Source organism: Ignatzschineria indica, from assembly GCF_003121925.1.
In the GTDB taxonomy this organism is placed as follows: domain Bacteria; phylum Pseudomonadota; class Gammaproteobacteria; order Cardiobacteriales; family Wohlfahrtiimonadaceae; genus Ignatzschineria; species Ignatzschineria indica.
Map to the genome: position 1 here is coordinate 2501 of NZ_QEWR01000008.1, position 57671 is coordinate 60171.

Below are 57671 nucleotides of genomic sequence, written 5' to 3' on the forward strand. Positions count from 1 at the left end.
TAGTCCACATTACTACTTCCTAGCACTATCAATTTTTTTGGCATAACTCATTCCTGTAGATATCGATCAATGATCAACAGAATAAGGAGTTACTCAAAAACCGTCAAGAGAGCAAAAGAGCATCCTATGATATCAATTACTATAACTTTGAGTTATATAGACGTCATAAAAGTCACATCCCTTCCTAATTGCCTTTTCTGCAGCACTATCATATATCTAGATGTAGACCATCATAAATAGAGAAGCTATGAGTAATGATGACGCGACTACAGCAAGACTTTATATACCGAAATTGATATACCGCAAATGGGGCAACATAAGACTTAAAAGGTATCGATATCTTGAGGCTGTCCATTCAAAAGCTTTTGGCACTTTTAGCACAACATCATAAAACAATAAAAGATGGTCCCATTTAACTTTATTATCACTATCTGGAGGATAACAGATGAAAAAGTCGATTTTAGGACTCACCCTGTGCGGTTTACTTGCACTTCCCAGTATCTCTCTATCAGAAGAGCTAACGGGAACACTCAAGAAGATTGATGAAACAGGAACCATTACCCTAGGTCATAGAGAATCTTCTATTCCATACTCCTACTATGATAATCAACAAAATGTCGTCGGCTACTCTCATGAGATTAGTATGAAAATTGTTGAAGGCATTGAGAAGAAACTGGGGAAAAAGATCGATGTCAAACTCGTTCCTATTACTTCACAAAATCGTATTCCACTGATGAAAAATGGAACGATCGATCTAGAATGTGGCTCAACGACACACAACACCGCCCGTGCGCAAGAGGTCGACTTTACCAATACAATCTTTATTATCAATATCCGTATGATTACAGATGTTAATTCGGGTATTGAATCTTTTGAAGAGTTGAAAGACAAGGTTGTCATTACAACAGCAGGAACCACATCTGAGCGGGTATTACGCAATATGAATGCCGAGAAGGGGATGAATATGCGCATCCAAGCAGCAAAAGATCATGGTGATGCTTTTATGATGCTAGCTGATAATCGCGGTGTTGCTTTTGTGATGGATGACTCTCTACTCTATGGAGAGAGAGCAAAGTCACCTCAACCTGATCGCTGGGTCGTTACTGGAGAATCACAAGGGCAGGAAGCTTACGCCTGCATGTTGCGGAAAGGAGATAGTGAGTTTAAGGCCTTAGCAGACCAAGTAATTGCAGATCTTTCTGGCTCTGGGGAGATGGAGCTTATCTACAACAAATGGTTCACTGAGCCCATTCCCCCTCGTAATGCCAACTTGGAATTTCCACTCTCTGAGAGTATGCGAGAGCTCTTTAACAACCCCACGGATAAACCTTATCAGTAGCGTCTTATCACTCTTATGAGATAGCGCATAGACGCGCAGATATTGACAAGGATCTCTAGGAAGAGCGTACCTCTTCTCTAGAGTTTCTCGTCTTTAATAAATCTGATTCTGATTTAGGAGCGTAGCGTTAGTAGACACCTTGAGCAGATACTCTTTCTCTATAGCCCTATTGACTAAGTGCAAGATATCTCTCAAAGCACTCCCCTACTTCGATCGCCCTACTCCTACTCTTACCCTCTTCTCTTAAAAGGTTAATCTATGTTTGGACTAGATTTTTCTATGCTCTTACAAGAAGCCGTCATTAATGAAACATATCTAGACTGGCTTTTAGAAGGTGCGAAATGGACCATTATCTCCTCTAGTAGTAGCTGGATATTAGCGTTAGCGTTAGGAATTATTATTGGAACAATACGAACCCTACCTAGTCGTACACTACGCTTTATTGGGGCAACCTATGTCGAGTGCTTACGAAATGTCCCGCTCATTGTGCAACTCTTCTTTTGGTATTATGTTTGGCCTAACTTAATGCCGGAAACAATCGGTAATTGGATCAAATCTCAAGATCCTTTAGTTCAGATGATGACTGCGGGGATCCTCTGTTTAGGTCTATTTACCTCTGCACGAATTGCAGAACAGGTCCGATCAAGTATCGAATCATTAGCAGGTGGCCAACTCAGAGCTGCTCTTGCCACCGGTTTAACGCTTCCGCAAGCTTATCGTTACGTCATCTTACCCCAAGCACTTAGAATCATCTTGCCGCCGATGACCTCCGAGCTTCTTAATATCTTTAAAAACTCCTCCGTCCTACAGACCATTGGTCTTGCAGAGCTAACCCGACAAGCGGCACAGATCAACGATTATACAGCGAAAGCTTACGAATCATTTTTCCTTGTGACGATTGCATATATCATCATCAATGTCACCTTAATGTTCATTATGAAGTTGATCGAGCGATGGACACAACTTCCCTCACTGAAAGAAGGAGCTTAAAATGGGTCAATTCTCTTTTTCTAGCCTCTTCTCTATTATCGGTGAAAACTATCAGTTTCTACTACAAGGGATGGCTGTTAGCTTACAAATTACCGGCATTGCCATCGTTGTTGGGATTCTTTGGGGGATTGTGCTTGCCGTTTTACGGCTCTACGGTCCTAAACCAATCGCATGGATTGCAACAGGTTATGTCAATCTCTTTCGTTCAATCCCACTCATTATGGTGTTAATGTGGTTCTACCTCGCAATTGGTCCAACTTTACAACAATATTTAGGCTTAGGTAACAGTACGGGAGTACGGCTCTTTTGGGCGATCGTCGCATTTTCTCTATTTGAGGCCGCTTACTATTCTGAGATTATTCGCGCAGGATTTAAGAGTGTACGCCGGCAACAGATGAGCGCAGCCTTAGCTCTCGGGATGACAAAAGGACAAGCGATCTACCATGTCATTTTGCCACAAGCGCTTCGCAATATGATTCCCCTACTTCTAACGCAAGGTATTATTCTTTTTCAGGATACTTCCCTGGTCTATATTATGAGCCTTAATGATTTCTTCAGAACTACAGATATTATCGGCTATAACAATAATGCAAAAATGGAGATGATTCTTTTTGCCGGCTTTATCTACTTTATCATCTGCTTTTCACTATCTTATCTCGTTCGAACCTTACAAAAGAGAAGAGGCACCTTATGATTCAATATCAGAATGTCAGTAAATTTTATGGCAATTTCCAAGTACTGAAAAACTGCTCCACTGAAATTAAAGAGAAAGAGGTTGTGGTCGTTTGTGGGCCTTCTGGTTCTGGAAAATCAACCTTAATTCAATGTGCAAATGGTTTAGAACCTTTTCAAGAGGGGGATATTATTATCAATGGACACTCATTAGCAGATCCTAAAACTAATATTAATAGAGTTCGAGCTGAAGTAGGGATGGTCTTTCAACATTTTGAGCTCTTTCCCAATATGTCTATTGAAAAAAATCTTATGCTTGCACAGATGAAGGTTCTAAAACGTGATAAAGAGAGTGCTCATGCAAAAGCGCTAGGATTATTAGATCGGGTTGGATTAAGTAAACATCTTGGAAAATACCCCACACAACTCTCCGGGGGACAACAGCAGCGCGTCGCTATTGCAAGGGCATTGGCAATGGATCCTGTGGTGATGCTCTTTGATGAACCAACTTCTGCACTCGATCCCGAAATGATTCATGAAGTACTTGCCGTCATGACAGAATTAGCGCAAGAAGGGATGACAATGATGTGTGTTACCCATGAGATGGGATTTGCACGTCAAGTAGCGGATCGAATTATCTTCATCGATGAAGGAGAGATCTATGATGATCTCTCAAAAGAAGCTTTCTTTGAAGGAACACCTAGCGAACGGGCACAAACCTTTTTGAAAAATATTTTCCATAATGACTGATATCCCTTTGATCATCAGTAAAGATTAGAAAAGATCAGAAAACCAAGGAAAATCAAGGAAAATCAGAAAAAGGATGGGAGCTGTCGATCATAGCTCCCATCTTCTTACACTGATTACACTGATTGCACTGATTGCACAGACTAGATAATAGATCAGATAGATTGAGTCTCATAGAGCATCAAATAAAACCTTTTCTGATACTTATTAATCTTCCCCTCTCTTATCACGAGCATCGAGTGACTCGATCTCATCGAGGAGAAAACAAGCAACCTCATGAGGCTCACCACCTCTATCATGATAGACCTTGATCTCCGGCTGAGAGTGATAGCACTTCTCAAATGCTTTAGGACAGCGAGTATGAAATGCACAACCTTGTGGTGGATTCAATGGACTCGGCAATTCACCTGTTAAGGTGATCTTCTCTCGTCGGTTTTGATCATTCAATCTCGGAGTTGCCGATAGAAGCGCTTCAGTATAGGGATGCATAGGATCTGAAAAAAGCGCTTTTTTACTCGCTTTCTCCACCGCTTTACCGAGATACATCACCATCACATCATCGGCAATATGCTCCACAACAGAGAGGTCATGTGAGATAAAGAGGTAAGAGAGCCCCAACTCCTCCTGAAGATCCATCATCAAATTGAGAACTTGTGCTTGAACAGAGACATCGAGTGCTGAGACCGGCTCATCAGCAATCACAATATCGGGATTGAGCATTAAACCTCGCGCAATCGCGATTCTTTGTCGTTGTCCTCCCGAGAACATATGGGGGTAACGATCATAAAACTCAGGACGAAGACCTACTTTTTCCATCATCGCTAAGACCCGCTCTTTCCGCTCTTCCCGACTCAGATCACTATTAATCTTGAGAGGCTCTTCTAAAATCGTGCCGATCTTCTTTCGCGGATTGAGGGAACCATAAGGGTTTTGAAAGATAATCTGAATCTTCTGACGTCGCAAAGCGGCCGTCTCTGGTGCAGAAAGGAGAAGAGAATCTCCTCGATAACGCAACTCACCACTTGTGGGAGGCTCAATCATTGTCAATACTTTTGCCAGAGTCGATTTTCCACAACCTGACTCCCCTACAACCGCTAAAGTCTTCCCCGCTTCGAGTTCAAAAGAGATACCATTTAAAGCTTTAACTTCTCCCCTCTCCCTGAATAATCCTCGGCTAACGCTATAATATTTTGTTAAATTTTCAGCAACTAAAAGTGGCGCTTTCTGCTCTCTATCAACGATTGTCTGACTACTCATAAACTCCTCCTGATAAGGATTCTTCGTCGCTCTCGGACATTGCTATCTGCTTTTTAACCAAAGGAAAATGGCATTTCACAAAACGATCCTCTCTCTGCTGTAAAGGGGGCTCCTGTTGCCGGCAGATCTCTTGACAATAACTACAGCGAGGATTGAGAAGGCAACCTTGAGGCCGATCATAACGCCCCGGCACAACACCAGGTAGTGATTGCAAGCGAGAAGCACCTTGAGAAAACTCCGGCAAAGAACGGAGTAACGCTTCGGTATAAGGATGAAGTGGCGTTTGAAAAAGTTGTGTGGCAGGTGCGATCTCAACAATTTGTCCGGCATACATCACAATAATCTTATCCGCCGATTCCGCAACGAGAGCTAAATCATGGGTAATCAGTAGAAGCGCCATCTGCTGCTCTTTTTGCAATTGAAGCAGAAGAGAGATGATTTGTCCTTGAATCGTGACATCAAGCGCTGTAGTCGGCTCATCTGCAATCAACAATTTAGGATTACAAGCAATGGCGATCGCAATCATCACCCGTTGACTCATTCCCCCCGATAATTGATGAGGATAGAGATTAAAACGATTAGCAGCATCAGGAATCCCCACCAACGTCAATAACTCTAAAGCCCGCGCTTTACGCTCCCTTTTTCTCCCACCTTGATGGACTTTTAAGGTCTCCATAATTTGATACCCCACTGTAAAAGAGGGATTGAGTGAGGTCATCGGGTCTTGGAAGATCATCGCAACATCATCGCCTAAGATCTTTTGTCGCTCCCGCCTTTTCATCTTTTGTAGATCTTTACCATCAAAAGAGAGGGCCTCTGCCGAAACGACGCCGGGAAAATCGATCAATCCCATAATGGCAAGAGAACTTACAGATTTACCGGATCCGGACTCTCCGACAATACCAACCACTTCCCCCTGATCAACGCTATAACTGATTCGGTCAACCGCACGAAAACGATCTCCTTTCTCTCCAAATTCAACCGTTAAGCCTTTTACTTCTAATAATCTCATCTCTGCCCCCTTATACCTTCAACTTTGGATCTAATGCATCTCGCAAACCATCACCCATCAGATTGAAAGCAAGGACGGTTAATAAGATAGCAATTCCAGGGAAAGCGACAACCCACCACGCAGATTGCGCATATTGCAAGACGTCAGAGAGCATCGTCCCCCATTCCGGCGTCGGTGGTTGAGCACCCATTCCTAAGAACCCAAGTGCAGCCATATCTAAGATCGCATTCGAAAAACCTAATGTTGCTTGGACAATAAGCGGTGCTAAACAGTTGGGCAACACATTAATAAACATCTGCCGAAGATGCCCCGCTCCGGAAACTTGAGAGGCAATCACATAATCTTTCTCCATCTCTCCTAAAGCGGTCGCTCTTGTAAGTCTTATATAGTGAGGTAGCGCCACAAAAGCGAGGGCAATAGAAGCATTAACAATCGATGGACCAAAGATAGCCACTAGAACAAGTGCTAAAAGAAGACTCGGTAATGCCAACATAATATCGACAATACGCATAATAATCGCTTCCACAACGCCGCCAAAATAACCGGCAAGAAGCCCTAAAGAGATACCTAACAGTAGCGAAAGAAGAACTACGACAACGCCAACTAATAATGAGAGACGCGCACCAAAGATCAATCGGCTTAAAATATCGCGTCCAACATCATCCGTTCCTAAGATAAACTGCCAAGAACCTCCCTCCATCCAGACAGGTGGCTTTAGGAAAGAGCCCCGAAACTGTTCTGTCGGATCATGAGGTGCAATATATTGGGCAAAAATAGCGACAAAAATAATAAAAAGGATAAAGATCAGCCCTAGCAATGCACCTCTATTTCGACTGAAGTAGAACCAAAATTGACGAAGGGGTGTCTCTGGTTTACGTGCTAGAAGTAGCGCTTCTGCGGGCGGACGATCTGCCTCTAAAGTTGCTTCACCCTCTTCTAAAATGACATTTAAATCTCGATCATGATGTTTAGCCATCTTACTCTCCTTATTGATGTCTAATGCGAGGATTAACAACGCCATAGAGTAGATCAACAATAAAGTTGACCAAAATAATGAGCGAAGCAACGAGGAGAACACCACCTTGAACAACAGGATAATCACGCCGCTGTAGTGATTCGATCAGCCAGCGACCAACTCCCGGCCAAGAGAAGATTGTCTCTGTTAAAATCGCACCACCCAACATTGTTCCCACCTGTAATCCAATCACCGTAACAACGGGAATGAGTGCATTTCGCAAGGCGTGAATCAAAATAATCCGCATCCGTCCTAAACCTTTCGCTCTGGCAGTTAAGATATAATCTTCACTCAAAACTTCGAGCATCGATGAACGGGTCATCCGAACAATCACAGCTAATGGGATCGTTCCAAGAACAATCGCAGGAAGAATCATATGGTGTAATGCGTCCCAAAAATCCCCCTCTTCTCCAAAAAAGAAGGTGTCGATCAACATAAAGCCGGTCAACGGATCACTATCATCAAGAAAGACCATATCGCTAATTCGTCCTGAAACCGGCGTTAGATCGAGATTGACAGAGACCAACATAATCAACATCATCCCCCACCAGAAAATCGGCATTGAATAACCGGTCAAAGAGAGTCCTACAGCGGTATGATCGAAGATCGATCCTCGCTTCACAGCGGCTATTACACCGACAGGAATTCCCACAACAACCGCAAAAATCATCGCACAAGTTGCAAGCTCTAACGTTGCTTTAAAGCGCGGCACAAATTCAGACCAGACAGCTCGCTGAGTCACAAGAGAGTTCCCTAAATCTCCATGAAAGAGACCTTTAAGATAGCTCCAATATTGCACAATATAGGGTTGATCATAACCAAATTGCGCTCGCAATTCCGCATAACGCTCCGGCGTAATCCCCCGCTCTCCGGCAAAGAGTAGGATCGGATCCCCCGGTATAAGATGGATAAAGATAAAGGTTAATAGTGTAATACCGATAAAGGTAGGGATAATCATTCCCAATCGGCGAAAGAAAAATTGAATCATGTTGCATCCTATCTCTGGAAAAGATTGAGGAAATGCGATAGCGATTCATCAGTTAACCCAAGACGCCTAGAGCACCATCCTTATTGATTGAGTGATCTAGCTCACTAATATTAACTAGTGGATTTAACTAGTGGGTTTAACTAGAGGATTAGCTAGCAGGCTAGTCGCACTCATCAAGATAGAGATAAAAAGGAGCGCTTAGGTTAAAACCCATAGCGCTCCTACCTCTATACTTATTTAAGGATTAGGTCGCCAATATAAAATCTTCAGTGATGAAGATCCCTCTTTAAAAGAGATTGATAAGAGGAACCAAAATTAAGCTATCGCAACGCTATCTAAATTTAATCCTCAATATCAACTTGGTTGAAGTTGTGCGTTCCTAATGGATCGATAACATAATTGACCACCTCTTTTCTCACCGGCATATAGACCGTAGAGTGGGCAATATTGAGCACCGGCTGTTCACGATGTTGGATCTCTTGTGCTTTCTTATAGAGTGCAACACGCTGATCATGATCAGTTGCTGCTTTTGCTTCTGCTAAGATGCCATCAAACTCACTATTACACCAATTAGAGTAGTTAGAGCCCGCTTCTGCAGCCACACAACTTAAAAGAACAGCAAAGAAGTTATCTGGATCTCCATTATCTCCTGTCCAACCCATTAGTGCTGTATCATGCTCACCATTACGAAGACGCGTTAAGTACTCACCCCACTCATAGGTGACGATATTAGCTTTAACACCGATCTTCTCCCAATCTGATTGAACCATCTCTGCCATTCTTCGAGCATTGGGATTATAAGGGCGCTGTACGGGCATCGCCCAGAGAGAGACTTCAAAACCTTCTGGAACACCCGCTTCTGCAAGTAGGGCTTTTGCAGCCTCTGGATCATACTCATAATCGACAATCTCATCGTTATAACCCCACATCGTTGGCGGAATAAAGTTCTTCGCCGCCTCTCCATTACCTTGGAAAATCGCATCGATAATATCGGCTTTATTAACCGCCATACTCAATGCTTTTCGTACTTCTAATTTATCTAATGGAGGCTTTTCCATATTGAAGGCAAGATAGCCGATATTGAGTCCTGTCAACTCCTTCACATCGATATCAGGATTCGCACGCATCTTCTCTAAATCAGCAAGGTTAGGATAAGGCATCACATGACACTCACCCTTTTGCAATTTGGCAAAACGGACCGAGGCATCTGGTGTAATAGAGAAGATCAGGCGATCTAATTTTGCCGGCTCACCAAAATAATCCTTAAATTTAGTAAAGAGAATCCGAGAATCTTGCTCATAAGCTCTCAATTGGAAAGGACCGGTTCCGATCGGTTTAAGATCAATCTCTTCTGGCTTACCTTTTTCTAAGAGTACTTCACCATATTCAGCAGAGAGAATAGAGGCAAACGCCATCGCTAAGTTCGCTAAAAAGGGGGATTCTGGCGAGGTTAAAGTGATCTTGACAGTGTGATCATCGATCTTTTCTACAGATTCGATCAACTCAGGGAATCCCATCGATTCAAAGTACTCAAACTGTCGGCTCGAGATATTGTGATAAGGATGGTCGGGATTCATCTGTCTCTCAAAGGTAAAGATCACATCATCGGCATTAAAATCTCGCGTCGGTTTAAATGCTTTATTACTATGAAATTTAACCCCTTTTCGGAGATGGAAAGTGTACTCTTTACCATCTTCGCTCACCTCCCACGACTCCGCTAACCCAGGCTCAAGCTCTGTAGTGCCCAATGTAAATTCGGTTAAACGGTTATAAAGAGGGATACCACTTGCATCAAAAGTTGTCCCTGATGATGCTAATTGTGGGTTAAAAGTCTCTGGAGAGGCCTCTGAACAGTAGACTAATGTCGATGCTTGTGCCGCTCCCAAAAGTAATGCACTACTGACAGCAGCAGTTGCTATAGCACTCTTTACCCCTAATGAGAGGCGTGTTAATAGATATTTCTTCCTCATGCTTTCTCCTTTATTGATAGTAGCGAGCTCATCACTCTGCCGCTATCGTTTCTCCTGGTTAGTATGACACCCTATTTCGGCATCTTATTTATAGTTATTATTTTTAAAAAAATGTAATGCTCTATTTATAACGTTTTTCTCTGTAACGTTTTTATCTGTAACTCTTTCATAATTACTCTCTTTCTTCTTAAAATGCAAGCAGAGAACTATTGGTTCAAGCTCTACCCCCAAAAAGAGATAACCCATAAAGAGAGGGGATTATTGGGTTCTAAAAGAAGTTTGATCGCCATGGCAACACTCATCACAATCAGAAGAGGACGAATCACCCTCCCCCCATACTTAACAGCAAATAACGCTCCCAATTGCGCACCGATAAAAGCCCCTAGCGCCATCAGTAGCCCTAATAGAACCTGCATCTCTCCTGAGAATGCAAAGATAAGGAGTGAACCGATATTAGAGGCGAAATTAGCAAGTTTTGTCTCGGCGATTGCATTGACTAATGTCGAGCCTAGGAGCAATACAAAAGCGACCATAAAGAAGGATCCTGTTCCAGGACCAAAGATTCCATCATAAAATCCAATCAAGGGAACGATCGTTAAGAGAAAGAGCGTTCTTGAGATCTTTGCTCTTCGCTCACGCCCATCTAAATTGGGGGAGAAGAGAAAGTAGATCGCTACAGAAAGTAGCAGTAATGGAACGATGATCTGCAAAAAAGTTGCCGGCAATCGTGTTGCTAAAAGCGCACCTATCATGCCACCGGTCACAGCCAGAAAGAAGACCCACTTAGAGTGATGCCACTGAATTAAACCTTGACGAAAAAAGGCAAATGTTGCCGAAAAGGAGCCGGCAGATGATTGTAATTTATTGGTCGCCAATGCTTGTACCGGCGATAAGCCTGCTAATAGTAGTGCCGGTAATGTAATTAGACCACCTCCACCGGCAATTGCATCGATAAATCCTGCGACCATAGCCACTAACATTAAAATCAGGAATAGCTCTCCTGCCATATGCTCCTCTCTTTTATCTTTTATAAGTTGTTTGATTGATAATTAACTGGTTACTAACTAGATTGTTAACCGATACTTAATTGATATTTGATTGATATTGAATCGATACTTTAACAATCTCTTCTCCAATGCCCTCTGCATGCCCCTACAAAAGTCAGAAGCAAAGCAAGAACGATCGAGCCTTTTCAAGAGTAGTGCCATAATAACCATAATAGATACTGTAATATTAAAGATTAAGAGAAAGACTCATAGAAAATAATGAACTATTAGAGCGAGATTCTCAGCAGTGTATCAAACCCCTGATATCTCTGATGATAAAAATGGATTCCACTAAAGAGAAGAAGTTATTGAGTGGGGAAAACCGATAAAACAGCAGTAATAATGAATGATGCATACTGCGATATCTTTAAAACCGATTCAAAATTGGAGCTATAGTTTCTCTACTCTATTTTTATCGCTTATAATTGCTCTCCTTCAGCCCTTCTCTTCAATCACTTCTACAAAATTAAGATAGGTAAACGTCGATTATGAAACCATTCCCCTCACATTTCGATCTCATCATTGTCGGTGCTGGCGCTGCCGGAATGATGGCTGCAAGTTATGCCGGTAAAGCGGGACTCTCTGTCCTTCTTTTAGATCATGCCACAAAGATTGGGGAGAAGATTCGTATCGCCGGAGGCGGCTTTTGTAATTTTACTAATACCCATATCGATGGCTTCGATGCCGCCCCCTATTATGTTTCAGAAAATCCTAAGTTTGTGCGCTATGCGCTCTCTAACTTTACTGCCCAAGATTTTATTGCGCTTGTTGAACGCTATCAGATCCCTTATACCGAAAAGCATCGAGGACAACTCTTCTGTGATCGTGAACTAGGGGCCTCCTCAAAAGATATTATCAATATGCTTCTTAATGAGTGTAAAGAAGCAGCGGTTGAACTACGAAAAGGATGCCGAGTGGATACTATTACAAAATCAGCTGACAGGTTCCAAGTAGAGAGCTCAGAAGGCTTATTGACAGCATCCTCCATCATTATTGCAACAGGAGGGCTAGCGATTCCTAAAATAGGCGCTACCGATTTTGGCTATCGCATTGCAAAATCGTTCGGGCACGCTATTATTCCAACACGCCCAGCACTAGTAGCGCTCCATTTTGATTTTTGGGAAGCTGAAGGCTATACCACGCTTGCCGGCATCTCAATGCCTGTTGAGATCTCCACACAATCGGGGAAAAGAGCGAAAGATCGTATCACCTTTGATGAAGATCTTCTCTTTCGCCATAAAGGTCTCTCTGGACCTGCCATTTTACAGATCTCAAGCTATCTTCATCCTGGTGGCTCAATAACTATCAACTTTGCACCCGGTATCGATCTTACTCAAGCGTTGTTAGATCTTAAACAGCGTGCTAAATATCAACTAGAACGCGCCATCACTGAATTGATTCCAACATTACCTAAGCGGTTTATTCAATTTTGGTTACAAAGAGCACCCTTCCAAAGCTATCTAACAACCCCACTTCCTGAAATTCCCCATAAAATTTTAGAAACCTTGGGGGTATCGCTCAATGCATGGTCTATTACACCTAGTGGCACCGATGGACACAAAACGGCAGAAGCAACTAGAGGAGGCGTCAATACCAAAGAACTTAACCCTAAAAGTATGGAGAGCCGATTAGTGGAGAACCTCTACTTTATAGGTGAAGTTGTTGATGTTGTCGGTTGGCTCGGAGGTTATAATTTTCAATGGGCGTGGGGCTCAGCCGTCTGTGCGGCAACTGCCATTGCAAAAAAGCAGTCCCAATAAATATTTTTAGAACTCTTAATACAAAAATTTTCGCCTCTTCGATAGCTTTCAATCACTATTTTTTTTCATATGCTTATAATAGAGCCTATTAGAGAATCTCTTTTCGATCTTTACAGAGATCAAAGATATTCACTGTTTTAAAAAGTAGCATCACTGAGCGCTACAATGTATCAATTAATCATCAAAAGGCCTTATGTCTTATAACAGTACAAATAGCCCAAAAATCGGGCAGATGAATCGTTTAACTATCATCGAAAAGAATAAATTAGGATTGATCTTAGAGGGTGATGTTCTTCTACCACACCGAGATATCCCCAAAGACCAACCTACTCAGGTGGGTAAATGGCTCGACCTTTTTGTCTATCTTGATAATCATGGCCACGCTATTGCCACCCCCCAAAAACCTTATACCACTGTTGGGCGCTTTGCAGACCTTCAAGTGGTCGAGATCAACGATATCGGTATTTTCCTCGACTGGGGATTACCTAAAGATCTACTGCTCCCTTTTAGCGAGGAAGTTGGCACCGTTCATGCCGGAGATTTTGTCATTGTCTACACCTATATTGATGAGGTATCTGGCCGTATCACCGCAAGTATGAAACTTGAGAAATTTTTAGATCAAAAACCCCATCATTATGAGGTTGGGAATCCTGTCGCGCTGCTTGTAGAAAGCATGACTGATTTAGGGGTAAAGGTAATTGTCGATCACACATTTTGGGGCTTAATCTACCATAGCGATGTGAAGAGCGACCTTGAAATTGGCGATGAGATTGAGGGCTTTGTAAAACATATCCGAGAAGATGGGAAGCTCGATATTGCAGAACAGGCTATTATCAATACACCTGAGGCGCGAGAATCTTTAGAAGAGATGATTATGCGGAGATTAAGTGAGTATGGTGGAACCTTACCGATTAGTGATAAGAGTTCACCGGATGAAATCCATAAAATTTTAGGGGTCAGTAAATCAGCCTTTAAACGCGCATTAGGGGCGCTCTATAGAGAGCGAAAAATCATTATCAAGCCTGATGTTGTTATCAAAAGAATCTAAAAGTGATTCCCATAATGACCATAGATCGGCATCATTGATGCCGAATCTTCTCACTACTTGCTATGTTGCTATGTTGCTCTGTTGCTATGTTGCTCTGTTGCTCTGTTGCTGTTGATCAGTTTAGCGCGCCCTACTCTATTCAAGATAGAGTCTTCCCATAAGATAAAGCTATCTTGTAAGATCTCTACAGATACTTACTTGATGATGGCATCACTCGAAAATAAGCATCTTTTTGAGTCTGCATCTCAAAATCGTTATGCTGCCAACACTCAAGTCCTTCTAACCCCGGAATATCCTTTGCACAAAATTGAGGATCGAAACCTAACTTTTTCTGTTCCACATAATGTTCCCATAGTGCAACGACAATATGTCGTAAAGAGAAGATCACTGAACAGTTGATCACCACTAATGATGAGACCAAGATCATCGTAATCGCTATCAAAACCTCCATATCGATAAAGTAACTACTTAAGATCACAATAATAAAGAGAAACTTATAGAAATACTCCACCCATTTACAATCTCTGAAATAGAGAAAATTAACTAATCCATAATAGAAGCCACTGATAATCGAAGTTAAGGCAAAAAGGATTAAAATAAAAGAGAAGATATAAGGGACAAAAGGACCCAAAGTAAGTCCTAATGATGCCTGCATCAGAAGAATCCCATTCGCTACGTGGGGATTATAGAGGCCTGAAGAGAGAATAATAAAAGCGGATAAACCTCCAATTACAAAGCTATCGATAAATACCCCAAAGCTCTGCAGTAATCCCTGTTTAACAGGATGACTCGTATGTGCTGCCGCTGCTGCTGATGCGGAACCACCTAATCCAGCCTCATGGGAGATCGAGCCATTCTTAATTCCTTCAACGATGGCGATACCAATGCCACCACTTATGATCTCCTCTAGACCAAAAGCACTCTTAAAAATCGATCCTAAAAATGCCGGAATCGCCTGGAGATTGAAGAAAACTACCACGAGCAATATCACAAGATAGATAAAGAGCGCACTAGATACTATTACGGTTGAAATATGGGCTAACCAACGAACATTTCCAACGATAGCTACTAAAATAATAATAGAGATGGCACCTAAAATCTTACTACTTGTTGTCTCGCTATAAGTGGTATGAACTAATGAGACTAAGATATTAGTATGAACTCCATTAAATATGACGATAAAGAGGGCGATAAAAATAACAGCATAGAGAGCGCCTACTTTAGGCATCCTTGCGCCTCTACGAATATAGTAAGCAGGACCGCCTCGATAGAGTCCTTTCTCCTTACATTTATAGAGCTGTGCTAAAACCGCTTCCGAAAAGGCTAAAAACATTCCTAAAAATGCAAAAAGCCACATCCAAAAGAGCGCTCCTGGGCCCCCCATACTAATAGCCAATGAGACTCCGACAATATTACCGATACCAATCCGATTTCCCATACTTAACGAAAAGGATTGAAAAGGGGTAATACCGCTATTATTTTTCCGTTTTTCAAATAAGAGATATTTCATCTCCTTAAAGTAATGAAAACGAAAGAGCCCAATACGATAGGCAAAATAGAGCGAAACAGAGAGATAGAGAGGGATTAGTAGACCAAACCAGATATGGGCATTTAATAAAAAGTCGAGTTGCTCTTTAAACATTCTCCCCCCAATGCCCTTCTTATAACTATCAGATATTAGGATCTATAATAAATAAAAATATGTAAATTTTTATAAATGTCGCTTTTTTATTTTTATAGAAGATCTATTGCTTTAACTTTACTTCCACCCTCTTTTTCGGCGCTACATCGATCGTTGCCGCAACAGGACAGTGGCTCTCCACATGCGCTATAACCTCATCAATCATCGTCTGGTTTGCAGAAGAAGTGAGGTGGTAGATCGTTCGTATCTCACTAAACCCAATAGGAACTGTGGGGTCCCCCATGTAACCTGCTGAATCAAAATCTCCCTCAACTTCAATAGAACAAGCATCATAGGGAAGTTTTCTCTGAGCTGCATAGGCTTTAAAGACCATTGTCTTACAAGCACCTAAAGCTCCTAGAAGGAGCTCTACCGGCGTCATGCCCTCATTATCACCATAAGGTTTGGGCTCATCGGCAATAACAAGATGCTCACGCGCCCCAATTTCAACCTGATAATTCTCTCTAACTTGGCAACTGACTCGATAAATTTTTGCACTCTTTCGCGCCATAATAATCTCCTCTATTTTCAATCATCTAGATAACTATCTCCATCACTGCTCTCCCCTCTCTATTAAACCTAGCGATTCCTTAAATCTATATAAATCTATAAAATATATAATATATAAAGTTCATTGAATCTAACGAGTCTATGAAAGAGTGATTGAGATCGCCGACATCGTAATGTAGAAACTACGATTATAACGGCTTTACCTAAAAGTGACAGAATTCTCCCTCAATCCTCAACACCCAAATCTCTATTAATTGACGCATCTTTACGCAGAAGTAAGCTACAATAAAAAATAATGCATTAATGACATCATTCTAGGGAGATTTAATAATGGAGCAACAGCCATTTCACTCTTCACGCCGACAATTTCTACAGATCAGCTCTCTGCTGGCGATTGGTATCGTTACAAATCCTATCGCACAGGCACTCATCACTACCGACACTAAAGAAACGGCATATAGTTCTCGTTTTAATAACCGAGTCAATCGAGTCAATCAAGAAGAGATCCGCTCGCTCGATTTCGATTCTCACCTCTTTCCTCTACGCAATTATCGGTTAAAGTCTGGCCCCATCCCAATGACCCCTTCTCTCTTTTAGTTTACCCATTCAATCATGGGGAATGATAATCAGCAGTAAAATCAATAAAAACGGATGGGAAAGCAGTGCAAAACTAATAACAACCAGTGATGAGTAATGACGATTAATGATGAAACAATTAACGATGACTAATGGATAGTTGATACAAAAAGGCTGATAGAGAACTCTCTACCAGCCTTTATTCTTTTCTACTAAAATCAAGATTCTGATCAACCTGATCTCATTTCAGTCACAGATTGATTACGCGATCTCATTAGAGAACTTCAATTTCAGCATCAATCACATCCATATTGAGATCACCATCGATGATGACACTATCTCCCGCTTTAAACTCACCACGTAAGAATGCTTTTGCTAAAGGGTTCTCTAAATGAGTTTGGATCGCACGTTTCAAAGGTCTTGCACCGAAAACAGGATCGTAACCAATCTCCCCTAATTTATCGAGTCCTTCCTCTGTAACACTTAACATCACATCATGCTCAAGGAGACGTTTAACCACACGATTCACCTGTAATTTCGCAATCTCACGAATATGCTCTTTACCAAGTGGGTGGAAGACAACAATATCATCAATACGGTTGATAAACTCCGGACGGAAATGTTGACCTACAACCTCCATCACTGATTCACGCATAGCGAGATATTGATCCTTCTCACTTAAATCACTCAAACGAGCGGCCTGCTCTTGAATCAAGTGTGAACCTAAGTTCGAAGTCATGATAATGACCGTATTTTTGAAATCTACCGTACGGCCTTGACCATCTGTTAAGCGACCATCATCTAATACTTGTAACAAGATATTGAAGACATCGGGATGCGCTTTTTCAACCTCATCAAGCAAAATCACTGAATAGGGGCGACGACGAACCGCCTCCGTTAAGTAACCGCCCTCTTCATAGCCAACATATCCTGGAGGCGCACCAATCAAACGTGCAACTGAATGTTTCTCCATAAATTCAGACATATCTAAACGGAGCATTGCATTCTCATCATCAAAGAGGAAGGTTGCCAATGTCTTTGTCAACTCTGTCTTACCAACCCCGGTAGGACCTAAGAAGAGGAAGGAACCGATTGGACGATTAGGATCAGACAATCCCGCACGAGAGCGTCGAACGGCATCTGATACCGCAGTAATCGCCTCTTTCTGGCCAATCACATTTTCACCGAGCACCTCTTCCATACGAAGTAGTTTCTCACGCTCCCCTTCCATCATGCGGCTGACAGGGATCCCGGTCCATTTAGAGACAACATCCGCAATCTCATTCGCTGTCACTTTTGTTCTAACTAATCGATGCTCACGCTCTTCATGATTTTCCGCTTCTTGTGACTCTTTCAATTGACGCTCAAGCTCAGGAATCTTGCCATATTGGAGCTCACTCATCTTCGCAAGATCACCACTACGTTTCGCCGCTTCAAGCTCAATACGCGCCTGATCAAGATCCTCTTTCAGAGAGGTTGCACCCTGCATAAGGCTCTTTTCGATCTTCCAAACCTCTTCAAGATCTGCATACTCTTTCTCAAGTTTAGAGAGTTCAGCTTCCAGTGTCTCAAGACGTTTTTTCGATGCATCATCGGTCTCTTTCTTAATCGCTTCACGTTCAATTTTTAATTGAATAATACGACGATCAAGTTTATCCATCGCTTCAGGTTTTGAATCGATCTCCATCCGAATTTGGCTTCCTGCCTCATCGATCAAATCGATCGCCTTATCAGGTAATTGTCGATCGGTAATATAACGATGTGATAAGGTTGCTGCGGCAACAATCGCCGGGTCAGTAATTTCGACCCCGTGATGGATCTCATAACGCTCTTTTAATCCACGCAAAATCGCAATCGTATCTTCTACCGTAGGCTCTTCTACTAATACCTGTTGGAAACGACGCTCAAGAGCCGCATCTTTTTCAATATACTCACGATACTCATTAAGCGTTGTCGCACCGATACAGTGAAGTTCTCCACGAGAAAGTGCAGGTTTAAGTAAATTACCGGCATCCATAGCACCATCTGTTTTTCCGGCACCCACCATCATATGAATCTCATCGATAAAGAGAATCACTTGACCTTCTGCCTTCTCAAGCTCTCCTAATACGGCTTTAAGACGCTCTTCAAATTCACCACGGAATTTTGCACCGGCGATTAATGCACCAAGATCTAAGGATAAAACTCGTTTACCTTTCAATCCTTCCGGCACTTCCCCATTAACAATGCGTTGAGCAAGTCCTTCTACAATCGCCGTTTTACCCACACCGGGCTCCCCAATCAATACGGGATTATTTTTAGTACGGCGTGACAAAACTTGAATCGCGCGTCGAATCTCATCATCTCGTCCAATCACAGGATCGAGTTTACCAAGCTCCGCACGCTCAGTTAAATCAACAGTATATTTACTAAGTGCTTCACGCTTCTCTTCTGCATTAGGGTCTTGCACTGTTTCACCTCCACGAATAGAGTCGATTGCTCGATTGAGCAACTCTTTAGTTACACCAGAATCTTTTAAGATCTCAGCAAGTCCTTTCTTCTCATCCAAAATTCCTAAGATAAAGACTTCTGAAGAGAGATAACCATCACCGCGGCGATGCATCTCTTTCTCTGCAGCGACTAAAACACGCTGTAGATTCTGACTAATATGGATATCATTGCTTCCAGAGATCTTTGGAAACTTATTAATTGCCTCATTAACTTTCTGATTTAAGAGAGGGATATTCGCTCGGCATTGACGAAATAGGGGTAAGACCGATCCCTCTTTTTGATTGAGCATCGCACTTAAAACATGCTCTGGCTCAATATATTGGTTATCGTTGGTGAGCGCTAAGGTCTGTGCGCCACTTAACGCATTTAAGAATGCTTGTGTAAATTTATCTTGGTTCATCTACCAATTCTCCCATAATTTATCAATCGTGCTGGGGTTTACCATTCTAAATCTTTCTTATTCTTCAATTTTCAATCTTTTCTAACACACCTTTTATTCAGATATTAGAACATTCCCCTGTTGATCATAAGATGGGGATAACCATCCCTATTTCAAGTTTTTTTACCGATTTATTGATAATTTTACAACTATTTTATGATTATCCTTATGAATGCCCCTATTAAAAAGACGATTAATAACTCATTAATAATTCATTGATAGCTCTATTAACAACTCCATTAATAACTCCATTAATAAACCTATTAACGATACTATCAACAATACTATTAACAACGCTATTAAGAGATCTACTGATGAAATGGAGCTAATAAGATCAATAAGATCCTGTTCCACCACTAATCTTGTGGGGTTAAAAGCAAGATCACTTCCTGATGCCCTCGCTCTTTAGCTAAATCCAGTGGCGTTAAACCATTAATGCTCTGACAATCAACATCTGCCTTTGCTAGTAAGAGGGCTTTTGTCATCTTTGGTAAATTCATTGCTGCGGCTCGATGCAATGCTGTAAATCCATTAGCATCCGCCTTGTTGGGATCCGCCCCTAAAGTTAAGAGCGCTACCAATCCCTTCTCTGATTTAATCTCCACTGCATCCATCAAAGGCGTTGTACCATTGAGAGAAGAAGCATTCAGATCAACACCCTGCTCTGCTAAAAGCTTCATCATCTCATAATGATCGGTATAGAGCGCCCAATGAATCGGGGTAAAGCCATCTTGTGCCATTAAGTTAGGATCAACCAACCCTTGCTGTAAAATTAACTTAACACTCGCCTGATCATCATTTGCAATCGCAATATGATAAGCCGTTGTCGTTCGCATCACCTTTTCAGAAGAAAAAAGCGCATCCTCTGCAAATACCCCCACCTTTGCTCGATGACCAAAAAGAGAGAAGGCCCAAATTGCCGCACGATTAGGATCGCTCTCTAACTCATTTAAGAGGGGAACTGGCGCACTCTCTTCTAATACATGACTCAATATTAAAAAATTTAAGAGGGCAATCGTCTGATTCTCAGTCTCAAATTCACTATCAGTGATTTTCCCTTCAATGGAATCAATGATCAATTGGTTCTCTTTAAAGTGGAGAGTCGCTTTCGCCACCAACTCTCTTGACCAACTACGCACAAAATAGAGAGCTTGACCATCAAAGAAGATTGCCCAACGATCATCGGGAGTTTGCGGAACAAAGAGTGATCCCGGATAGAGTTTTCCATCAATGCGGTAATGTAGATCTGCTTTAAGAGAACGATCAACAGTTGGTGAAAGGCCTGAAAATGAGGCGCCATCCTCCAGACTATAAGAGTCGAGGTTCTTTAATGCACTCTCTTCGATATCGCTCCCTAATTGGTAGGTGATCGGTCGTAAATCTAATAACGGAATACCGTAAGGATTTTCATCATAACGAATCCAAGGAAGCTCTCTGATCTCTATTTTCTCTTTTACCATAAAATCCCAATCTCACTATCGTAATGTCTATCGTAATTTGCGGTCACCATGTCTAGATGACTCTTTATAAAAAAGTTAGTTTAACAAAATAAAATGATGCGACCGAATCCATTATCCCCATTTATCTTATGATAAGATAATCTCTCTTCTAATTATCGAAGAGAAGCATTTTTAAGGAGGCTCACCAATCGGCTTACTCAGTAATAATAGAGTTATCGATATGACCTCATTAAAAATCTAGCTATAAAAAATCTAGCTATCAATATCGAAACGCAATCTAAAGGCTTACTATGTTTAGAGATCTACCTATTGCAACACGATCCCTCATTATCCTCAATGTTGGAATCTTTATTCTCTTAGCGCTCTTGAGCTCTTTAGAGATCTTCGATCTACAATACTTTTTAGGCAGTTACTTCCCAAGCTCCCCTTTCTTTCACTTCTGGCAACCCTTTACCCATCTCTTTATCCATGCCGGCATCTCCCATCTTCTCTTTAATATGTTTGCCCTCTTTATGTTTGGTGCCACAATAGAACGTATTATTGGTACACAAAAATTTCTGGTCCTCTACTTTGTTGCCGGAATGGGCTCTTTTATTCTCTTTAATATCCAGAGCTATTTTACAATCAACCAGCTTACGGCAGAACTCTATGCTCTCGATTCTCCGGCAGTTGTTAATCAAGTACTTCTTGAGGTACAAAATAATCTTAAGATGGATCATCTAGGGGTGATTACAGGCCCTGGTTATATCGACCGCATCCCCGAACTATCGGCACTTGTAGGTGAATATATTCGGCCGATGATGGGCGCATCAGGTGCGATTTATGGTGTCTTAATCGCCTTTGGTATGCTCTATCCTAATGCAGGTCTGATCTTCTTCTTTATCCCCTTTCCTATTAAGGCAAAATATTTTATCCCCGGCATTATTCTCCTAGAGGTGATTTTAGGTCTCCTCAATCTCTCGTGGAATCCTATCGCTCACTTTGCTCATCTAGGGGGTGCTGCGGCAGGATTTCTTCTCATCTGGTATTGGAAAAAACAAGGAGCTATTCGTCTATGACTCTTACCCAATCTTTCCAAAAAAGATTTAAAAAAGGGGCATCAATTGCCCTCATTACCGTTGCCCTGCAATCTCTCTCCTTTGCGGCACCACAACTGACACTCTCACAAGCAGAGCTGACAAAAGTGGGAGCACAAATCTATCAAAATGAGACCGGTGGTAAACGGGACAATTTAGCTGTCTGGAATCAAGGGGAGAACTTCCCCTCATTAGGAATTGGCCACTTTATCTGGTTCAAAGCCGGTGAGCCAGCACATTTTGAAGAGACCTTTCCGGCATTGGTCACCTTTATTGCTAATCAAGGTGTTCCGCTCCCTAAAATTTTACAAAAGCATCAATCTGCACCATGGAAAACGCGAGAAGCATTTAATCGAGCAAAATCGGCGGGAGAACTCAATGAGTTGATGCAATTTTTAGAAAATACCCAAGAGCTACAAACACTCTTTATCTATCAGCGGCTACAAAATGCATTGCAGAAGATGAAGCAAGTATCAGAGTATCCCGATTTTATAGAGATGAAGTTTTATGAAGTTGCCAGTGCCCCCAATGGTCTCTATGCCTTAATTGACTATGTCAATTTCAAAGGGGAAGGGATCAATCCTCAAGAACGATATAGAGGAGAGGGTTGGGGGTTGATGCAAGTATTAGAAAATATGGATCTCGTCTCAACAGGTACAACGGAATCAGCTCAAAATGCCGCAATTTTAAGAAGTTTTCGTGATTCCGCAGAGAGAGTGTTAACTCAGAGAGTTAAAAATGCAGATCCTAAAAAGGGCGAAGAACGCTGGTTACCCGGCTGGATCAACCGCTTAAACACCTATCAACCGAAGTAATTTAAATTTAATGATTAAGCGCTGATTGGCGTCACTGTTTGTTAAGAGCTTTATTTCTAATGATCCTTATTACCCTCATGATGCTCAAAAACGAAAGAAAATATTGCAAAGATAGAATAAAAAAACCCAAAATCAGTAATATGATTTTGGGTTTTTGATCATTTAGATCTTTAATACTTAAGCATCAACTTGCTCTTCTGCCGCTTCTTCAGCCTGTTGTGCTAATCGATCCGCATAGACTGCTTCAAAGTTAATGGGTGAAAGCATAACAGGAGGGAAACCCGCGCCTGAAATTAAATGATCTAATGCAGGGCGAATATAGGGATAGAGAATATTAGGACAGTAAGCCCCTTTTAAGTGTGCTTCTTGTGCTTCTTCAAAACCATCAATTAAGAAGAGACCCGCTTGCTCTACCTCAGCTAAGAACATCACCTTTGTCTCCGCTTCATCACCTTCTGCATCTTCCACTTTATAAGTTGCAGTAACTGTTACACGAAGCAGAACTTCATGGATATTAGGATCAACTTCACGATGATCGTTACCTAACTGAATCTGAATTTCAGGTTGAACATTTAATTTAAAAACTTCCGGCGTATTAGGAGATTCTAATGAGACATTTTTTGTATAGATTCTCACAATGTCGAATGTAGGCTGTTTCTCTTGAGTCATCTCTTTACCTTTAAAATAGGGCGATTAAGCGATTAGTCTATAAATTACTGGGGTAACTTACCTGAAAGATAGTCATCTAACTGACCTCTTGTCTCAAGCATCATTAAATCATCACAACCACCTACATGATAATCACCAATAAAGATCTGCGGAACCGTATTGCGACCTGAACGCTTTTGACACTCTTCCCAAAGTTTTGGATCGCTATCAACATCAATCTTTACCGGCTCTACACCATGACGCGCAAGAATCTCAAATGCACGGCGGCAATAACCACAAGTTGTTTTAAAATAGACTTCTACTTTTTTCATCTGTTTCTCCTTTAACCTTTAGAAAGAGGCAAATTTGCTTCTTGCCATCCTACGATACCACCAACTAAAACATTTAAAGGCGCATCAGGATGCATTTTACGCAACTTAATACACGCTTCATTTGCTCGAGGGTCAGTATCGCTATACACAATAATCTTCTTATCCCCAAATTGAGCTAAGCTTTCAAGCTTCTTCTCAAGTTCTGCTGCAGGGATATTAACTGCACTCGGAATATGCAATTTTTTGTAATCTTTTTTCGAGCGAATATCGATAAAGACGGCATTATCGTCATTATATTCCCGTAATGCATCTGTAACGCTCATTCGATATCTCTTACCTCTTGCTGAGTTAATTTCATTCGCAATTAGGAGAATGACCACAACAACAAGTGCCGCTACAAACATCCAATTTTGTTGGATAAAAGGCATAATAGAATTCATATAGTTACTCTTTTTTTAATTATTGTACTTATTTAATAATGTTGACTACTACTTAATAGTCTCTGATAGTGCTTGATACTCTTATAAGATCGGTTTGATGTAGTGATAATACGTTGTGATAATACGCTGTCTACCTTGAACTCAAGAGATATAACCTCTCAACAGATCTATCGGAAATATCTTCTCTCACATACCACACTAAACCGAGAATTAAAGCGCACTATCGCGACCTATAAGGAGATATAGTGATATATAATCACTCAATATCTTACGCTATTTTCCATTGAAATGATAGAAGAGATCCTTCACGATAACGACTGAAAATCGGCAATCTTAAATTGATGTCGAGTGATTTTGCCCTCTTCTAATTTAAGATAATCTCCCGTAATATCCCAATCACTTAAGACATAACGATACTGCTCATTTCCATGGTGATGAATTGCTGGGCGATGTGTATGACCATGAATCATCTGGCTCACCCCCCGCTTATGAAAATATTGTGTCGTGTAGTGCTCATTGACATCCATAATCTTTCGCGCTGTCGACTGCCCACTCTTCTTCTTTATTTTTGCCGCTAACTCTAGTCGATACCTCTTCGGCAAATGACGCAATAATGTGAGAATCAGAGGATTTCGAATCCAGCGTTTATAGCGCTGATAAGCATGATCATCGATACAGAGTTCATCACCATGAAGCAGGAGAATTCCCTCCCGCTTTAAGATAATTTCACTCGGTGCGATCTCCATTTTTGCACTTTTGGCATAACGCCTACCTAATGCAAAGTCACGATTGCCGGGAATAAAGGTAATTTCAGTTCCACGATCTGCTAAGGCTGATAGATGTTTCGCTACCGATAGAGTTAAAGGTGTCTCAATGTCATCACCCGCCCAAAAGTCAAACAGATCTCCCAAAATATAGAGCTGATCAGCGCTAGGGGCGATTTTATCAATAAAATAGAAGAAAGCCGTAACGAGATCGTTACGACTTTCACTAAGATGGATATCACTGATAAAGAGTGAAATAGAATCCTCTTGCATCAACCATTACTCACCGATAACTTCAACATTCTCGATAATAATATCTTCAACCGGCACATCACCATGACCGCGGCGAGAAGTTGTCTCTACCTTCGCCATCTTATCGATCACATCCATTCCTTCTACAACTTCACCAAAAACAGCATAACCCCAACCTTGTGGTGTTTGCGATTTATGATCGAGGAAACTATTATCCACTAGGTTGATAAAAAATTGTGATGTTGCTGAATGGGGATCCATTGTCCGCGCCATTGCAACAGATCCACGTACATTCTTAAGACCATTATCCGCTTCATTTTGAATCGGTTCACGATGACCTTTATGTTTATCAACCATTCCTGGCTCTAAACCACCTCCCTGAACCATAAACCCAGGGATAATACGGTGGAAAAGCGTACCATTAAAGTAACCATCTTTCGCATACTGGAGAAAGTTTTCTGCCGTAGCCGGTGCTTTCTCATGATTTAATTGAATGGTGAAATCACCCATTGTGGTATGGAACTTAAGCATTATAAATACCTCTTTTATGATAGATCTAATCGCTACGATAACCAGCGAAAATTATGATTATCGTTAGCTGAATTTACTTGAATCTCTTTCGATTTTAAAATTTTATTCTAAATTTGTTTTAACCAGTACCAATTGTAACACTACTCTTCCGGCAATACTTTATGAAGCGTGTAATCAAAGGGCCCTTCATTCTCAATACGCTTCCCCTCTTTATCTGCAGGGAAGAGAATATTTTCACCCACAAAGTAGCGAAGCTTCCCATCAGGTCCGCCATCAGTCCCCTCTAAGGTAACCACTTGGCCCGCTTTGTTCCACGTGAAACGCCCTGATTCATTAAAGGTTTCATCTTTTCCTTTAACATCGAGGTAGGTCTGTTTAAGGTCATAACCACCATTGTACTCAAGCGTTAACTCAACATCGATGCCGCTACAATCGGCACAAGGATATTGTCCCTTATAAACCCCGGCATAATCTAATGCACTTTGCGCTGAGTGCTCTTTATCAAACTCAACGGCACTATTTTCATCAATAGTTGCAGGAGTAACCTCTTTATCATTACATGCAGCCAGAAGAAGCGTAGCACCTAATACAATCCATAATTTTTTCATTTTTTCCCTCAATAGCGATCGGCAATTTATGCCGATCTATCTGCTGTTAAATTTTGCTGTTAAATTTGGTCAGTAAGTGGCGGTGCAGTTCTTTCATATGTTCTTTCATATGTTATTCCATATATTAATTAACTGATTTCTCTATCGATTTGTCTACCAACTTGTCTATTAGACTCTCTTGTTACTAATCGATCCACCACAAACTTCTACTACGGTTTTTCAACAAACTTAACACTTTCAATAACGACTGGCTCTACCGGCACATCTTGATGCCCTGCTTTTGAGGTGGTTTTAACCTTCTCAATCTTATCGATCACATCCATTCCTTCAACAACCTTTCCAAATACGGTATAACCATAACCATCCTGACCAGGATAATCTAAGAAAGTATTATTCTGCGTGTTGATAAAGAATTGGCTTGTCGCTGAGTTAGGATCCATTGTTCGTGCCATTGCAATAGTGCCACGCTCATTCTTCAATCCATTATCAGACTCGATCTTAATAGGTGCCCCACTCTTCTTCTGTTTCATATCCGCATCAAGACCACCACCTTGCACCATAAAGCCATCGATGACACGATGGAAAATCAATCCATCATAATAGCCATCATCAACATAATTTTTAAAATTTTCAACGGTAATAGGCGCTTTTTCAGGATCGAGCTCAACGACAAAGTTTCCTTTAGTTGTATCCATTTCCACATAGAGATGAGGTGCAGTTACTGCTTCTTCTGCCATAACAACCCCTGAAAAGAGGCTAGCTGCTAATGCACCCGCTAACATTAATTTTTTCATACTGACTCCTAAATCAAAAATTTTTCCAAGTGAGAACAATCATTTGGCATCTGTTCTCAACTCTTCTCTACCCTATATAGAAGGGATGATCTCCCTTAGCGAAATGATCACTAAAGAAATGTTCTTACATCACTTTTAGGTAAGAGTAATCGCAACAATCCATCACGACAATAACTCCCTACCGCCAAACAGCTTTACAGTCTACTTTATAACCTATTTATAACGTCTTTATAACGTACTCATAACATCTTCCAAATGTTTTTTGTAACGTCTTTACAATATCTGCTCGATTACAAATTGAGCTCTATTATAACTTAATATCGTCTTTTTAAACGATTTCAAGAGTAAATCACCTTTTTTCTAAGATTATTTTTCCAAATAGTAAAAAAAATGGTGTCATCGTTCAATGACACCATCTCTTCTATTGAGCTTCAGTAAAGCTCTATTTAAATCTAATAAAGCTAATAAAGCTAATAAATCTAATTTGCTCGACTTGAATACTCTCTTGTATCGGTATTGACAACAATTTTTGTCCCATTTTCAATATATTCAGGTACTGAAACTGTGATGCCTGTCGAGAGCTTTGCCGGCTTATTACGTTTTGTCGCACTCGCCCCTTTCAATTCAGGTGCAGTATCAACCACTTCTAAGACCACCGTTTGAGGAAGAGAGAGCGCAACAGGAGCTTCATCCACTAAAGAGACATAATAACCTTCAATCCCTTCAAGAATAAAGCCAGCATCATCACCTACTAACTTTTCGCTCAGATAATATTGACTGTAATCTTCACTATCCATAAAGACAAAATTATCACCATCTTTATAGGAGTAGGTCGCCTCTCGTTTTGTTAATTGCACATCCTCTAACTCATCATCAGCACGCAAAGAGAGATCGACTTTATGATTATCGGGAATTGAGAAGATCTGTATTCTAAAAGTGGTATTACCACCTCTTGCTGTCGGTGCAGATTTCTCCACATCACGCACTAAGTAATAGAGATTATTATATTGAATCACATCGCCTCGGCGTATCTCATTTGCTTTCTTCACACAGCTCTCCTCAATTACCAAAAATTAATTATAGATTGATTACAAATCAGCTTAATATCCGCTTGATATCCGTTTAATTATAAGTTAACCGTAAGAATTTATCATCAGACTTATTGATCTGACATCTTAAGAGCAAGTTTCTACGCTCCTCTTACAATCTGATAATTGACGATTATGATTTATGATCTCTTGGATCGATATCAAAATAATCTAAACGTTTCTTTAAAGTTGAGCGCGTAATTCCTAATATCTCCGATGCTTTTGATTGATTACCATCGGTATACTCCAATACCTTCTCAAATAGAGGTCTCTCCACCTCATTGATCACTAAACGGTAAAGATTGGGAGGATACTTTCCATCTAACATACTGGAAATTTCGTCTAATGCTTCCTTTACTGACTCACGCAATGGAATATGATCTTTAAGACGCTCACGAGAAATCATGCTTACTACTCCTAGAATATCTATCTAATTAATATATTAAGTAAATGAAGTATTACCAAGCCACAGCTCAACAATACTCAGTAAAAAAAAGAGAATACCTATCTCGCCTACAATAGATGTTTAATGGTAGATTTTGAGATAGATACCTATTTACGCTATAAAACAGACCTAACTAATTTTTGATTTGTTAAGAACCTACATATCTATATTTGATCTAAAAAAATTCTTGCTACCCATTCAAGTTGCTTCTCCGGAATCTTCTCTCGCAACATCGCACTACGCCACTCAGTCGGAATCTCTCTCTCGCCGAGGTACCAAAGAAGATGTTTTCGAGCAACACGAATTCCCTTCTCTACGCCATAAAAGTGGTGCAAAGCAGAGATATGTTCTAATATCACTTGGTAACGCTCTTCAATGGTAGGGAGATAGGGTTGACGCTCGATTAAAGAACGAAAAAGCCAAGGATTACCTAAAGCACCCCGCCCTATCATAATGGCATCCGCCTTCGTCATCTTTAAGACCTGTTCTGCTTTCTCTAGTGAATCGATATCACCATTAGCAATCACCGGTATTGAGATCGCCTCTTTAACCTTTGCGATCGTTTCATATTCCGCTTCACCCAAAAAACGATCTTCACGTGTTCGCCCATGAATAGCCAAAGCTTGAATACCGATCTCTTCTGCCATCTTCGCAATCGTGATCGCATTCTTATTCTCTCGATCCCAACCAGTTCGAATCTTTAAGGTCACCGGAACATCAACAGCGGCAACCACAGCTTTTAAGATCTCTGCCACTAAAGGTTCATCCTGCAATAGTGCAGAACCCGCCGCTTTTTTACAGACTTTTTTTGCCGGACAACCCATATTGATATCTACAATCTCGGCGCCATTTTCAACACTAAATTGAGCTGCAGCCGCCATCATTTCAGGATCATACCCCACAATTTGGGCGCTGACAGGAGAGAGCTCTCCTTTATAAATAAGGCGTAACTGTGATTTTTCAGTCTCCCATAGCTCAGGATTAGCATTCACCATCTCGCTTACCGCAAGACCGGCACCAAAACGCCGACAAATCTTACGGAAAGGAAGATCCGTTACCCCCGCCATAGGTGCAAGCACATAGGGCGATGATATATGATAATTCCCTATTTTCATTACGATCTCTTAATGCCGTAGAGCCTTGTCCAACCGTCTAAACTTTTATTCTCTTGAAACTCAAATTGATCCCGATAAGCACTCTTAACAAATTCTGCATCATGATCTAAGAGCCCCGCTAACACAAGATGCCCGCCTGGCTCAACTAAATTCCCCAATATTGGTGCCAATTCTACTAATGGACCTGAAAGGATATTGGAGAGAACAACCTTTGCTTTAGGGGGAGAGAATGATTCTGGAAGTGCGGCATAAATCGAAACATTATTACGCTCTGCATTCTGTTCTGTTGCATAGATCGCCTGCTTATCAATATCGGTGCTATAACACTCCTTCGCTCCCAATAATTTGCCGGCAATTCCTAAAATACCAGAACCACACCCATAGTCGATAATGGTGGCATTCATCAACTGATCTCGATTATCAGAGAGCCACTCTAAACAGAGTGCCGTTGTCGGATGCGTTCCCGTCCCAAAAGCAAGCCCGGGATCTAAGCGAACTGTTGCAACCTCTGGCTCAGGTGATGGCAGATGAGTTGGACAGATCCAGAGATTCTCACCAAATTTAATCGGTTTATAGTGATCTTGCCATGCTCTAACCCAATCTTTATCTTCTAATTCATGTGTCTCCACAATCGGAAGATAGGGCTGGTCTAAATAACTCATCAAGAATGCCTTAATCGCTTCAACATCACAGGGAACTTCATAGAGCCCTGTCACTAACGTTTCACTCCATAATGGTGTTTCACCTGGAAGTGGTTCAAATATCGGCTCGTCACTACCATCTTTCATGGTGACAGCAACTGCCCCTGACTCAACGAGCGCTTCATCGAGCACCTCCGCCGTCAAGCGCGCATCAGCTTTTAGAGTTAATTCAAACCATTTATTCATAGCTTCACCACATGTCACTAATTTTATTAAGGGGAGAATACTAGCTAAGATATGAAACATAATCAAGCAAAAGAGCGTAGAGCAAATTGCGATCAACTTCTTAGCAAGGCATAGATCATAACAAAATTCTCTAGCTATTTGCGCATTTTTTTTACGGTATATTCTATAAAGCCCTAAAAAATGGGAGTTATTCCCATTTTTAAGATGTGATGATTGAGTCCCTACTTCACGATCAAATATTTTAGATCTTAACGCGCCGGCACTTTAAGCACTCGATAGTTTTTCGAATACTTAAATCAATCTTTCCCCCTCTTCTTAAAAATTAGATATCGAAAGTAGTCAATACTTAGTAGGATAGAAGCAGACTAAAAGAGAGAGGATCGCAAGAAGATAGCGAGATAGATAACGAGATAGATAACGAGAAGATAACTTGGAAAATAATATTTCTAATAGATATCTTAATATCTCAATCGCCTGGCATTAAAAGGGGAGAGTTAACTCAGCCTCATTAAACGCTCTATAATGGTGACATGATAAAAAGAGCGATAATATCTTCAAATCGATCTAGCTCTTCCAATCACTTTGAGTCATCAATATTAGTTTTAAATACTCAAACTTGAATACTTAATTTTAAATATCTAGCTTTCTATATTAATAGGAGACCAATGTAATGGATAATAAATATGATCTTCGGAAAATAAAATGGCGTTCTCGTCGTGGTATGCGTGAGCTCGATGCGCTTTGTGATCGTTATCTTGAAAACCACTTTGAAAAAGCACCTGATAGTGAAAAAGATCTCTACCTATCACTTCTTGAGATGCAAGATCCTGAACTCTATTCCCTCTTAATGCATCGGGCAGAATACCCTACTCCAGAAATTAAGGCATTAGTACTAAAGATGAATCCTGATGTTTTAGAAGATTAAGGAAAAATATCTATGTAGAATATCTACTACAACACCCTTACTGATTATCAAAATAGTAATTTGTAATAGATAAATAAAATAGATAGATAAAAGAAGAGCCCAACAGTTAAACTGTTGGGCTCTCTATCTGGTGCCGGCACCACGAATCGAACGCGGGACCTACTGATTACAAGTCAGTTGCTCTACCAACTGAGCTACGCCGGCTTCTTAAATTTAATCAAGAAGTGGAATTATAGAGTTCTTCATCAAAGATGTCAAACTTTTATTGAAGATACTTTGCATCGGAAGCACTATCTAACAACATAAAAGTAAAAGCTAAAGGAAAAGGTAAAAAATAAAAGATAAAAAAATCTTAAATTCTTCATTTTTAACCAATAGTACTTGAGCTAAAACCCAACAAAAAATAAGATGTAATTAAGTGCAGGAAAGAGTAGGAATGCAAAAAGCCCAGCAATAAAACTGCTGGGCTTTCTAACTGGTGCCGGCACCACGAATCGAACGCGGGACCTACTGATTACAAGTCAGTTGCTCTACCAACTGAGCTACGCCGGCTAAACTATATTTGAGGATTATAGAGATGAAGATTCAGCCTGTCAACAACTGCCTAACAATCATTCATTTTGATGTCAATATTCTCTTATTCTTGATCTTTTAAAGCACGAAAAAGTGCATTCTCCACACTATAGGCAGCTCGACTAAAATTACGATTCGCCTCTATAACAGCAGCATCACGCGCATCAAATACCCCTTCTTGTGCATAATGCTTTAAAATTGCAGCGATCTCAGGACGCGACTCCATCTTTCGATAGTTAAGTGCGGCATCTGCTGCAAATTTTCGATAACTCTCTTCAATCCATTCATGCCTATGGCGATTAATCCTCTTTAACACAACTAAAGAGTAGAGCCCTGTTGTTTTATCAAGATGAAAACCTAAATGCGCCGGCTGAAAATCTAAGCTACGCCAAAAAGCGAAGAGATCTGCCGTTAAACCGAAACTCACTGAGAGAAAATCAAGATTAAGAGAAGAATCGCTCTCAATTGCCGATATCATTTGTGCACCAATGCCTAATCGCCGAAAAGAATCTACTACAGAGATACGAGAAATCCGTACAGATCGTGCAATCATAGCTTCAGGAAAATAACTCTGCCCTGCTAAAATTTGGGGGACTAAATTTCCACGAGGACGCCTCTCGCCCCGAAATAGAGCTATAGCAAGCTCTTCCGATAATCCCCCTTCAACAATGCCCCATGTTGCCCCTATCAGTTGAGATTGATAAAACGCCAATACAAAGAGTTGATGAGGCGAATCAAAGAGTCGTCTTAAATCTTGAATATTTGTTTGATAATGAGTCTGATTAAGAAGGTGATAGAGCGCAGCAAGCTTTTGCCGATCTTCTCGCAACAATCTGATATTCTGATCATTATAGAGCTCTATCTTGAGCGCCTCTTGAAGATCCTCTTTTTTAGGAGTGAAGAATGAATCTTTTAGATCGTAATCACTTCTCTTTGTAAACCTCATTGCATCAACTAACTGCGCTAAAGAATCCCGATGATCAAAACGGTGGATCTGCTGGAGCTGGTACTGCTTCTTAATCGTGACAAGATCATAGAGTTTTTCTCGTAATCCTTGCCCTGTCCCCTCATAATTTTCCACCGAAGAGATCATCAAAACCTTACAAAATCGCTTCACTAAGCGCTCAAGGTGAGAAAGTGGCATCTTTGCTGCCTCTTCAATAATTAAGGTTTGATTCCAAACCTCTCCCTCTTTAATTCCTAAAAAGAGCGCATCAGGCGCTCGGAATTGGTAATCTTTCAATGATTGATACTGCTCGATCGCTAACTGATTCGGTGCCGTTAAGATAAAGGCTTCAGGATCACTTGCGATCAAGGCCGCACCTAATGCCGATTTTCCACTTCCCCTTGGCGAAAAGAGGGTAAAAACTCCCGATGCTTCTGCAAGAAAATCGCTATAGATCGCTCTCTGTGCTTCTGTTAAAACGAGAGAGGGAGAGTTCTTTTTTGTTTCTATCATCGAAAGAGATCTCTTAACATGATGCCCCGCTTCTTCCACGAGAGAAAAATCTCCCCCTAACTGTGGCGCAAACCACTCACCTCGCCAATAACGATATGCATAATTGACTAACTGCTGTGAGAGGTAATGATCGAAATAGGGAGTCGGTATCATCACATCGTGAAAACGTTGACTCTCCTTCTTACCTAAAGGCTCTGTTGCTAATAACAATAGTGTGCCATGCGCGCCAATAGTTGCAGCAATCGAAAGAAAATAATCGAGAGGAAAACCTTCTCGAATATCTAACAACACCGCCTCTGTTGTTGCTCCTAGAAAGTGTCGAGTCGCCTTTAGAGGCGCAGCTTGATACTGCTCTTGTAGCAAAATATCATCTGAGAAGAGAAGCGCTTGAGGGTAGACCTTTTGAAAAGCGGGGATCACCACCGATAATGGTTCTGCCACTAAATCGATTGAATCGAGATAGATCACCAAGACCTCTCGAGATCTTCCCTCTAAAACACCCTGTAAAAAAAGATCTATCTGTTTTCGATCCAATTTTCGATCCATCCTTTTCTTCCCTTTGAGTATCTAATGCGGCTTAATACAGCATCATTTTTTAAGAGCTCTTACTCTATGAGTATATCGATCAATATCGATTAGTATCAATTGGTGTCGATTGGTGTCGATTCAAATCGCTCCATTAAGATCGATTGTAAATCATCGATAACATATTTAAACAGATATAAAAAAACCTCCCAATTTTGGGAGGTTTTAATAGATGGTGGGTCATGAGGGATTCGAACCTTCGACCAATTGGTTAAAAGCCAACTGCTCTACCACTGAGCTAATGACCCTAAATCGAAAATAATTATAACCGATTTAGTAGACTTGTCAACTTATCAGATCTGATAAACACTACAAGCACTCTCTTCAGGTAAATTTGGTGGGTCATGAGGGATTCGAACCTTCGACCAATTGGTTAAAAGCCAACTGCTCTACCACTGAGCTAATGACCCTGAGAAGAGTTAGTATTATAAAGCTATTTTTATTAGCGTCAACCCCTCTTATCGATTTTTTTTTACTTTTTTCCCCTATCCCGATAAATTCCCCTATAAATCTCTCTAAAAAGTATCGATAACTCAAGGCTTATCTCTCGATCCACCCCTTCACTCCCCATCTTAAAATCTTTGAAACTCAAAAAGCTGCTGATCTTTTGAGCAATACCATCTTAAAAGATCAAACAGTAAAAGGTTCTATAAAAGAGCTTAGACATCTTTTTTATTCTCCACTATCATCATACGATCGTATAGCGCTCTTGAGGCCTATCATCCTCTTATTTTTATTCATCAAAGGACAATCAACGTGAAAAGTCGTCTATTTGGCAGCACTCTTATTATTGCTGGAACAGCAGTAGGTGCGGGAATGTTAGCCATGCCCTTAACTTCAGCACAGATGGGATTCGGCATGACCTTTATTCTGCTCTTCTCATTATGGATCCTCCTCACCTTTACCGCACTTCTCTACGCTGAAGTTCATCAATACAGCCCTATTGATGCCGGCATTGCAACGATCACAGAACAATATTTTGGAATAACAGGCCGCCTTGTCGTTAACTTTATTCTTCTCTTCTTTATGTATGCCGTCCTGACGGCTTACATTACAGGAAGCGGTAATCTTCTCTTTAACTTAATTCCTAAATCCTTCAATCTAGATCCCGTTAAAGCCCAAAAGATAGCGGCTCTACTCTTTGCCATTCTCTTTGGTACGATTATTACGATCGGTATCGCACTCTCCGATATGACTAATCGTCTCTTCTTTACCTTGAAGGTGATTAGCTTTATTGTCCTACTCTATCTTCTGTTTGGGAAGTTCTCCTTTAGTAACTTGCATTATGCTCCCACCAACAATCTTTTAGTGATCTCAGCACTTCCCATCTTCTTTATGACCTTTGGTTTTCATATCTGTACACCTACAATTAATGAATATCTACAGGGAGATCATCAAAAACTTAAATTAGCCGCCATTTTAGGGTCAACAGGTATCTTTCTTATCTATATTATTTGGCAGATGGCCACTCATGGCGTTCTCAAACAGGGAGATCTTATCGCAATACTCAACAAAGATCCAAGCCTCAACGGCTTAATTACAGCCTTTGAAATCACCACAGGCAGTAAAACAATTAGTGAAATTGTTCGTGTATTTTCAGTTCTAGCGCTGACAACGTCATATATTGGCGTCTCACTAGGGCTCTCTAATGCAGTAAAAGATCTTCTCGCCCACTTCAACCTTAGCAAAAGTAATCTAATGGTCGGAGCAATTACCTTTATTCCCCCGATTATTGTTGGGTTTACCTACCCCACTATCTTCTTAAGTGCATTTGCTTTTGCCGGCGTTATCTTTGCCTTTATCGGCGTCATCTTACCCGTTCTTTTAGTCTATAAAGCACGAAAAAAATACCCTGATGGGAAACGAGTAAGAGGCGGAAATCTCTCATTAATTCTCGCCCTACTCTTCGCTGCGGTCATTATTTTTGTAGGCAGTTTTCCTGAACTTCTCAATCTGCCAAGCGTGGTGGGTTAATCTGTTATAAACGTCTATAGAAGTGTGTATTTTCAAAAAGAAAAACAAAAACTCAATAACAATAACAATCCTAAGATATTAAGATAATTAATAGGATAGTGACACAGCAAAACAGTAGAAATAACAGATAAATAAAAAGAGTTATCGCTCTCTTGGCGGTAACTCTTTTTTATCATGTTTATGAAGAGGTTTAAGGGGTAGATCGATATAGTGAATCAAAACAATGTTTCAGTACTCTCTTTTTTCTTTTCTCTTTTTCTTTTCTCTTTTAAAGTAGAGCTCTTACTGAATATCTAAATTCACCATCTCTCTTAATGTATCGATATCTAATAATTTAATCTGACGATGGTTAACCTCAATCAGATTTTGATCTTGGAGCTTTTTAAGGAGACGACTTACAGTCTCAACAGCTAAACCGAGATAACTCCCGATATCCGCTCGGGACATACTTAACGAAAACTCAGTCTCAGAGTAACCACGACGCTTCAATCGTGCGGAAAGACTTAAAAAGAGCGCGATTAATCGTGATTTAGCAGGTTGAGAACCGATCATTGTCATCATCTGTCCATCACACTTAATCTCATGACTCATTATCTTCAACAGTTGTCTCGAAATATTAGGGATTGTGACAGCAATAGTATCTAATTGACTATAGGGAATTTCACAAAGACTGGTTGTCTCTAATGTCTTTGCACCACAAGCATGTACTCCTGAACTTAAAGCATCTAAACCGATAATCTCTCCGGGAAGATAGAAGCTAGTTACATACTCAGAACCATCATTTGCCACCTTATAGGTCTTAACAGCTCCTGAACGGACTGCATAGAGAGAGGTAAATTGATCTCCTGGATAATAGATATGCTTACCGCGTGATAACGGTTTTCCTCTCTGTACAATCTTCTCAAGCTTTACAAACTCGCTATTTTCAAGCCCTACAGGAAGACAGAGCTGCTGTAAACTACAGTTCCCACATGCAACTTTAATCTTTTTTAGCATCCCTTTTACCTCAAACCAACTAATGTTAATACCCTTTTTACGCCAAACTTAAGCTAGCAATAAAAAGGGCTCTTAAAAATTAAAACTCAATTATAGACCTATTATAAACACCATGAGTATAAATTATCTGATTACACCCAATCGCTCAACATGCCCTACTGCGACCTATAATCACGACTCTCTAAAATTGAGGGAAATTATAGAGAATATTAATCTCATTGCAATTTTAATAATGAAAAAAGTAATAAAAAAGACAATAAGAGACAAATATAATGATTGATAATAATCAAACTATAATAGGTCGATATATCTCTCCCCCCTCTATTTACCTAACTCCTTTACTCCCCTCTCTTTTCAATACTGGCATCCCTTCAATAGAACCTCTTAAAAAATAATTATTAAGATATGCTTAAATATATTAAATTCTACAAATGGATATATTATATAGTTGCTGATTGCTAATAAGGTTTCTAATAAGGCTATTAAGCGCAACAAGATCTATTTATCGTAGATATATCCTATGAATATATATCCTCTTAAACTATCTCACGGTAAAGCTTCACTTAAAAGGTCGTATCAGAGAGATTTAATAAAATAACTCCTAGTACCACTAGCGTTAAACTTATGACTTTTTGAATACTTAAATGCTCTTTAAAGAAGACTGCACCAGAGAGTGTCATCAACACTGTCGACAGACCTGCCCAAACGGCATAACCGATACTCATATCGATCCGCTGCATAACAAGCGTAATAATGAAGAGGAAGAGAGAGTAACCAACAATAACGCCAAGCAGTACAATCTTTGGCGATCCTCCCCCTAAAAACTTTAAACTCGTTGTGGCAAAAGCACTACAAAAAATTGCAAAAACAAGTAATACCCACGCATTAATGGTACCTAAAAAATTTAAAATTTCACCCATGCTTCACCTTTTTAGGTTGGGGTTCAAGGGAGAGCCCCGCAACACCTAAACCGATTAAAACAAACGCTACAATTTTCATCCCTGATAGATGCGCATCAAAAAATAGAATATCAATTACAGAGATTGCAACCATTCCTATGGCTGTCCATAGGGCATAGGCAATCGATATCTGTATCCGTGCAATACAGGCGACAAAGGCCATAAACCCTAAACCATAAAAAAACAACATAAGTAGAGAGGGCAATATCTCATTAAATCCATCTGATAGTTTCATGCAGACTGTTCCTAAAACCTCAAAACAGATCGCAATGCCCATTAAAAATCCTGCTGGCATAATTCCCTTTCTATTGAATAGTCATTCAAAATATGAGAATCATTCTACACACTTTTTCCATACTCTTCTGCTCTAATTGAGCATTATCCCTCTATTAATTAACCATAATCGTGATTTTTATCGCTAAAAATAGTTCCTCTTCATCAAAAATAGAGTCCGATTCCTCAATGATCATACTCAATACCCCACACTCAATGACTTATAAATAACTCATTATGATTAGCTCCTAAAAGTCGTGCTCTACGAATCATGGAATCATGATATAAACTAAAGACTAAAGATAGAGAATAGAGAATAGAGAATAGAGAGAGGTTTTATAAATTATTTCATAAAACCTATTGCTTTTATGAAAAGTTCATCTATAATAGTCTCTTCATTGACGCGGGGTGGAGCAGTCTGGTAGCTCGTCGGGCTCATAACCCGAAGGTCGTTGGTTCAAATCCGGCCCCCGCAACCAAATAATAATAAAAGCCCGTTTTTAAACGGGCTTTTTGCATATTTAAATTTTTTTATGGAAATCACTCTATATGCGTAAAGATCCTTATAACCTGTCAGAACTCTTATCTCCTTCTATAGAGGCGTTAGGGTATCAACTATGGGGAATTGAATTTCACCCAAATTCAAAGAATGCTATTTTGCGCATCTATATCGACAAAGAAGATGGCATTGGCATTGAAGATTGTGAGATTGTGAGCAATCAAGTCGCTGGACTTTTAGATGTCCACGATCCCATTACGATGGCTTACACCTTAGAAGTCTCCTCCCCCGGCTTAGATCGTTATTTCTTTACGCCGGAACAATTTGCAGCTTATAAAGATCAATTGATTGCATTCCAACTACGTTCAGCTATCGATAACCGTCGTCGCTTTCAAGGAAAGGTTGTGGATGTAACAGAGAGTGACTTAAGCGTCGTCGTCAAATTAGAGAATGATCAGTTCTCCGATGAACCGATATCAGTTCCTTTATCCAACATTGACCGAGCACAACTTGTGATCGATTTTTAAATTTTAAAGAGAGTTCTCAAATGAATAATAAAGAAATCATGCTCGTTGCAGAAACCGTCTCTAATGAAAAAGGCATCTCTCGTGATGAGATTTTTACAGCATTAGAGCATGCCCTTGCAGCAGCTGCACGCAGAACTTACAACATTGATGTCGATCTTCGTATCGAAATTGATAGAACCGATGGTTCATACCGTACATTCCGTCGTTGGATGGTTGTTGATGATCACTTGCCACAAGAAGAACAAGTGCCGACTCGTCAAATCACACTCTCCGCTGCTCAAATTGATGATCCTGAAATTGCAATTGGTGACTTTATCGAAGAGGAGATTGAGAATATCCCCTTTGCTCGCATCGGCGCACAAACAGCAAAACAGATTATTTTTCAAAAAATTCGTGAAGCGGAAAGAATGCAGATGGCTCGTCGCTATGAAAACCGTATTGGTGAGTTAATTCGTGGCACCATCAAACGCATTGATCACGGTAACTTCTATGTTGATATTGGCGATAATGATGAAGCATTCTTACCAAAAGAGAATATGATTCCTAGAGAGTCACTCCGTATTGGTAATCAAGTTCGTGCTGTCTTAGAAGAGATCAGCATGGATAATCCAAGAGGACCACAAATTATTCTCTCAAGAAGAAGTGATGATCTTATTAAAGCACTCTTTGAGATTGAAGTTCCTGAAATCAATCAAGGCTCGATTGAAATTATCGATGCTAGCCGTGATCCTGGAAGTCGTGCTAAAATTGCAGTTAAAACCCACGATCAAAGAATTGACCCAGTTGGCGCATGTGTCGGTATGAGAGGCTCTCGTGTACAAAATATCACAAAAGAGTTAGCTGGCGAGCGCGTTGATATCGTTCTTTGGGATGAAAATCCTGTGCAATTTGTTATTAATGCGATGTCTCCTGCTGAAGTGATGTCTGTCGTGGTTGATGAAGATCGTCATATGATGGATATTGCTGTGAGCCAAGACAAGCTATCTCAAGCGATTGGTCGTGGTGGACAAAACGTTCGTTTAGCTTCAAAACTAACTGGTTGGGAGCTCAATGTGATGGGTAATGAAGAAGCCCAACAAAAATATGAGAAAGAGTCTGAACGTATCTTAGATCTCTTTATGGATGCACTTAATGTAGATGAAGAAGTTGCTGAAATCTTAATGCGTGAAGGCTTCTCCACTATTGAAGAAGTGGCTTATGTCCCTGTACTAGAGATGATTGAGATTGAAGAGTTTGATGAAGAGATTGTCGAAGCACTTCGTGATGCTGCCCTTGAAGCTCTCAACAATAAGAAAGAACTTCTTCAAAACTTAGGGGAATCAGCACCAACCCCAGAGCTCATTGCCGTACTTGAAGATAATGAGTTACTTGCAATCGCGCTTGCAAAAAATGGTATCCGTACGCTCGATGACTTAGCTGAACTATCAACAGATGAGTTATGTGAATTAACCAGTATCGATGAGGACGATGCAAGCAAATATATTATGGCAGCAAGACAGAGTTGGTTTGAATAATATGAATAGTTAAACATTTTAAAATAGACATAGAGTGTCTACTTGGAAGATTGAGAATGAGTGAAAAAGATAAAACAAAAAGCCCTTCAAAAATTACGATTAAACGAAAAACCCATACGGAACTAAAAGTTGAAACTGCACCTGGCCGTGCAAGAACTGTTCCTGTAGAAGTTCGTCGTCGTCGTACTTATGTGAAGCAAAAAGAAGCTAATAATGCTGTATTACCTGAAGAAAACATTACTTCAGTTGCAGTTGATGAGGCTGCTAAAAAAGTAGATAGTGTAGCTGAACAAGCAACAAAACCTGAAGTACTTCCGGTAGACACAACAGAAACTAAATCTAAAAACGAAACAAAAAAAGTTGTTGAAACCTCAACAACCGCTGATAAGGCTGAGATGGAAGCGAAACGAAAAGCGGAACAAGAAGCAAAAAGACAAGAAGCTGAACAACATCAGCTTGAACGTCAAAATGCAGCAAAAGAACGCGCTGAAAGAGAATTAGAAGAGAAACGAGAAGCTGAAAGAGCTAAAAAAGAGCAACGTGAAAAGGCGCAACAAGAAGAGATTGCACGTCTTAATCGTATGGCATCTGCTTCTGAAAAACCGGTATCAAAAGTAGCGATCCAATTCCAAACTCAGGAAGAGGAAGAGAAGGTTGAAGAAGTGCCCGTTGCCGATATTGTTGAAAAAGATGATGAAGAGATCTTAATCAAGCCGGTAAAACGCTCAGCAAAACTAGACAGTGATAAAGTAGATAGTAAAAAGACACGCAAAGCGGGATCGAAACGCCGTGGTCGTGATGACGATAATGATCGTGCTGAGATCTCATTAAAACGAGAAAATAAACGTAATCGCCGACAAACAAGACGTAATCAGCCACAACAGCAACATGGCTTCCAATTACCAACTGCGACAAAACAGATCGAAGTGGAATTAGGCGAAACGATCAGTGTTGCGGATCTTGCTCATAAAATGTCAGTGAAAGCAGCAGAAGTGATTAAAGCCTTAATGAACTTAGGTTCAATGGTGACAATCAACCAGCTGCTCGATCGTGAAACGGCCGCAATTATAGTCGAAGAGATGGGACACACTTACAAGTTTGTCAGTGAAAATCCTCTTGAAGAGGAGTTGATCGCATCGATTGAACAAGGTGATGTTGATCTTATTAAACCACGCCCACCTGTTGTAACGATTATGGGGCACGTTGACCATGGTAAAACATCACTACTTGACTATATTCGTAAAGAGCATGTCGCAAGTGGTGAAGCGGGTGGAATTACCCAACATATCGGAGCTTATCATGTTAAAACCGATAAAGGGGTCATTACATTCCTCGATACACCAGGACACAGTGCCTTTGCGGCAATGCGTGCTCGTGGGGCTAAAGTGACCGATATTGTGGTTCTTGTCATTGCCTCTGATGATGGCATCATGCCTCAAACAATTGAAGGAATTCAGCATGCAAAAGCATCAAATACTCCTGTTATTGTTGCGGTCACTAAAGTAGATAAACCAACGGCTGATAAAGATCGTATTATGTCTGAATTGACACAATATGGTATCGTTCCTGAAGAGTGGGGTGGAGATAACCTCTTTGCTTTTGTCTCCTCAAAAACAGGAGAAGGCATTGATCATCTTCTCGATCAGATCTTAGTTCAAGCAGAAGTTTTAGAGTTAACCGCAATCTCAGAAGGTCCTGCGAGAGGATCTGTTATTGAATCAAAACTCGATCGTGGCCGTGGTCCTGTTGCTTCCGTACTCGTCCAATCAGGTTGCCTCAAAAAAGGGGATATCCTCCTAGCAGGTTATGAGTATGGCCGTGTGCGTGCATTAATTGATGAAAATGGTAAACAAGTTGAGAGCGCATCACCTTCAATTCCAGTAGAAGTGATCGGTCTTTCAGGTGTTCCTAATGCCGGGGATGAAGTGATGGTTGTACCTGATGAGCGTAAAGCTCGTGAGATCGCCCTCTTCCGTCAAGGTAAATATCGCGAAGTTAAATTGGCAAGACAGCATAAATCAAAACTTGAGAATCTCTTTAGCTCAATGGGTTCTGATGAGAATAAACAGCTCAACATTGTCCTTAAAGCAGATGTTCAAGGTTCTGTTGAAGCGCTTGTGAATGCCCTTGAAGAGCTTTCAAATGATGAAGTAACAGTTAAAGTCATTGCAAGTGGCGTAGGAGGTATCACCGAATCTGATGCAAACCTTGCTGTCTCATCTGATGCCTTAGTGGTTGGATTTAACGTTCGCGCAGATAATACGGCACGTAAAATTATTGAGGATGAAGGCTTATCACTCTACTACTATAGCGTCATCTATGATGTTATTGATGAGGTGAAGAAAGCCTTAATTGGTAAACTTGCTCCACAGTTTAAAGAAGAGATTATCGGTATTGCAGAAGTTCGTGATGTCTTTAAATCTCCCAAAATTGGGGCTATTGCCGGCTGTATGGTAACGGAAGGTATTATTAAACGAAATAATCCTATTCGTGTCCTTCGTGATAACATTGTGATCTATGAAGGGGAGCTTGAATCACTCCGTCGCTTTAAAGATGATGTGAATGAAGTTCGGGCAGGCATTGAGTGTGGTATCGGTGTGAAAAACTATAATGATGTTCGCACAGGTGACCAAATTGAAGTCTTTGAAACAGTGGAAGTAGAGCGAAAGTTATAAAATGGATAGCAAAAATTCCCGTTTAAAACGTATAAATGAGCAGCTCCGTCAGGAGCTCTCACTTCTCATACGTAAAGATGTTAGTGACTCTCGGGCGCTAATGGTCTCAGTAACTCAGGTCGATACCGTGCGAGATTTTTCTCAAGCGAAAGTCTATATCACCTATTTAGGTCCTGATGAGGAGCGTAAAGAGATTATCGCGCTACTCCATGAGTATGCTCCTGAGTTTCGTCGTCAATTAGGAAAAATTCTTCGTCTTCGAACGATTCCCCGTTTCCATTTTGTCTACGATGACCTTCTTGAAAAGAGTAATGCGATCACCTCTTTAATTACAGAAGCGATCCGTTCTGATGAGATGAAAGCTGAAGAGAGCCGTAAAGATGACTCAGAAGATTAAACATAAACGCCGTCAACTTGACGGCATTTTGCTTTTAGATAAACCGAAAGGTTTAACAAGTAACCAAGCATTACAGCGAGTAAAGCGCCTCTATCATGCTGATAAAGCAGGTCATAGCGGCACGCTCGATCCTATGGCAACAGGAATGCTCCCCATCTGTTTTGGGGAAGCAACAAAATTTGCCGGCATTCTGCTCGATAATTATAAACAATACCAATTTACCTGTAAGCTCGGAGAAAAGAGTAGTACAGGTGATGCAGAAGGTGAGATTATTGAAACCAAGCCGATTCCCACAACACTAACAGAAGAGGCTTTAAACGTGGCTTTGTCACAATTTTTAGGAGAGATATCGCAAATTCCTCCTATGGTTTCAGCACTCCACCACCAAGGAAAGCGGCTCTATGAGCTTGCACGGGAGGGGATTGAAGTTGAAAGAAAACCTCGACAAATCACCATCTCAAAATTAACCCTCGATCAATTAACCCCTTTGAGCTTCACCGCAACTGTGACCTGTTCAAAGGGAACTTATGTTCGTGTCTTAGCGGAAGATATAGCTGGAAAGTTAGGGACTCTTGGTCATTTAACGATGCTTCGACGCATCACAATAGAGCCTTACGGGATAGAGAAATTAATCACACTAGATGAACTCGAAGCCCTTGCTGAAAGAGAGAATCCCTATACAGCATTAGATGCGCTACTCCTCCCAATGGATAGTGCCGTAACGGATCTTCCCCTCTTAACCTTTACACAAGAAGAGGCTAGACGCATTCTTCATGGACAAAGGATACGAATTGAGGGTAAACTCGATCATAACTTATATCGCCTTTATAGTGACGATAACCAATTTTTAGGGATTGGTGCGCCCAATACCCCAACATCGATTGGGCCAAAGCGCATCATCTCGCAGAGTTAATTTTCTATTGAGATTCAATTTTGTTTAATTTTTATTTATTTTGGAGGTTTTATGAGTTATCAACATATCAAAGTCCCTGAGGGAGAAAAAATCACCCTTAACAAAGATTTTTCGCTCAATGTTCCTAATCAACCTATTATCCCTTTTATTGAAGGTGATGAGGTCGGTGCAGAAATCACACCTGTGATGCAGAAAGTGATCGATGCCGCTGTTGAGAAAGCTTACAATGGTGCGCGTAAAATCTCTTGGATGGAACTCTATGCCGGCGAAAAGTCCACTAAAGTTTATGGCAAAGATGAGTGGTTACCGCAAGAGACTTTAGATGCACTTAAAGAGTTTATTGTCTCTATTAAAGGTCCATTAACCACACCTGTTGGTGGCGGTATTCGCTCACTTAACGTGACAATGCGTCAAACGCTTGATCTCTATCTCTGTATGCGTCCGGTACAATACTTCAATGGTGTTCCTTCACCTGTTAAAGAGCCTGAAAAGGTCGATATGGTAATCTTCCGTGAAAACTCAGAAGATATCTATGCAGGTATTGAGTGGGAAGCCGGTTCTCCTGAAGCTAAAAAAGTGATCGACTTTTTACAAAATGAGATGCATGTTAATAAGATCCGTTTCCCAGAAACTTCTGGTATTGGTATCAAACCGGTATCTGAAGAGGGAACTAAACGTCTTGTTCGTAAAGCGATCCAATATGCTATCGATAATGATAAACCGAATGTTACCTTAGTTCATAAAGGCAATATCATGAAGTTTACCGAAGGTGGATTCCGTGATTGGGGTTATGAACTTGCTCGTGAAGAATTTGGCGCAACTTTAATTGGCAATGGTCCATGGTGTGAATTTAAAAATCCAAAAACTGGGAATATGATCACTATCAAGGATAGTATTGCTGACGCATTCTTACAAAGAATCCTTTTCGAACCTGAAAAATATAGCGTTGTAGCCACATTAAACCTCAATGGTGACTATATTTCAGATGCCCTAGCGGCACAGGTAGGGGGAATTGGTATTGCGCCAGGAGCAAACCTTTCTGACTCAATTGCAATCTTTGAGGCAACACATGGAACAGCACCTGACATTGCCGGCAAAAATATTGTCAACCCAGGATCACTCATTCTATCTGCAGAGATGATGTTACGTCACTTAGGTTGGACTGAAGCCGCTGATCTTGTGATTAAAGCGCTCAATGGTGCTATCTCATCGAAAAAGGTGACTGCTGACTTTGCCAATATGATGAAAGATGCAACACAGGTCTCTACGAGCGAGTTTGGCGATATCATGATCTCCAATATGTAATATGTGAATATCTCTCAAGATTGAAATTTTAGAATTTCAATTTTATAAGATTATATAAAATCTTATAGAGAACCTAAAAAAAGAGATTAACTATTGAAAGTTAATCTCTTTTTTGTTTCTATCTCTGTTCTATTTCTCGATCTAGAATCTTTATGATCTATCAACACTAATACTACCGCTCTACCCTTCTTATTCGACACCATAAAGCTTGTAGCAAGCTCTTACTTCTTATAGCGGTACTTATAAACAGTAGTTATTAGCAATAGTTATTAGCAATAGTTATTAGCAATGGCTATTATCAATAGAGAAAATAGCTCCCTGAATCAAAAATGATTAAGAGAAATAAAAGCAGTAGAAAAATGAAAAAGCCTCTAAGTAGCTTAGAGGCTTTTTTTGTGTCCGGTTTTTGTGTGTTCTAGAGGTTACTAATTAATGCAATGCTAACTAACAATTCAATGGAACAACTAAACGCCGACTCTCATTACTTAAATAGAATTAAGCAGGTTTACAAACTGTTGTTTGAAGACCACGATCACTCTCTTTTGCTTCAAATTCAACTTTTTGACCTTCCGCTAAAGTACGAAAGCCATCCCCTTGGATTGTAGAGAAGTGTACAAATACATCTGCACCACCATCATCAGGAGTGATAAAACCGAATCCCTTGGATTCATTGAACCATTTAACAGTTCCAATACGCATAAAAAACCTCAAAAATAAAACTTATATGATCAACGACCATATTTAAAAATAGAATACTGTCTCAAGTTTTTATCTTGTAGACAGGTTCTAACATTAAGCGTAAATTCCTCTAAATGCAAGATATATATTTTAATTATTTTTAAAACAGGTTAAAAAAACAGTATGAATATCGTCTATCTCTCGTTAGGATCTAATCTTAATGATCCCCTTTTACAGGTTAAAACAGCGATTAAAGAGATCCCAAATAGTGCAGAAATTACTCTACTGGCGATCTCCTCCCTCTATGAAACCCCTCCCATTGGTCCAAAACAGCCCAATTTTATTAATGCCGTGGTTAAGATAGGCACATCCCTCTCTCCACTTCAGTTACTTGAAGCAATGCAGGAAATTGAGAAGAAACATCAAAGAGAGCGAACAATACATTGGGGGCCGAGAACTCTCGATATCGATCTTCTGCTCTACAATGATCAAAAAATCGATATCGAGCGTTTAACCATTCCCCACCCCTTTATGCATGAACGCGCCTTTGTGCTACTGCCACTACTAGAAATTGAGCCTACGCTAGAAACGCCACTGCATGGCACATTGTCGAAATATCTTGAAACATTAGCGGATCGCTTCGATATCGTAAAAGTGGAAGATCCACCGCTAATTCCCAAAGTTACGCCCCATGCTTAAGTCATTCATTATTTGCCAATTCAGATTGCCATTATAAATCTCTTTCCATTTTTTAATTCCCTATCACAATCTAATTTAGGAGATATTCTTGTGAAAAATTTTCAGAAAATCTTAATCGCCTCCAATAATCAAGGAAAAATTAAGGAGTTTAAAGCACTTTTCGAACCCCTTAATATCGAGATCCTCTCCTTAAGAGATCTCAATATTGAATCCCATCCTGAAGAGAATGGCTTAACCTTTATTGAAAATGCGCTCATCAAAGCACGAGATGCTGCAAAAAAGAGCGGTCTTCCCACATTAGCAGATGATTCTGGTCTTGTTGTCCCTGCACTCAAGGGGGAGCCTGGGATCTACTCTGCTCGCTATAGTGATTCTGGCAATGATCATGACAATAATCTTAAATTACTAGAGAAGATGAGTCATCTGTCAGGAGCTGATCGTGCTGCCTACTTCAAAGCTGTCCTTGTTCTTCTTCGCAATGCAGAAGATCCTGTTCCACTCATCGCGGAAGGGGAAGTTCATGGTTTTATTACCGAAAATATTGAAGGTAATGAAGGTTTTGGCTATGACCCCCTCTTCTTCTATCCCGAAAAACAATCGACCTTTGGTCTTCTTCCACCCGCTCTAAAAAATCAAATTTCCCACCGAAATAATGCGCTTCAACAGCTTCTTAAAAAAATCTCATCAATATAATCAATATCTTAAACAGTTATCCACATAACCTGAGGACAACCCTTAGTATAAAGTTATCCACAAAAATGTGGATAACTCGTGGATAACTTTTCATTTTTTTATCGACAAAGTGATCCAGATATTTATACAACCACTTTTCAACAGCTAAAATTAGGCTTAAGATGAGTTATTCACTGCTTTTTATCAAAAACTGTGGATAACTATGGCTGCTCATCATCATCAATCTTTATAAAAGAGATGATAATAATAAAAGGATACCAATAATTTATTATTTCGAGGACAGCTTGGGTTCAGATTTCTTTAACTACTAAAAAATCTGAGAGATTATTCTGAAAAACATCAAAATTGTTATAAGAATAGTGATCTGTAATTAATCAACTCACGCAAAAGCGCTAGTTGAATTGCATTTTCTAGAGATTAATTTGTATGTCTAAAAGAACTTTATTTATAGGATTTATGTTATTTGCGCTTTTTTTCGGCGCGGGTAACTTAATATTTCCCCCGACAGTCGGGCAATTAAGTGGTACTAACTTTCTTCCAGCTATTCTCGGTTTTATTGTGACTGGAGTCGGCTTACCACTAGTCGGCATTATTGCCGGATCATTTTCGAATGAAGGATTTCGCTCTGAGGCTAGACGCATAAGCCCACTCTTTGCATTGGTCTTTATGGTAGTGATCTATCTCACCATTGGTCCTTTCTTCGCAATCCCAAGAACAGCAATGGTCTCTTACGAAATGGCGGTCCTTCCCTTCTTAGAAGGTGGAATTGAGACCTTTTCATCAAAAGTTATCTTTTCAGTAATCTATTTTGGTTTAACCTTCTATCTCGCACTTAATCCAACAAAACTAGTCGATCGTGTTGGACAAATTTTAACGCCACTCCTTTTAATCACGATTGTGCTTTTGATTATCAAATCATTTTTTGATCTCAATACACCAATCACAGAGGTATCTGAGCAATTTCAGAAAGCACCTTTCTTTGTAGGATTTTCTGAAGGCTATCAAACAATGGATACTATAGCGGCTGTGGCGTTTTCAATCATTGTTCTCAATGCGGTCAAAGCAACGGGCTTAACGGAACAGAAATCGATCTTTAAGCAAGCCTCTATTGCGGCTATTATTGCCGGAGTAGGTTTAGGTTTAGTCTATATTTCACTCGCATGGATGGGGAATAACTATCCTTTAACAGAAGCGGAAGCAGCCGGTGGAAATATGGGAACCTCCATCTTAACTGGTGTTGCACGTCTAACTTATGGTGAAGCAGGTCGATTCCTCTTAAGTCTAATCGTGACACTTGCTTGTTTAACAACGGCTATCGGCCTTATTGTTGCAGTAAGTAGCTACTTTAATGAGATCTACAGCAAGATCTCCTATCGTGTTTATGCGGTAATCTTCACATTGATCAGCTTTATTCTTGCCAGCCAAGGGTTAAGCTCAATCATCATGGGAGCAATACCTATTCTTCTGATTATCTATCCCATTACGATTGTTTTAATTGTTTTAATCTTTATCGATAGACTATTAAAAAGGATGCCTAATTTGGCATTTCAATTACCGATTTATGTGACACTCATCATTAGTGCAATCTCGGTACTATTAGGATATCTCGATGATTCTAGCTTTAAAGCGGCTGTGGGATCGATCTTAAGCTATCTTCCTTATCAAGAGAGTGATATGGGCTGGATGATCCCGGCTATTGTTGCATTGGTTATCGGCCTTATCTTAGGAAAAGCGATCAAAAGAGAACATTAACCTCATCCCACCAAAAAATGAGTGTTAAATAAAAATAACGGAACCCCACTAATTTATAACTTTATAAGTTTGTAAAATGAATGGGGTTCCTTTTTTTACATCTTAAAAATAGCGTCAAAAGGGGCTCGGAAAAATTTTTCCCCTTCTAGTCACCTCTATAGAGAGGAAACAAGTGCAATTTCATCATCTTTAGAGATGCTTTAGGATAATTATCCGCAAAAAAGAGGTAGAAACCTGTGGATAACTTCGTGATAAAAATCATAGAGATTTATCCCCTAGACCATCCCTCTATTTATGATAATAGATATACACAGAAAAAAAGGGGGCTAAAACTTGATTATTCCTCAACAAAGGCGGTAAATTGTGGATAACTCTGTCTACTCATCATTATCTTTTATTAGTTAAAGGGATGAATATAATAATTATAGACAAGAGTTATAGAACGATCATTCTCTAGAGGTTTGCTATGTTAAAAAAATTAATTATTGGTAGTTCGCTACTATTCGCCACACAAGTGATGGCTCAAGATGTGATTAAAATCGGTATTGAAGGTTCTTATCCTCCTTTCAGCTACATCTCTGAAAATCAGACGATTGAAGGCTTTGAACCTGATCTAGCAAAATTATTTTGCGAAAAGATGGAACAGAAATGTGAAATTGTACAAGTTGATTTTGATGCACTAATCCCCTCTTTAAACACAAAACGTATTGATGCAATTTTGGCCTCAATGTCGATCACAGATACTCGTAAAAAAGCGATTAACTTCAGCAATAAGTATTATCAAACACCAGCAAGATTTGTCATTCCTGTTGGCAAAAGTATCGATATTACGGATGAAGGTTTAAAAGGTAAGAAGATTGGTGTTCAAAGTGGAACGATCCATGAGATCTATATGAATGACAAATATCGTCGATCTGCAGACGTTCGTAGTTATCGCAGTTTAGATGAAGCGATGATGGATCTTGAAACAGGTCGTATCGATCTTGTTTTTGCGGATGTTGTTCCACTCGATATTGGCTATCTCAAAGAAGATTATGCCGGTAAAATTGAGTTTATCGGACCTGCTTTCTTTGATGAGGAGTGGTTAGGAGAAGGTGTAGGGGTCGGTCTTCGTAAATCAGATACTGCACTTTTAGATCGATTCAATCAGGCGATTCAAGCATCTCGTGAAGATGGTTCTTATCAAGAAGTTGAAGCAAAATACTTTGATTACGATGTTTATGGGAAAGAGCCTGAAAAAGAGTAAAATAATGCTTTAAGAAAGGCTTAAAACACTTAAATTGAAGATTGAGTGGTTATTAATATTTTGAAACTGAAGAGAGTTAGCTAAAACTAACTCTTTTTTTGAGGAGCTTTAGAGTCAATTAAGAATAGCGAGTATAGAATCGTTATGATGTGGTAAGATCATTGATCTAGTGGATAAATGAGGGCATAAACAAGGGTTAGCCTAAAAATTGTCTACACGCCTTACAATGTCTATCAATAAATTTGTAATTTATGCAGAAATTGCGACAAATTGTTGCAACTAACTGAAAAATAGAACTATTTGATAGGGATCGATCAATACTTTGATACCTCTTCTGTAATTGGATTTAGCTACAATGATGAAACTAAATTTACCTAAAATTGGCTCAGCATCAGGTTCTGTTACCATTCCTGGTTCTAAAAGTATTTCAAATCGAATTTTACTTTTAGCCGCGATCACAGAAGGCGTTACAACCATCATCAATCTGCTACAGAGTGATGATACAGAGCGAATGTTGGAAGCTCTAAATACTTTAGGGATAAAAATTATTGAAAAAGATCCTACAGCCCGTATTTTTGAGGTTACGGGATCTTCTCATGGATTTCCCAACAAGAACGCCTCACTCTTTTTGGGGAATGCCGGGACTGCATTTCGCTCCTTGACTGCAGCGGTTGCTCTCAATCAGGGAGAGTATCAATTAACGGGAATACCCCGTATGCATGAGCGACCGATCAAAGATCTAGTAGATGCTTTAAGAACCTTGGGATGTCAGATCGAGTATCTTCAAAATGAAGGATATCCGCCCCTAAAGATCGGTAAGGGGGATTTTAAGGTTGATCGAGTCTCCATTAAAGGGGATGTTTCGAGCCAATACTTAACAGCTCTTCTTATCGCACTACCGCTCTTACAAAAAGAGATCACAATCGATATTGAAGGCGTTTTAATCTCTAAGCCTTACATAGAGATCACCTTAACGCTTTTGCGCCAATTTGGTATTGAAATTTCCCATCACGATTTTGAGTCCTTCACTATTCCTGCAGATACTAAATTTACCACTCCGGGCACTTTTTTTGTGGAGGGTGATGCTTCTAGTGCCTCTTACTTTTTAGCTTTAGGGGCATTAGCAGGGCCTTTAACAGTGAAAGGGGTAGGAACCTCCTCTATTCAAGGAGATATCCGCTTTGTTGATGCTTTAATAGAGATGGGTGCAGAGGTTGAGTGGGGGGAAAATGAGATCTATGTCTCTAAGCCTCAAAATGGCGTTTTAAGAGGAATTGATCTCGATTGTAACCACATCCCTGATGCGGCGATGACATTGGCAATTTTGGCTGTTTTTGCCAAGGGAAAGACCATATTACGCAACATTGGAAGCTGGCGCGTGAAAGAGACCGATCGAATTGCCGCAATGGCGACAGAATTGAGTAAAGTGGGTGTGAAGGTGGAAGAGGGGGAAGATTATTTGGTGATCTATCCCCAAGAAGAGATTTCTCCCGATGTCGAAATTGAGACTTATGATGATCATCGGATGGCGATGTGTTTCTCCCTTCTCTCACTTAAAGCCCCTATTACGATCTTAGATCCTCAATGTGTCGATAAGACCTTCCCAACCTATTTTGAGCTCTTTGCGAAAGTTACAAAATAGAGATTTTAGTGGGGTCATCTTCGATGTTTAAACATACATTTAAAACTGTCTATAAGCAGGGTTTTTCACTAGTAGAATTGATGATCTTAACGGTTATTGGTGCTATTTTGATCACAATGTTTTCTCAAAATATTTTAGGGATCAATGATGAGTCAAAACGGGTTAAAGTGAAGCAGAATTTACGCTCTATAGAGGGGGCATTAGCGATTTTTCGGGATGATCTCAATCGTTACCCAACAACGGAAGAAGGCCTTACTGTTTTGTTAGAAACGTCTGATGATCAGGCATGGAATGGCCCCTATATTCGAGAAGAGATCTTAATTGATCCTTGGGGCGTGCCCTATCTCTACGAGGCATCGGAGCAAAATTATCAAATTATGACTTTTGGTGCGGATAAAAAACGGGGCGGAAAAGGTCTTAATCGTGATATTACTCAACATCGAGGTGAGGGGATAGAGTCGTGATAAGCAATCTAAAAGCGTCCTCGCTATTAGATCATCAAAATCGGAGTAATGAGAGGCTGAGCGATCCCCTAAAGGAGATATCGGCGGTTGATATGCCCGTAAAGCCTTTAAAGATTCTCTATCAGGATGATACTTTGATCGCTATCGATAAGCCTAGTGGTTGGTTTGTTCATCGCTCTCCTCTCGATCCTAAAGTAACGGAGATTGTTCTACAACGATTGCGAGATCAAGTAGGTGCCTATCTCTATCCTGTACACCGTTTAGATCGACCGACATCGGGCGTACTCTGTTTTGCTTTAGATCAAGCGAGTGCTCGCGCTTTAGGGGCGCAATTTATGGCACATTCGTTAAAAAAAGAGTATCTCGCCTTAGTGAGAGGATATGTTGAGAATGAAGGGGTGATTGATTCCCCGCTCTCCTTTATCCGCGATAAGATTGCCGATCGAGATCGGGGAGAGATAGCTGATCAAGAGGCGATTACTTTCTACCATCCTTTAGCTCAATGTGAGATACCGTTATCCACAGGGAAATACCCAACATCTCGTTATACGCTTCTCTCTTTATCACCTGAAACGGGAAGAAAACATCAACTTCGCCGCCATATGAATCACTTCTCCCATCCTATTATTGGGGATAGTACATATGGTGACTTACGGCATAATAGGCTCTTTAGAGAGCATTATGATGTTGAGCGATTACTATTACACGCTTATCGTATCACTTTAGTGCATCCTAAAAGTGGAGAACCTTTAACGATTACAGCTCCTTTGGATAACTTGTGGATAACTCTGTTGACAAGGTTGGGATGGAATCCCTCTATCATTACCTCAATAGGGCTCCATAATTCTTAAGAATCATCTTTTGATATCATCTTTTGAGGTAAGAGTGAGCGCGGTAGTTGTCTTTCGTGGCTCTAACACCCTTTTTATGGATCGGGCTTGGTGAAAATAAAAAAAAGATCTATTCAATGATAGATCTTTTATTGATGGTGATCGTAAAAGAGAGCTCTAATCGAGAATTTTTCCCTTTGTCTCGGGAATTAAGAAGATAAAGGAGAGCGCAGAGAGGAGGTAGACACCGGAGATAAGGCTTAAAGCGTAGCTAATATCATGTTTCATCGCTAATGTTCCGATAATAACAGGTGCAAATCCCGCGATTCCTCGCCCTAAATTGAAGATAATATTTTGCGCAGAAGAGCGCGCTTCCGTTGGATAATGTTCAGAAAGCAGCGCACCGTAACCTCCCATCATGCCATTGACGAAGAATCCTAAAATTGCCCCTAAGAACATTAAGACGTAGTAGTTTGATTGTTGGAAATAGATCCAGACAAAAGCAGCACTCACTAAAAGAAAGAAGATATAGGTTGGACGGCGCCCTATTTTATCTGAAGTTGCGCCAAAAGTGAGTGTTCCGATAACCATCCCAATGGTTGTAATAATGGTCCAGAAGAAGGTCCCAGAGAGCGTAAAGTTATGCTCTTTAGCAAGCATCATCGGCATCCAGATCATAATGCCGTGAAAACCAAAGTTTTGGACACTGGTGGCAATAATGAGCCCAATGGTGGTCAATGTTGTGCGCGAATCTTTAAATAGTGGCTTGATCGATATCTTATTCCGATTTTCCCGTTTTACTTGTAACCAGATCTCTGGCTCACTAAGATTTCGACGAGTCCACCAGACTAAAAGTGCCGGGAGTGCGCCAATAAGGAACATTCCATGCCAACCGATATAGGGTGAGAGGAGGCTTACTAATGCCGCTAAGACGATTCCTACCTGGAAGCCGATCGCGACTACCGCAGTTGCGCGCGAACGCTTATGTGCCGGCCATGTTTCTGCTACCAATGTCATGCCGATACCAAACTCTCCCCCTAAACCTAAACCGGCGATAAAGCGGAAGATGGTAAACATCTCAGCGCTTGTTGAGATTGCCGCAAGCCCGGTAAAGATCGAGAAGAGGAGAATCGTCCAGTTAAAGACACGAACGCGACCAAACTTATCTGCCAGCATTCCAAAGAAGATACCACCGATGACCGTTCCTATTAAGGTGATGGTCTGAATCATGCCACCTTCAGCATCTGTTAATCCAAATTCTGCTTTAATAAGAATCATCGCAAAGGCGAGAATCATAATATCAAGGCCATCCATAGCATAGCCTAATGTGGAGGCGAGTAATGTCTTTCGATCACCTTTTTTGATAATCGGCACCTGTGTCTGCTGTTGCATAAAAGATCCTTTCTGAATGAGTAGGAGGGGGAGATTAAAACGGAAAATATTATAGCAAGATCTTACTTGAACTGATAAAAAAGCCGCCATTTTTGCAGAAGGTTAGTTGAATTATGAGAAGGGCGCGTCAATAGATCTGCGCTTAATTGATCAGTGAGGGAAAAGCCTTTGATTTTCCCCCTTATCATTCAAATAATTTCTCTTTTAGAGTCACAATGTTATTATTGCCCTTCAAATTAACTGTGGTTCGCAACCATCCCACATGAAAAAACTAGGAATGAATAATGAGTAATAAGAAAGAGCAATTAGAAAATTTAACCCTATTAGGTAATCAAGCAACGATCTATCCTACTGAATATACGCCCCAAATTTTAGAGACATTTAAAAATGCGCATCCCGATAGAGAGTACTTTGTCAATTTTCATTGTCCTGAATTTACAACGCTCTGTCCGATGACAAATCAACCCGATTTCGCGACAATCTATATCTCTTATGTCCCAACAATTGAGATGGTGGAGAGCAAATCACTAAAACTCTACCTCTTTAGTTTTAGAAATCATGGCTCATTTCATGAAGATTGCGTCAATATTATTATGGATGATCTTATTAAATTGATGGATCCTCTCTATATTGAGGTACGCGGGGAATTTACGCCTCGAGGTGGAATCTCGATCCATCCATATGCTAATTATGGAAAAGCAGGAACTCAATGGGAAGCGGTCGCCACTCAGCGCTTAGCAAATTTTCAATTTTAAAGAGTTATCTGAGTCATCTTGTTAAAGATGCTCTAAAGGTTAACTAAAAAAACACTAAAATTGATGAGAAGTCGATTGAAAGTTGATTGAAAGTTGCTTTTCTCCCTATTTCGATACTTTTTTAATATTGATTAAATAAAAAGATTATTGAATTAATCTTTCATCTAATCCTGTTATTGCCGATTATTTAACTCAATTTTAACGCTATTTAAAAATGAATTTCGGTGAAAAAGAGAAGAGGGATGAAGCGTTACCCGATACGCATAAAAGAGATAAGATAGAAAGCTCTTTTTCTTAGATCATCTTTTAATAATAAATCAATCGATTTGTCTATTAATTGATCATATTGCAAACTTTTTGTAAAAAGTTTCCCTTTGTTGTAAAAAAATATATAAAAAAACAGATCTCTCAAAAAAGGCTATTAATGGCTATTTTGAGAGATTTTTTTGTTTTTTTAGAGTAAAAAAAGCGCAAAAAGTGATTTTATAATTTGGGAAACGCTATTCCGCTTTGCTATGTTGTATTTAAGGATATGGAAATAAAAAAAGAGCAAAGGAGTGATTGATTGAAGAGATTCCTTTACCAGAAGGAAGCTTAAGAAATTAATCAGAATTAATCAGAGTTAATCGAAAATAATCGAAAATAATCGAAAATGATCAATATTTTATTATTTTGAGAATAAAATCAGAATCTATTTAAGGATATTTCAATAGAGTTGGAATAAGAAGTGTGGGCTATTTTCTAGTAGAGAATGGCCTCTTTGAAAGCGATAATTTATATAAAGCATATGTAAAATATATATATAAATATAATTTAATCTGCTCTCAACTACTCTTTCTAATCATCAATTATGATTCACGACTCTCAATTGACACTGGTGATAGCACTCCTCACTCTGACAAATGAAGATGTAACAGATATTGCTGTAGATACCCTGTTGCTGGAAGATTTAATAGAGGATTAAGATCGCTCTAGAGAGCGATTAACTACAAGAAAGGATCTTAATTTTAACCATGATGTAGAAGAAACCAAAGGAGAGTTGTAATGAGCATGAAAACAGCAGGAGAGAGATTTCGCGAAGCATTAAAAGAGGAGTCTCCCCTTCAATTAATGGGGGTGATCAATGCCAACCACGCCTTGTTAGCTGAAAG

Annotated in this window: 54 protein-coding genes, 5 tRNA genes and 1 riboswitch (2 of these 60 running past the window's edge); of the genes, 27 read left to right on the top strand and 32 right to left on the bottom strand. The window is 40.2% G+C overall.

The features are described 5' to 3' along the window. On the bottom strand, positions 1-44 hold the 5' portion of the coding sequence (rbsK, locus tag DC082_RS09830; protein ID WP_109236829.1) for a ribokinase. It extends 898 nt beyond the left edge of the window; the window shows 44 of its 942 coding nt (coding positions 1-44); its start codon is at positions 42-44; its stop codon lies off the left edge, out of view. A gap of 401 nt (positions 45-445) precedes the next feature. Between rbsK and DC082_RS09835 the strand changes: the two genes are divergently transcribed. The 4 genes from DC082_RS09835 to DC082_RS09850 all read left to right on the top strand — a co-directional run bounded on the left by DC082_RS09835 (position 446) and on the right by DC082_RS09850 (position 3751). Further along, a complete protein-coding gene (locus DC082_RS09835) occupies positions 446-1339 on the top strand; it encodes a transporter substrate-binding domain-containing protein (protein ID WP_109236830.1) in 894 nt (297 codons plus the stop codon). 258 nt (positions 1340-1597) lie between these two features. Beyond that, positions 1598-2329, top strand: coding sequence for an amino acid ABC transporter permease (locus DC082_RS09840; RefSeq protein WP_109236831.1), 732 nt, complete (start codon positions 1598-1600; stop codon positions 2327-2329). A 1-nt stretch (position 2330) separates the two neighbouring features. Further along, on the top strand, positions 2331-3023 hold the full coding sequence (locus DC082_RS09845; RefSeq protein WP_109236832.1) for an ABC transporter permease subunit: 693 nt from the start codon (positions 2331-2333) through the stop codon (positions 3021-3023). Next, a complete protein-coding gene (locus tag DC082_RS09850) occupies positions 3020-3751 on the top strand; it encodes an amino acid ABC transporter ATP-binding protein (RefSeq protein WP_094568445.1) in 732 nt (243 codons plus the stop codon). The genes DC082_RS09845 and DC082_RS09850 overlap by 4 nt, the downstream gene beginning before the upstream one ends. Before the next feature lie 204 nt (positions 3752-3955). On the opposite strand, the gene DC082_RS09855 is transcribed toward DC082_RS09850, so the two are convergent. From DC082_RS09855 to DC082_RS09880, 6 genes are all read right to left on the bottom strand, one after another. Further along, positions 3956-5005 (bottom strand): peptide ABC transporter ATP-binding protein, encoded by a 1050-nt coding sequence (locus DC082_RS09855; RefSeq protein WP_109236833.1) that lies wholly within the window; start codon positions 5003-5005, stop codon positions 3956-3958. Beyond that, positions 4998-6017: a dipeptide ABC transporter ATP-binding protein gene (gene dppD / locus DC082_RS09860; RefSeq protein WP_109236834.1), complete on the bottom strand. Its 1020-nt coding sequence runs from the start codon at positions 6015-6017 to the stop codon at positions 4998-5000. The genes DC082_RS09855 and dppD overlap by 8 nt, the downstream gene beginning before the upstream one ends. 10 nt (positions 6018-6027) lie before the next feature. Then, complete coding sequence (dppC, locus tag DC082_RS09865) at positions 6028-6993, bottom strand: dipeptide ABC transporter permease DppC (RefSeq protein WP_109236835.1); 966 nt, start codon at positions 6991-6993, stop codon at positions 6028-6030. Positions 6994-7003: 10 nt separating this feature from the next. Next, a complete protein-coding gene (gene dppB, locus DC082_RS09870; RefSeq protein ID WP_109236836.1) occupies positions 7004-8020 on the bottom strand; it encodes a dipeptide ABC transporter permease DppB in 1017 nt (338 codons plus the stop codon). 341 nt (positions 8021-8361) lie between these two features. Beyond that, a complete protein-coding gene (locus DC082_RS09875; RefSeq protein WP_109236837.1) occupies positions 8362-9990 on the bottom strand; it encodes an ABC transporter substrate-binding protein in 1629 nt (542 codons plus the stop codon). Between the two features lie 221 nt (positions 9991-10211). Then, complete coding sequence (locus DC082_RS09880) at positions 10212-10997, bottom strand: TSUP family transporter (RefSeq protein ID WP_229821719.1); 786 nt, start codon at positions 10995-10997, stop codon at positions 10212-10214. 527 nt (positions 10998-11524) lie between these two features. Here DC082_RS09880 and DC082_RS09885 point away from each other — a divergent pair. Both DC082_RS09885 and DC082_RS09890 read left to right on the top strand, forming a co-directional pair. After that, positions 11525-12796: a BaiN/RdsA family NAD(P)/FAD-dependent oxidoreductase gene (locus DC082_RS09885; RefSeq protein WP_109236838.1), complete on the top strand. Its 1272-nt coding sequence runs from the start codon at positions 11525-11527 to the stop codon at positions 12794-12796. 232 nt (positions 12797-13028) lie between these two features. Beyond that, a complete protein-coding gene (locus DC082_RS09890) occupies positions 13029-13844 on the top strand; it encodes a CvfB family protein (protein ID WP_229821717.1) in 816 nt (271 codons plus the stop codon). Positions 13845-14028: 184 nt separating this feature from the next. On the opposite strand, the gene DC082_RS09895 is transcribed toward DC082_RS09890, so the two are convergent. Continuing rightward, positions 14029-15486: an alanine/glycine:cation symporter family protein gene (locus tag DC082_RS09895; RefSeq protein ID WP_109236840.1), complete on the bottom strand. Its 1458-nt coding sequence runs from the start codon at positions 15484-15486 to the stop codon at positions 14029-14031. 103 nt (positions 15487-15589) lie between these two features. Further along, complete coding sequence (locus DC082_RS09900; protein WP_109236841.1) at positions 15590-16036, bottom strand: OsmC family protein; 447 nt, start codon at positions 16034-16036, stop codon at positions 15590-15592. Between the two features lie 329 nt (positions 16037-16365). Here DC082_RS09900 and DC082_RS09905 point away from each other — a divergent pair, with 329 nt between their 5' ends. After that, entirely contained in the window at positions 16366-16632 is a 267-nt protein-coding gene (locus DC082_RS09905) for a hypothetical protein (RefSeq protein ID WP_109236842.1), read from the top strand. Between the two features lie 253 nt (positions 16633-16885). Here DC082_RS09905 and clpB read toward each other — a convergent pair whose 3' ends face one another. Together clpB and DC082_RS09915 are read right to left on the bottom strand one after the other, a co-directional pair. Continuing rightward, positions 16886-19501 carry an ATP-dependent chaperone ClpB gene (gene clpB, locus DC082_RS09910; RefSeq protein WP_094568433.1) on the bottom strand — a complete coding sequence of 872 codons (2616 nt, stop codon included), beginning with the start codon at positions 19499-19501 and terminating at the stop codon, positions 16886-16888. Positions 19502-19896: 395 nt separating this feature from the next. Beyond that, positions 19897-21000 carry an ankyrin repeat domain-containing protein gene (locus DC082_RS09915; RefSeq protein WP_109236843.1) on the bottom strand — a complete coding sequence of 368 codons (1104 nt, stop codon included), beginning with the start codon at positions 20998-21000 and terminating at the stop codon, positions 19897-19899. Positions 21001-21290: 290 nt separating this feature from the next. Here DC082_RS09915 and DC082_RS09920 point away from each other — a divergent pair, with 290 nt between their 5' ends. Together DC082_RS09920 and DC082_RS09925 are read left to right on the top strand one after the other, a co-directional pair. Then, complete coding sequence (locus tag DC082_RS09920) at positions 21291-22058, top strand: rhomboid family intramembrane serine protease (RefSeq protein WP_109236844.1); 768 nt, start codon at positions 21291-21293, stop codon at positions 22056-22058. Then, a complete protein-coding gene (locus DC082_RS09925) occupies positions 22055-22891 on the top strand; it encodes a hypothetical protein (RefSeq protein ID WP_109236845.1) in 837 nt (278 codons plus the stop codon). Before DC082_RS09920 ends, DC082_RS09925 begins: the two co-directional genes overlap by 4 nt. A 177-nt stretch (positions 22892-23068) precedes the next feature. On the opposite strand, the gene secB is transcribed toward DC082_RS09925, so the two are convergent. The 11 genes from secB to prmA all read right to left on the bottom strand — a co-directional run bounded on the left by secB (position 23069) and on the right by prmA (position 30795). Beyond that, positions 23069-23560, bottom strand: a complete 492-nt coding sequence (gene secB, locus DC082_RS09930; protein ID WP_109236846.1) for a protein-export chaperone SecB — start codon at positions 23558-23560, stop codon at positions 23069-23071. Between the two features lie 44 nt (positions 23561-23604). Continuing rightward, positions 23605-23871 carry a glutaredoxin 3 gene (grxC, locus tag DC082_RS09935; protein ID WP_094568429.1) on the bottom strand — a complete coding sequence of 89 codons (267 nt, stop codon included), beginning with the start codon at positions 23869-23871 and terminating at the stop codon, positions 23605-23607. Positions 23872-23882: 11 nt separating this feature from the next. Then, on the bottom strand, positions 23883-24311 hold the full coding sequence (locus DC082_RS09940) for a rhodanese-like domain-containing protein (RefSeq protein WP_109236847.1): 429 nt from the start codon (positions 24309-24311) through the stop codon (positions 23883-23885). A gap of 305 nt (positions 24312-24616) precedes the next feature. Then, the gene (locus DC082_RS09945) at positions 24617-25348 is read right to left on the bottom strand and encodes a UDP-2,3-diacylglucosamine diphosphatase (RefSeq protein ID WP_109236848.1); all 732 of its coding nucleotides are present in this window, start codon (positions 25346-25348) and stop codon (positions 24617-24619) included. A gap of 6 nt (positions 25349-25354) precedes the next feature. Beyond that, positions 25355-25858 (bottom strand): peptidylprolyl isomerase, encoded by a 504-nt coding sequence (locus DC082_RS09950; RefSeq protein WP_094568426.1) that lies wholly within the window; start codon positions 25856-25858, stop codon positions 25355-25357. Positions 25859-25998: 140 nt separating this feature from the next. Beyond that, positions 25999-26466 (bottom strand): copper resistance protein NlpE, encoded by a 468-nt coding sequence (locus DC082_RS09955; RefSeq protein WP_109236849.1) that lies wholly within the window; start codon positions 26464-26466, stop codon positions 25999-26001. A gap of 209 nt (positions 26467-26675) precedes the next feature. Further along, positions 26676-27260, bottom strand: coding sequence for a peptidylprolyl isomerase (locus DC082_RS09960; RefSeq protein WP_109236850.1), 585 nt, complete (start codon positions 27258-27260; stop codon positions 26676-26678). Between the two features lie 479 nt (positions 27261-27739). Next, positions 27740-28309 (bottom strand): elongation factor P-like protein EfpL, encoded by a 570-nt coding sequence (gene efpL, locus DC082_RS09965; RefSeq protein WP_109236851.1) that lies wholly within the window; start codon positions 28307-28309, stop codon positions 27740-27742. A gap of 172 nt (positions 28310-28481) precedes the next feature. After that, positions 28482-28754, bottom strand: coding sequence for a helix-turn-helix domain-containing protein (locus tag DC082_RS09970; protein ID WP_094568422.1), 273 nt, complete (start codon positions 28752-28754; stop codon positions 28482-28484). A gap of 203 nt (positions 28755-28957) precedes the next feature. Next, positions 28958-29908: a tRNA dihydrouridine synthase DusB gene (dusB, locus tag DC082_RS09975; protein WP_109236852.1), complete on the bottom strand. Its 951-nt coding sequence runs from the start codon at positions 29906-29908 to the stop codon at positions 28958-28960. Beyond that, a complete protein-coding gene (gene prmA / locus DC082_RS09980) occupies positions 29908-30795 on the bottom strand; it encodes a 50S ribosomal protein L11 methyltransferase (RefSeq protein WP_109236853.1) in 888 nt (295 codons plus the stop codon). The genes dusB and prmA overlap by 1 nt, the downstream gene beginning before the upstream one ends. Positions 30796-31465: 670 nt before the next feature. On the opposite strand from prmA, the gene DC082_RS09985 reads away from it, so the two are divergent. Continuing rightward, positions 31466-31720 carry an FAD assembly factor SdhE gene (locus DC082_RS09985; protein ID WP_109236854.1) on the top strand — a complete coding sequence of 85 codons (255 nt, stop codon included), beginning with the start codon at positions 31466-31468 and terminating at the stop codon, positions 31718-31720. 128 nt (positions 31721-31848) lie between these two features. Here the strand turns inward: DC082_RS09985 and DC082_RS09990 are convergent. The 5 genes from DC082_RS09990 to DC082_RS10010 all read right to left on the bottom strand — a co-directional run bounded on the left by DC082_RS09990 (position 31849) and on the right by DC082_RS10010 (position 34747). After that, positions 31849-31924, bottom strand: a tRNA-Thr gene (locus DC082_RS09990). A gap of 272 nt (positions 31925-32196) precedes the next feature. Further along, positions 32197-32272 (bottom strand) — tRNA-Thr (locus DC082_RS09995). 85 nt (positions 32273-32357) lie between these two features. After that, positions 32358-34298: a tRNA(Met) cytidine acetyltransferase TmcA domain-containing protein gene (locus tag DC082_RS10000; RefSeq protein ID WP_109236855.1), complete on the bottom strand. Its 1941-nt coding sequence runs from the start codon at positions 34296-34298 to the stop codon at positions 32358-32360. A 212-nt stretch (positions 34299-34510) separates the two neighbouring features. Further along, positions 34511-34585 (bottom strand) — tRNA-Lys (locus DC082_RS10005). 87 nt (positions 34586-34672) lie between these two features. After that, positions 34673-34747 (bottom strand) — tRNA-Lys (locus DC082_RS10010). 346 nt (positions 34748-35093) lie between these two features. On the opposite strand from DC082_RS10010, the gene DC082_RS10015 reads away from it, so the two are divergent. Next, complete coding sequence (locus DC082_RS10015; RefSeq protein WP_109236856.1) at positions 35094-36311, top strand: aromatic amino acid transport family protein; 1218 nt, start codon at positions 35094-35096, stop codon at positions 36309-36311. A 282-nt stretch (positions 36312-36593) separates the two neighbouring features. Here DC082_RS10015 and fnr read toward each other — a convergent pair whose 3' ends face one another. From fnr to DC082_RS10030, 3 genes are all read right to left on the bottom strand, one after another. Continuing rightward, a complete protein-coding gene (fnr, locus tag DC082_RS10020) occupies positions 36594-37307 on the bottom strand; it encodes a fumarate/nitrate reduction transcriptional regulator Fnr (RefSeq protein ID WP_094568417.1) in 714 nt (237 codons plus the stop codon). A gap of 563 nt (positions 37308-37870) precedes the next feature. Continuing rightward, a complete protein-coding gene (locus DC082_RS10025; protein ID WP_094568416.1) occupies positions 37871-38227 on the bottom strand; it encodes a DMT family transporter in 357 nt (118 codons plus the stop codon). After that, on the bottom strand, positions 38220-38561 hold the full coding sequence (locus DC082_RS10030) for a DMT family transporter (RefSeq protein WP_094568415.1): 342 nt from the start codon (positions 38559-38561) through the stop codon (positions 38220-38222). The genes DC082_RS10025 and DC082_RS10030 overlap by 8 nt, the downstream gene beginning before the upstream one ends. A 380-nt stretch (positions 38562-38941) precedes the next feature. Here DC082_RS10030 and DC082_RS10035 point away from each other — a divergent pair. From DC082_RS10035 to icd, 7 genes are all read left to right on the top strand, one after another. Beyond that, positions 38942-39018: transfer RNA gene (locus DC082_RS10035), tRNA-Met, on the top strand. Between the two features lie 70 nt (positions 39019-39088). Continuing rightward, positions 39089-39565, top strand: coding sequence for a ribosome maturation factor RimP (gene rimP / locus DC082_RS10040; RefSeq protein ID WP_094568414.1), 477 nt, complete (start codon positions 39089-39091; stop codon positions 39563-39565). 20 nt (positions 39566-39585) lie between these two features. Next, positions 39586-41079: a transcription termination factor NusA gene (gene nusA, locus DC082_RS10045; RefSeq protein ID WP_109236857.1), complete on the top strand. Its 1494-nt coding sequence runs from the start codon at positions 39586-39588 to the stop codon at positions 41077-41079. A gap of 56 nt (positions 41080-41135) precedes the next feature. Continuing rightward, positions 41136-43754, top strand: coding sequence for a translation initiation factor IF-2 (gene infB / locus DC082_RS10050; protein ID WP_109236858.1), 2619 nt, complete (start codon positions 41136-41138; stop codon positions 43752-43754). 1 nt (position 43755) lies between these two features. Beyond that, positions 43756-44151 carry a 30S ribosome-binding factor RbfA gene (gene rbfA, locus DC082_RS10055; protein ID WP_094568411.1) on the top strand — a complete coding sequence of 132 codons (396 nt, stop codon included), beginning with the start codon at positions 43756-43758 and terminating at the stop codon, positions 44149-44151. Beyond that, positions 44135-45064, top strand: a complete 930-nt coding sequence (truB, locus tag DC082_RS10060) for a tRNA pseudouridine(55) synthase TruB (RefSeq protein ID WP_109236859.1) — start codon at positions 44135-44137, stop codon at positions 45062-45064. Before rbfA ends, truB begins: the two co-directional genes overlap by 17 nt. A gap of 51 nt (positions 45065-45115) precedes the next feature. Beyond that, a complete protein-coding gene (gene icd, locus DC082_RS10065; protein WP_109236860.1) occupies positions 45116-46369 on the top strand; it encodes an NADP-dependent isocitrate dehydrogenase in 1254 nt (417 codons plus the stop codon). A gap of 495 nt (positions 46370-46864) precedes the next feature. Here icd and DC082_RS10070 read toward each other — a convergent pair whose 3' ends face one another. Then, the gene (locus DC082_RS10070; protein ID WP_094568408.1) at positions 46865-47068 is read right to left on the bottom strand and encodes a cold-shock protein; all 204 of its coding nucleotides are present in this window, start codon (positions 47066-47068) and stop codon (positions 46865-46867) included. A gap of 162 nt (positions 47069-47230) precedes the next feature. Here DC082_RS10070 and folK point away from each other — a divergent pair, with 162 nt between their 5' ends. The 7 genes from folK to truC all read left to right on the top strand — a co-directional run bounded on the left by folK (position 47231) and on the right by truC (position 54394). Beyond that, positions 47231-47746, top strand: a complete 516-nt coding sequence (folK, locus tag DC082_RS10075; protein ID WP_109236861.1) for a 2-amino-4-hydroxy-6-hydroxymethyldihydropteridine diphosphokinase — start codon at positions 47231-47233, stop codon at positions 47744-47746. Positions 47747-47836: 90 nt separating this feature from the next. After that, positions 47837-48439 (top strand): RdgB/HAM1 family non-canonical purine NTP pyrophosphatase, encoded by a 603-nt coding sequence (gene rdgB / locus DC082_RS10080; RefSeq protein WP_109236862.1) that lies wholly within the window; start codon positions 47837-47839, stop codon positions 48437-48439. Positions 48440-48865: 426 nt separating this feature from the next. Further along, a complete protein-coding gene (brnQ, locus tag DC082_RS10085; RefSeq protein ID WP_109236863.1) occupies positions 48866-50191 on the top strand; it encodes a branched-chain amino acid transport system II carrier protein in 1326 nt (441 codons plus the stop codon). A gap of 466 nt (positions 50192-50657) precedes the next feature. After that, positions 50658-51437, top strand: a complete 780-nt coding sequence (locus DC082_RS10090; RefSeq protein ID WP_109236864.1) for a transporter substrate-binding domain-containing protein — start codon at positions 50658-50660, stop codon at positions 51435-51437. Between the two features lie 355 nt (positions 51438-51792). Then, entirely contained in the window at positions 51793-53079 is a 1287-nt protein-coding gene (gene aroA / locus DC082_RS10095; protein WP_109236865.1) for a 3-phosphoshikimate 1-carboxyvinyltransferase, read from the top strand. A 23-nt stretch (positions 53080-53102) separates the two neighbouring features. Beyond that, positions 53103-53543 (top strand): type II secretion system major pseudopilin GspG, encoded by a 441-nt coding sequence (gspG, locus tag DC082_RS10100; RefSeq protein WP_094568402.1) that lies wholly within the window; start codon positions 53103-53105, stop codon positions 53541-53543. Between the two features lie 92 nt (positions 53544-53635). Further along, the gene (gene truC / locus DC082_RS10105; protein ID WP_109236866.1) at positions 53636-54394 is read left to right on the top strand and encodes a tRNA pseudouridine(65) synthase TruC; all 759 of its coding nucleotides are present in this window, start codon (positions 53636-53638) and stop codon (positions 54392-54394) included. Between the two features lie 156 nt (positions 54395-54550). On the opposite strand, the gene DC082_RS10110 is transcribed toward truC, so the two are convergent. Then, positions 54551-55765 (bottom strand): MFS transporter, encoded by a 1215-nt coding sequence (locus DC082_RS10110; RefSeq protein WP_109236867.1) that lies wholly within the window; start codon positions 55763-55765, stop codon positions 54551-54553. 236 nt (positions 55766-56001) lie between these two features. Further along, positions 56002-56046, top strand: a riboswitch (PreQ1 riboswitch). A 3-nt stretch (positions 56047-56049) separates the two neighbouring features. Between DC082_RS10110 and queF the strand changes: the two genes are divergently transcribed. Further along, positions 56050-56520 (top strand): preQ(1) synthase, encoded by a 471-nt coding sequence (gene queF, locus DC082_RS10115; RefSeq protein WP_094568400.1) that lies wholly within the window; start codon positions 56050-56052, stop codon positions 56518-56520. Positions 56521-57564: 1044 nt separating this feature from the next. Beyond that, positions 57565-57671, top strand: the beginning of a protein-coding gene (prpB, locus tag DC082_RS10120) for a methylisocitrate lyase (RefSeq protein ID WP_109236868.1). Its footprint extends 778 nt past the window's final position; the window shows 107 of its 885 coding nt (coding positions 1-107); its start codon is at positions 57565-57567; its stop codon lies off the right edge, out of view.

What these genes read in the sequence shown, in the direction of transcription:
- DC082_RS09835 (WP_109236830.1), top strand. Translation starts at nt 446, where the DNA reads ATGAAAAAGTCGATTTTAGGACTCACCCTGTGCGGTTTACTTGCACTT.
- DC082_RS09840 (WP_109236831.1), top strand. Translation starts at nt 1,598, where the DNA reads ATGTTTGGACTAGATTTTTCTATGCTCTTACAAGAAGCCGTCATTAAT.
- DC082_RS09845 (WP_109236832.1), top strand. Translation starts at nt 2,331, where the DNA reads ATGGGTCAATTCTCTTTTTCTAGCCTCTTCTCTATTATCGGTGAAAAC.
- DC082_RS09850 (WP_094568445.1), top strand. Translation starts at nt 3,020, where the DNA reads ATGATTCAATATCAGAATGTCAGTAAATTTTATGGCAATTTCCAAGTA.
- DC082_RS09855 (WP_109236833.1), bottom strand. Translation starts at nt 5,005, where the DNA reads ATGAGTAGTCAGACAATCGTTGATAGAGAGCAGAAAGCGCCACTTTTA.
- dppD (WP_109236834.1), bottom strand. Translation starts at nt 6,017, where the DNA reads ATGAGATTATTAGAAGTAAAAGGCTTAACGGTTGAATTTGGAGAGAAA.
- dppC (WP_109236835.1), bottom strand. Translation starts at nt 6,993, where the DNA reads ATGGCTAAACATCATGATCGAGATTTAAATGTCATTTTAGAAGAGGGT.
- dppB (WP_109236836.1), bottom strand. Translation starts at nt 8,020, where the DNA reads ATGATTCAATTTTTCTTTCGCCGATTGGGAATGATTATCCCTACCTTT.
- DC082_RS09875 (WP_109236837.1), bottom strand. Translation starts at nt 9,990, where the DNA reads ATGAGGAAGAAATATCTATTAACACGCCTCTCATTAGGGGTAAAGAGT.
- DC082_RS09880 (WP_229821719.1), bottom strand. Translation starts at nt 10,997, where the DNA reads ATGGCAGGAGAGCTATTCCTGATTTTAATGTTAGTGGCTATGGTCGCA.
- DC082_RS09885 (WP_109236838.1), top strand. Translation starts at nt 11,525, where the DNA reads ATGAAACCATTCCCCTCACATTTCGATCTCATCATTGTCGGTGCTGGC.
- DC082_RS09890 (WP_229821717.1), top strand. Translation starts at nt 13,029, where the DNA reads ATGAATCGTTTAACTATCATCGAAAAGAATAAATTAGGATTGATCTTA.
- DC082_RS09895 (WP_109236840.1), bottom strand. Translation starts at nt 15,486, where the DNA reads ATGTTTAAAGAGCAACTCGACTTTTTATTAAATGCCCATATCTGGTTT.
- DC082_RS09900 (WP_109236841.1), bottom strand. Translation starts at nt 16,036, where the DNA reads ATGGCGCGAAAGAGTGCAAAAATTTATCGAGTCAGTTGCCAAGTTAGA.
- DC082_RS09905 (WP_109236842.1), top strand. Translation starts at nt 16,366, where the DNA reads ATGGAGCAACAGCCATTTCACTCTTCACGCCGACAATTTCTACAGATC.
- clpB (WP_094568433.1), bottom strand. Translation starts at nt 19,501, where the DNA reads ATGAACCAAGATAAATTTACACAAGCATTCTTAAATGCGTTAAGTGGC.
- DC082_RS09915 (WP_109236843.1), bottom strand. Translation starts at nt 21,000, where the DNA reads ATGGTAAAAGAGAAAATAGAGATCAGAGAGCTTCCTTGGATTCGTTAT.
- DC082_RS09920 (WP_109236844.1), top strand. Translation starts at nt 21,291, where the DNA reads ATGTTTAGAGATCTACCTATTGCAACACGATCCCTCATTATCCTCAAT.
- DC082_RS09925 (WP_109236845.1), top strand. Translation starts at nt 22,055, where the DNA reads ATGACTCTTACCCAATCTTTCCAAAAAAGATTTAAAAAAGGGGCATCA.
- secB (WP_109236846.1), bottom strand. Translation starts at nt 23,560, where the DNA reads ATGACTCAAGAGAAACAGCCTACATTCGACATTGTGAGAATCTATACA.
- grxC (WP_094568429.1), bottom strand. Translation starts at nt 23,871, where the DNA reads ATGAAAAAAGTAGAAGTCTATTTTAAAACAACTTGTGGTTATTGCCGC.
- DC082_RS09940 (WP_109236847.1), bottom strand. Translation starts at nt 24,311, where the DNA reads ATGAATTCTATTATGCCTTTTATCCAACAAAATTGGATGTTTGTAGCG.
- DC082_RS09945 (WP_109236848.1), bottom strand. Translation starts at nt 25,348, where the DNA reads ATGCAAGAGGATTCTATTTCACTCTTTATCAGTGATATCCATCTTAGT.
- DC082_RS09950 (WP_094568426.1), bottom strand. Translation starts at nt 25,858, where the DNA reads ATGCTTAAGTTCCATACCACAATGGGTGATTTCACCATTCAATTAAAT.
- DC082_RS09955 (WP_109236849.1), bottom strand. Translation starts at nt 26,466, where the DNA reads ATGAAAAAATTATGGATTGTATTAGGTGCTACGCTTCTTCTGGCTGCA.
- DC082_RS09960 (WP_109236850.1), bottom strand. Translation starts at nt 27,260, where the DNA reads ATGAAAAAATTAATGTTAGCGGGTGCATTAGCAGCTAGCCTCTTTTCA.
- DC082_RS09970 (WP_094568422.1), bottom strand. Translation starts at nt 28,754, where the DNA reads ATGATTTCTCGTGAGCGTCTTAAAGATCATATTCCATTGCGTGAGTCA.
- dusB (WP_109236852.1), bottom strand. Translation starts at nt 29,908, where the DNA reads ATGAAAATAGGGAATTATCATATATCATCGCCCTATGTGCTTGCACCT.
- prmA (WP_109236853.1), bottom strand. Translation starts at nt 30,795, where the DNA reads ATGAATAAATGGTTTGAATTAACTCTAAAAGCTGATGCGCGCTTGACG.
- DC082_RS09985 (WP_109236854.1), top strand. Translation starts at nt 31,466, where the DNA reads ATGGATAATAAATATGATCTTCGGAAAATAAAATGGCGTTCTCGTCGT.
- DC082_RS10000 (WP_109236855.1), bottom strand. Translation starts at nt 34,298, where the DNA reads ATGGATCGAAAATTGGATCGAAAACAGATAGATCTTTTTTTACAGGGT.
- fnr (WP_094568417.1), bottom strand. Translation starts at nt 37,307, where the DNA reads ATGCTAAAAAAGATTAAAGTTGCATGTGGGAACTGTAGTTTACAGCAG.
- DC082_RS10025 (WP_094568416.1), bottom strand. Translation starts at nt 38,227, where the DNA reads ATGGGTGAAATTTTAAATTTTTTAGGTACCATTAATGCGTGGGTATTA.
- DC082_RS10030 (WP_094568415.1), bottom strand. Translation starts at nt 38,561, where the DNA reads ATGCCAGCAGGATTTTTAATGGGCATTGCGATCTGTTTTGAGGTTTTA.
- rimP (WP_094568414.1), top strand. Translation starts at nt 39,089, where the DNA reads ATGCGTAAAGATCCTTATAACCTGTCAGAACTCTTATCTCCTTCTATA.
- nusA (WP_109236857.1), top strand. Translation starts at nt 39,586, where the DNA reads ATGAATAATAAAGAAATCATGCTCGTTGCAGAAACCGTCTCTAATGAA.
- infB (WP_109236858.1), top strand. Translation starts at nt 41,136, where the DNA reads ATGAGTGAAAAAGATAAAACAAAAAGCCCTTCAAAAATTACGATTAAA.
- rbfA (WP_094568411.1), top strand. Translation starts at nt 43,756, where the DNA reads ATGGATAGCAAAAATTCCCGTTTAAAACGTATAAATGAGCAGCTCCGT.
- truB (WP_109236859.1), top strand. Translation starts at nt 44,135, where the DNA reads ATGACTCAGAAGATTAAACATAAACGCCGTCAACTTGACGGCATTTTG.
- icd (WP_109236860.1), top strand. Translation starts at nt 45,116, where the DNA reads ATGAGTTATCAACATATCAAAGTCCCTGAGGGAGAAAAAATCACCCTT.
- DC082_RS10070 (WP_094568408.1), bottom strand. Translation starts at nt 47,068, where the DNA reads ATGCGTATTGGAACTGTTAAATGGTTCAATGAATCCAAGGGATTCGGT.
- folK (WP_109236861.1), top strand. Translation starts at nt 47,231, where the DNA reads ATGAATATCGTCTATCTCTCGTTAGGATCTAATCTTAATGATCCCCTT.
- brnQ (WP_109236863.1), top strand. Translation starts at nt 48,866, where the DNA reads ATGTCTAAAAGAACTTTATTTATAGGATTTATGTTATTTGCGCTTTTT.
- DC082_RS10090 (WP_109236864.1), top strand. Translation starts at nt 50,658, where the DNA reads ATGTTAAAAAAATTAATTATTGGTAGTTCGCTACTATTCGCCACACAA.
- aroA (WP_109236865.1), top strand. Translation starts at nt 51,793, where the DNA reads ATGATGAAACTAAATTTACCTAAAATTGGCTCAGCATCAGGTTCTGTT.
- gspG (WP_094568402.1), top strand. Translation starts at nt 53,103, where the DNA reads ATGTTTAAACATACATTTAAAACTGTCTATAAGCAGGGTTTTTCACTA.
- truC (WP_109236866.1), top strand. Translation starts at nt 53,636, where the DNA reads ATGCCCGTAAAGCCTTTAAAGATTCTCTATCAGGATGATACTTTGATC.
- DC082_RS10110 (WP_109236867.1), bottom strand. Translation starts at nt 55,765, where the DNA reads ATGCAACAGCAGACACAGGTGCCGATTATCAAAAAAGGTGATCGAAAG.
- queF (WP_094568400.1), top strand. Translation starts at nt 56,050, where the DNA reads ATGAGTAATAAGAAAGAGCAATTAGAAAATTTAACCCTATTAGGTAAT.